Source organism: Cellulomonas sp. P1_C4 (assembly GCF_056406355.1).
In genome coordinates, this window is sequence record NZ_JBFUAI010000018.1 from 1 (window position 1) to 57,671 (window position 57,671).

Genomic DNA, 57,671 nt, shown 5'->3' on the forward strand with positions numbered 1-57,671 from the left:
AAGGCGCAGGCCGCTGCGGCGGCGCTGGCTGCGGCCGAGGCGGCGGCAGCGGGCGTCGACGACCCGCCGCCCGCGGCAGCGCCGCCCACGTCCAGCCACGCCGCGGAGATCATCGCCGGCTACACGTTCTCCGGCCCGATGCTCCCGCTGGGCGCCCTGGTCGAGGACGACGTCCCGGTCCCCGGCGCGGTCGTCGGCATCCCGCTCGCCATGATGAACCGGCACGGCCTCGTGGCGGGCGCGACCGGCACCGGCAAGACCAAGACGCTGCAGGTGCTGGCCGAGGGGCTCTCGGCCGCGGGCGTGCCGGTGTTCGTCGCGGACGTCAAGGGCGATCTCTCCGGGCTGGCCGTCCCCGGGACGCCGAACGAGAAGCTGCTGGCCCGCACGGCGAGCCTCGGGCAGGAGTGGGTCGCGACGGCGTCGCCCGTCGAGTTCCTCAGCCTCGGCGGGATCGGCGAGGGCACGCCGGTGCGCACCACCGTCACCGACTTCGGGCCGCTGTTGCTGGGCAAGGTGCTCGGCCTCAACGCCACGCAGGAGTCGAGCCTGGGCCTGCTCATGCACTGGGCCGACACCCAGGGGCTCGCGCTGCTGGACCTCAAGGACCTGCAGGCCACGATCGCGTACCTGATCAGCGACGAGGGCAAGCCGCAGCTCAAGGGCATCGGAGGGCTGTCGGCCGCGACTGCCGGCGTCATCCTGCGCGAGATCGTCGGGCTGCAGGCGCAGGGGGCCGACGCCTTCTTCGGGGAGCCCGCGTTCGACGTGTCCGAGCTGCTGCGGACCGCGCCCGACGGTCGCGGCGTGATCAGCGCGCTCGAGCTGCCGGCTGTGCAGGACCGGCCCGCGCTGTTCTCCACGTTCCTGATGTGGCTGCTGGCCGAGCTGTTCCAGGAGCTGCCCGAGGTGGGCGATCCCGACAAGCCGCGGCTCGTGTTCTTCTTCGACGAGGCGCACCTGCTGTTCACGGGGGCGTCGGCCGACTTCCTCACGGAGGTCACGCAGACGGTGCGGCTGATCCGGTCGAAGGGCGTCGGCGTCTTCTTCGTCACGCAGAGCCCTAAGGACGTGCCCGCCGACGTGCTCGGGCAGCTGGGCAACCGCGTCCAGCACGCGCTGCGGGCGTTCACTCCCGACGACGCCAAGGCGCTGCGGTCGGCGGCGCGCACGTTCCCGACCTCGCCCTACGACCTCGAGCAGCTGCTCCAGTCGCTCGGCACCGGCGAGGCCGTCGTCACCGTGCAGTCCGAGCGAGGCACCCCGACGCCGGTCGCGTGGACGCGGCTGCGCGCACCGCAGTCGTCGATGGAGCCGATGCCGGCGGCCGAGCTCACCGCGGCGGTCGCGGCGTCGCCGCTGTCGGACCGGTACGCGGCGGCCGTGGACCGGGAGTCCGCCTACGAGCTCCTCGCGGTCCGCGCCGAGAAGGCGCAGGAGGCGGCCCAGCGCGCGGAGGAAGCGGAGCGGGCCGCCGACGAGGCCGAGCGGAAGGCGAAGGAGGCGCGACAGTCCGCTCCGCGCCGGTCGTCGAGCAGGACCAGCCCGCTGGACAGCCTGCTGCGGTCAGCGGGTACTCAGCTGGGGCGTGAGATCACGCGCTCGATCTTCGGCACGCGGCGGCGCTGAGACGACCGGCACGGGTCCCCGCCCGAACACCAGCACGACGACTAGCCCGATCGCGGTGAGCCCGGCGCCGACCCAGGCGGGCGCGAGGTAGCCGAGCCCGCCGGCGATGACCAGTCCGCCGACGAACGCGCCGGTCGCGTTGCCCAGGTTGAGCGCGGAGTGGCACAGGGCCGCGCCGAGCGAGGGGGCCGCGGGCGAGACGTCCATGAGGCGCGTCTGCAGCGACAGCCCGAGCACCTGCGAGGTGACGCCGAGCATGACGAGCGCGAGCACGGCGGGCACCGGGTAGGCGCCCACGAGCGCGATGGAGACGAGGACGACGATCGTGGCGATCATGCCGCCGATGACCGTGCCCATCACGGACCGGTCGGCCAGCCGGCCGCCGACCACCGTGCCGATCGTCATGCCGATCCCGTACAGCGCGAGCACGAGGGGCACGAGCGCGACCCCGAGGCCGGTCACCTCCGTGAGCAGCGGCTTGACGTAGGAGTAGACGGCGAACATCCCGCCGAACCCGACGGCGCCGGCACCGAACGCGATCCACAGCCGGCGGTTGCGCAGGGCGGCGAGCTCGGTGCGGACGGTCGTGCCCGGCGCCGACGGCAGGGACGGCGTCCACGCGGACACCGCCGCGAGCGTCAGCAGCCCGAGCGCCCCGACCCCGACGAAGGACCAGCGCCAGCCGACGGCGTGCCCGACGATCGCGGTGAGCGGCACCCCGACGGCGCACGCGACGGTCAGCCCGGCCATCATCGAGGCGACGGCACGCCCGCGCCGTTCCGGCCCGACCACCGCGGTGCCCATCACCGCGCCGACCCCGAAGAACGCACCGTGCGGCAGGCCCGCGAGGAACCGCGCCAGCACCAGCCAGCCCATGCTCGGGGCGAACGCGGACAGCACGTTGCCGATGGTGAACGCCACCACGAGCAGGAGGAGGAGCCGACGGCGGTCGAGCCGGGCGCCCAGGGCTGCGAGGGTCGGGGCGCCCACGACGACGCCGAGGGCGTAGGCCGTGATCGCGTTCCCCGCGGTCGGGATGGAGACGTCGAAGCCCGACGCGATCTCGGGCAGCAGTCCCATCGTCGCGAACTCCGTCGTGCCGATGCCGAACCCGCCGAGGGCGAGCGCGAACAGCGCGGCGCGCGAACGCGCGGGCGTGAGCGTGACCAACGACGGTCCTCCGAACGAATCGATTCGATATCGGTGCGGAGAACGCCGTCGTCAACTCCGGTGGATGGCGCCCAGGGTACGTCAGGCGGCGGGCACCAACCAGATCGCCCGTGCCGCGACCTCGCCGAGGTCGACCGTGCGGCCGTCGACCCGGATCGAGATCACGCCCGCGACGGTGCGCCGCTCGACCACCGTCACCGCCGCGTCCAGCAGCAGGGCGACGGACTCCAGGTAGCGCAGGAGGCCGGGGTCGGCGTCGGAGATGCGGGCCACGGCCCACTCCCCCGGCTCCGCGTCCCAGAGCACGGTCGCCGCCGGGACGTCGAGCGTGCCGTCCGCTCCGGGGATCGGGTCGCCGTGCGGGTCCCGCCGCGGGTGCCCCAGCTGGGCGGAGACGCGTTCGACGAACAGGTCCGAGACGGCGTGCTCGAGCACCTCGGCCTCGTCGTGGACCTCGTCCCAGCCGTAGCCGAGCACCTCGACGAGGAACGTCTCGATGAGTCGGTGCCGCCGGACGACCGCGAGCGCGTGCCGCTGCCCGTCCGCCGTGAGCTCGATCGCGCCGTAGGGCTGGTGGGTGACGAGGCCGGCGTCGGCGAGCCGGCGGACCGTCTCGGAGACCGTCGACGCCCCGACGCCCAGGCGAGTGGCCAGCATCTTGGTGGTGACGGGCTGCTCCGACCACTCGCGGGCCGACCACACGACCTTGAGGTAGTCCTGCGTGACGGCGCTCAGCTCGGGTGTCGTCGGCGTGCTCACGCCGTCCACACTAGGGCGCGCACGCTCACCAGCCGTCGACGCTCCAGTGCCAGGGCTCGCTGGGCAGGTTCTCCAGGCCGTAGTCGGCCGCGTGCTCGGTCAGCCAGACGAACGCCGGCGAACCGGCCCGCAGCACGCCGCCGCTCACGGTGAAGTCGAGCGCGAGGCCGCGCTCGTGGCGCGACGTGCCGGGCGGGGCCGTCTGCGGCCGGCAGGTGACCACGGTCGCGTCCGGCCCCGACGGGGTGCAGTTGGCCGCCCGCAGCGCGATCTGCTGGCTCGCGCTGCGCCAGCCCCAGGCGTGCAGCTCGATGCCGTCGGCGAGCGCGGCGGTCATCAGGGCGTCGAGCGAGTCGGCCAGGCACGGGTGCACGCGCACGCCGAACGCCGTGACGACCGTGTCCCCCTCGGGCACCGGCGCGTCGACGTCCGTGCAGTCGGTGGCGACGCGGCCGCTGGTCATCAGCTCGGGCGGGACGTCGACGCGCCATAGCTCCTGCCCGGTGGGCGCCCGCAGCAGGAGCGCACCTTCCTCGAGCTGGAGGTTCGCGCCGGGGCTGCCGGGCGTGGCGCTGTGCCACAGGACCGACCCGTCCGCCGCCGTGAGCGCCACGTCGCCGTCGTCCTGGACCGCGAGGCCGACGGCGCCCGCTGCGGGGGCGCTCCACACGGCCGTCCCGTCGTAGGCGAGCGTGAGCCCGTCCGCGCCCACCCCCAGCCGCAGGTGGCCGTCGGGCGAGCTCAGCTGCTGACCCACCGGTAGCGGGGTCCCGGCGACCAGCGACGAGGGACCGATGACCGTCCCCGTGCTCCAGACGACCGCGCCGGCCACGTCGTAGAGGACGAGGTCGCCGTCGTCCTGGAGGACCAGCGTCGCGCCAGGGTGCCCGGCGGTCCGGCTGCGCCAGGGGCGGTTGCCGTCGGCGTCGGTGACCACGAGGTTGCCGTCCTCGCGCAGCGTGAACGTGGAGCCCGGCACGTCCGTCCCCGTGGACCAGCGCGTCGCGGCGTCCGGACCGAGCAGCGCGACGTCGCCGTCGTCGAGCACCACGAGGCTCTGGCGGCCGTCGGGCGACGAGAGCGCCTCGCCGGGCGCCAGGCTCGAGCCAGCGGTGAGGATGGACGGTCGCACGCCGGTGCCCGAGTCCCACAGCGGGACCCCGCCGGGGTCGAGGACGACGACGTCGCCGTCGTCCTGCAGGACCAGCTTCGACCCGGGGGTCGCGGCCGCGTCCGGGCGCCAGCCGACCGTGCCGTCGGGGGCCGTCAGGGCGACGTCGCCGTTCTCGCCGACGACGAGCTGCGAGCCGGCCACGGCGGGACCGGCCACCCAGCGCGGGTCCGGGTCGGGGCCGAAGAGCGCGAGGCCGCCGTCGGCCTGCACGACAAGCGTCTGCGAGCCGTCCGGCGAGACCAGACCCTGCCCGGCGCCGAGCACCTCGCCCGGCCTCAGCTCGCTCTCGCCGGAGGCCGCGTGCGCGCCCGGGGCGAGCAGGATCGTGCCGACGAGCACGCAGGCGCAGGTCAGGGAGGCGCGGAGCGCGAGCGCGCCTCGCTCCTGGCCGACCGCGGACCCGCGTCGGGACACTCGCCCACCCCTCTTCACGGCGCGGGCCGAGCCGGTGCGGCCCAGGTCCGCGTGGGTCACACCCTAGGACAGTGTGAGCCAGATCACACGGGTGAAGGTGCGCCGCCGGGTCCGGTCGGCGTCGGCTCGATCGGCGTCGGCGGCCAGGTCAGGCGCGGACTCACGCTCGCGGTGGTGTCCGGCCGGATCTGCACCAGCTGGTAGTCGACGAACCTGCGCCCCTCGGGGTCCCAGCGCAGCACGGTCATCTCCGCCACCCCGTTCAGTGGCCCGACCGTCGGCTGACCCAGCGTCGCCCCCGCGGTGCTGGAGCTGACGTAACGGATGCCGAGCTCCACGCGCTCGGGTCCGTACCGCTTGTGCAGGTGCCCGGAGATCTGCGCGGGGACGCAGCCGCTCGCGAGCGCCGGCTGCCCGACCGCCGGGGTGTGGATGAGCAGCAGGTCGACGCCGTCCTCGTCGTCGCACGCGACGTCGGCCAGGCGCTCGGCCTCGTCGTCCGCGGACTCCTTGCCGGCCTGGGCGGTGCCGCCGGCGCCCACGCGCGTCTCGTTCGGGTCCCGGTCCCCCAGGATGCGCAGCCCGTCGACCTCGACGACCGACCCGTCCAGCACCGTCGCCCCGGCCTTCGCGTAGTTGCCGGTGGTCTCCCGCGAGTCGTGGTTGCCGGGCGAGGTGACGAGCTCCACGCCGGACGGGATGGCGCGGGCGAACGTCGTCACGCAGTACTGCTCGACCGACGTGCCGTTGAGCGTGGTGTCGCCGGCGTCGAGCACGAGGTCCGCCTTCGCACGCAGGACGAGCGTGCGGATCAGGGGGGCCATGCCGACGTTGCAGTGCAGGTCGGAGACGAGCACGACGGTCACCAGGTCGGCGTCGTCGTCGACCGTCGGGGTCGCCGAGGAGTCGCTGGGCTCCGGGCCCGGCCACGCGTCCAGGGACTCCTGGCGCTCGTCCCACGCGACCTTCAGCGACGCGTTCGCCTCGGTGTAGAACTTCTCGTTCTTCTTCAGCTCCGCGACCACCTGGCCGCCGTACGTGTCGATGACGCCACCGAGACGGCCCGTCACGCGCGCGCCCTCGAGGGGGGTCCCGTCGAACACCGCCGACGCCGCGCTCGACGCCGACGGCTGATCGCGGCGCCCGAGGCTCGAGGTCGACACGGTGGCGACGAGGGCGACGACGACGCCCGCGACGACCGCGGACCCCAGGTGCGGCCGCACCCGGACCCGGAGCTCCTCGCGCCGCGACGCGCCGAGAAGGAGCCGCATCAGCCACCACGCGGCGACCAGCACGACGAACGCCAGGGCGGTCCGCCACAGTGCCTGGGTGACCAGCGCCCGGGCCACGTCCTGGACCGTCGCCTGCGGGCCCGAGAAGAACTGCAGGTAGCTCTGCAGGTCCCCGCTGAGCGCCTGGAGGGTCCGGGACTGGTCCAGCTGGGTCACCGACGCGGGGATCTCCTGCACCGTGACGCGCACCCCGAGGGTCAGCGGCAGCGGCGAGTCGATCTGGAGCGTCCCGAGCGGCCCGAGGTCGACCGTCACCGTGTCGTCCGTGGTGACGTCGTACCGCGCCTCGTGCGGCCCGAGGCTGCTCTCGACGGAGGCGGTCGTGATCCCGAAGACCAGCGCGAGGAGCAGCGCGCCGAGAATCAGGAGGGCGCGCGGCCACCATCGTCGCTCGACGCCCGTGGTCGGGCCGCTCGGGTGGCTCATCACCCCCGAGCCTAGGCGCCGGCCTGCTGCCGGAGCCCCGCGAGGAGGAGGTCGAGCCCCGCGCGGAACTGCTCGCCGTCGTCGTGAGCGGCGAACTCGTCGGCGATGTGGTGAAGGAACGGGTACTCGTCGGCGCCCAGGCTGCGCATCTGCTCCCGGAAGCCCGCGACGAACTCCTCTCGGGCGACGATCCCGTCTCGCACCTCCTGGGGCGGGTCCTGGCCGCGGTCGGCGGCGACACCCACGACGTACGCCATGATCGCCGCGACGCCGTCGAGCTGCTGCCTGGGCGTCAGGTCGAGCCGCATGAGCTCGCGGCCCATCTGGTCGTAGAACGCGAGACCGTTGGGCTGCGTGCCGCTGTCCTGCAGGAAGTAGGCACCGAGCCACGGGCGGTTCACCGTCGCGGAGTAGAAGGCGATCGCCATCTCCCGCACCTCGGCGATCGGGTCCTCGCCGGTTCCGAGGTGCGCGGTCTGCGCCAGGACGCCAGCGAGCACGCTGTCCGCTGCACGCTCGAGGAGCTCGTCCTTGCTGGACACGTACCAGTAGATGGTGCCGACGCCCGTGCCCAGACGTGCGGCGAGAGCGCGGAAGGTGAGGCCGCCTGCGCCTGCCTCGTCGAGCAGCGCGACGGACTCGGAGACGACGGCCTCCAACGAGTGGGACGCCCGTCGCCGCCCGCCCGGTCCGCGGGCCCCGCCGCGTCGACGGTCCGGAACCGGCTTCTGTGACGCATCGCTCACGTCGTTCTCCGTTCGCATGTTTGCACTCTATCGAACATCGTTCTACCGTATGGAACAGCGTTCGATAAACGAACAAGGTTCTACCGAAGGACATGCCATGACTACTCTCACCGCTCCCGCCCCACAGCGGACCTACCCGTCGCTCCGCGCCGCGTGGATCCCGATGTTCGCCCTCTGTCTCGCGTTCTTCGTCGAGATGGTCGACAACACCCTGCTGACCATCGCCCTGCCGACCATCGGCCGGGACCTCGGCGCGGGCACGACCTCGCTCCAGTGGGTCACCGGCGCGTATTCGCTCACCTTTGGCGGCCTGCTGCTCACCGCCGGCTCCGTCGCGGACCGGCTCGGCCGGCGCCGCGTGCTCCTGTGGGGGCTGGCCGGGTTCGGGTTCATCAGCCTGTTCGTCGTCGGCGTCTCCACCGCAGGCGAGCTCATCGCCCTGCGCGCCGCACTGGGCATCGCTGCTGCCGCGATGGCCCCCATCACCAACTCGCTGGTGTTCCGCCTGTTCGACGCGGCCGAGCTCCGGATGCGCGCGATGACCGTGATGATCGTCGTCGGCATGAGCGGATTCATCCTCGGGCCGCTGCTCGGCGGCACCGCCCTGGCCCACGTCGGCTGGCAGTGGCTGCTGCTGGTGAACGGTCCGATCGCGCTCATCGCCTGGATCGGCGTGCGCAAGGGCGTCGCGCCCGACGACGTCGCAGGCCTGACGAAGGACCGCCTCGACCTGCCGGGCTCGATCCTGAGCGTCGCGACCATCGGCCTGGCCTGCTACACCGCCACGAGCGGCGTCCAGCACGGCTGGGTGTCCCTGTGGACGTTCGCCTCAGGGCTCGGGGCTGTCCTCGCCCTGCTCGCGTTCATCTGGCACGAGCGCCACACGGCGCAGCCCATGCTCGACCTCGACGTCTTCCGCAACGGCACCGTCCGCGGCGCGAGCATCGCCCAGATCGGCACCTCGGTGGCCATGGCGGGAGTCATGTTCGGCCTGATCCTGCACTTCCAGTACGCGTACGGGTGGAGCCCGATGCGCGCCGGCCTCGCCAACCTGCCCCTGATCCTCACCATGATCGCCGCCACGCCGATCTCCGAGGGCCTCGCCAAGCGCTTCGGCCACCGGATCGCGTGCCTCATCGGCGCCGTCCTCCTGGCCGGGTCGTTGGGCGGCCTCGCCTGGGGCGTCGAGCACGGCTACCTCGCCATCGCGTTCTTCATGGTCACCTTCACGATCGGACTGCGCACCGTGATGACGATCTGCGCCGTGGCCCTCGTCGAGGCGATGCCCGAGACCCGCACGTCCCTCGGCGCCGCACTGAACGACACGGCCCAGGAGGTCGGCACCAGCGTCGGCACCGCGGTCGTCGGCACCCTCATCGCGGTCCTCGTGACGACGGTGCTGCCCGCCGGGGTGTGGGGAGCAGATCTCGTGCAGTCCTTCTTCCATGGCGAGCGCGTCGTCTACGTGACCCTCGCCGTCGTCGTCGGGCTCATCGCGGGCGCGGGCGCGCTCTCCCTGAGCAGCTCGCGCTCGGTCGACGAGCACGCGTGAGGCGACGCCGCACCGGCGCGCTGAGCCAGCGCGCCGGTGGGCTCGAGCGCGGTCAGCCCTGCGCGTCGCGCCAGGCCACCCACTCGGCAGCCAGCGAGAGGTCGTAGTCCGGGCCGCTGGCGCCGATGGTGAACAGCGTGGCGCCGGCGGCGACGAGGGCGTCGGCCACCTTCGCGGGCGGCGCGCCGACGCCCACCGACCGCTCCACGAGCGCGCCGGTGTCCCGGCCCACGTCGGTGCCGTGCTCGTCGAGGATCGCGCTCTTGCGGCGCAGGGTGTCGACGTCTCCGAAGGAGTGCCACACGTCCGCGTGCTCCGCCACGACTCGCAGCGTCTTGCGCTCGCCGCCGCCGCCGATGAGCACCGGGATCTCCCGCGTCGGGGTCGGGTTCGACGCCGCCCAGCGCGCCTTGATCCGCGGCAGCGCCTGTGCGAGGTCGGCGATCCGCGAGCCCGCGGTGCCGAACTCGTAGCCGAACTGGTCGTAGTCCTTCTCGAACCAGCCGGCGCCGATCCCGAGGATCAGCCGGCCGCCACTGATGTGGTCGACGGTCCGCGCCATGTCCGCCAGCAGCTCGGGGTTGCGGTACGAGTTGCACGTCACCAGCGCGCCGATCTGCACGCGGCTGGTCTGCTCCGCCCAGGCGCCCAGCATCGTCCAGCACTCGAAGTGCTTGCCGTCCGGGTCACCCGACAGCGGGAAGAAGTGGTCCCAGTTGAAGATGATGTCGACGCCGAGGTCTTCCGCGCGGCTGACCGCGTCGCGGAGCTGGGCATAGTCGGCGTGCTGGGGCTGGAGCTGGACCGCGATGCGGATGGGGTGCGTCATGGTGTCGAGCCTACGGAGAGTTCGCGTTCGGGCTCGGCGAGAAGCGGACGGTATCTGACCTGTTCTGGCGCGATGCTGGTCGCTCACCCACCACGAGGAGCTGTACCGATGGACATGAAGCTCGAGCTCGTCTCCGTTCCCGTCGCCGACATCGACCGCGCCAAGGCGTTCTACGTCGACCAGGTCGGCTTTGTCGCCGACCACGACATCCCCGTCGACGACACCCTGCGGTTCGTGCAGCTGACTCCCCCGGGCTCGGCGTGCTCGATCGTGCTCGACGTGAACATGACCTCGATGGCGCCAGGCGCGCAGCAGGGGCTGCAGGTGGTGGTCGACGACGCCGACGCCACCTACGAGTACCTGGTCGGTCGCGGGGTCGCCGCGGAGCCGGTCGTCGAGTTCCCGTGGGGGCGGTTCACGTTCTTCACGGACCCCGACGGCAACCGCTGGGCCGTGCAGCAGATCGTGCGCCCCTGAGGCACCGCGGCGGACCTTTGGCATAGTGGGCGTACCGGCGCGCACCACCACGCCAGTCGCCGCGACACCGAGGACTCCGATGCCGCTGACCCTGCTGGGCGCCCTCCTGCTCGTCGTCGGCTTTGCCGCCGCGATGCTCCTCGAGCGCCGACGACGCGACTCCCCCGCCGCCGACTGGTACCCGGACCCCGTCTCGCCCGAACCTCGACGACGCCTGTGGGACGGCCAGGCGTGGCACCCGACCGTCGCCGACGGCTCGGTGGCCGCCGCGCGCGGGCGCCGGTTCCGCGGCCGGTTCTGGGGCGCCTGGGTGTGGTTCTTCGTCGCGGCGGTGGTGGTGCTCGGCGTCGGCTCCGCGGTCTACACATCGTCCGAGAACGTCACCGTGATGGGGTGGACGAGCTTCCTCGCGATGTCGCTGGTGTGCGCGGGGTTCTACCGGTTCGTCGCTCGGCAGGTCGCCCTCGACGAGGTCGTCGGCCCCGCGTCCGTCGTGGCGGGAGCGGTCGCCGGCGCCGGCGCGACCCTGCTGATCGCGCTCAACCTCAACGACCTCGTCATCGAATACCTGGGCGGCGTCCAGACCGCGACCCGGACGGTGGGCTTCACCGAGGAGCTGTCCAAACTCGTCGTCCCGCTCGCGCTCTTCCTCGTGGGCCGCTACCGAAACCCGCGCGCCGGCATCGCCATGGGCATCGCCGCGGGCTTCGGGTTCGCGATCGCGGAGACGACGATCTACGCCTACGAGACCGCGGCGGCCAGCGGCCCGAACTTCTGCGGCGCCGACACCCCGGCCGCGACGCCCATGCTCGTCATCCAGGCGCAGGTCGCGCGCATCTGGACCGTCTCGCCGCTGCACTGGCTGTGGACGGGGATCGCGGTCGCGGTGGCGTGGCGGCTCTGGCGCGTCTACGGCGGGCGCGGGACGCCGGCCGCCGTCGGAGTGATCCTCGCCGTCATGGTCGTGCACTCCGCGAACGACACCTCGTCCACCCTCGGCTGCGACAGCCCCGGGGTCGCGTTCCTCCTGCAGGTGGCCCGCTGGGGGCTGTTCGTCGCGACCTACCTGGTCTTCAAGGCGATGGTGCGCAAGTCGACGCCGCCCGAGCTCATCGGCGTGGTGAGCAAGGGCTGGACGCCCAAGCGCCTCGGCGAGGTCCCCGTGGCCGCCGACGCCGCACCCGCCACGATCACGCTGGAGTCAGAGCCTCCTGCGCCGGACGGCGTCGGTCGGTGACGACGAGCACGATCATCCCGACGAACGTGGCGAACACGACGGCCGCGACCCCCACGGACGGTCGCACCCGCCACCGCTGCGCGACATCGACGCCTGGCGTGCTCGAGCTCATCGTGCCCCTGTGCAGCGATCCGTGTGCAGGCACCGGGCTCAGCGGGCGCCGTCCGCCGCGGCGATGAGCAGCTCCGCCGCGCTGCGGATCTGCTCGATCTGCTCGAGGGTCAGACCCAGCCCGTCGACCATCGCGGCCGGGATCCCGACGGCCGACTCACGCATCGCCCGGCCGGCGTCCGTCACGATGATGTCGAGCGCGCGCTCGTCGTCGGCGGACCGTTCCCGGCGGACGAGGCCCATGGCCTCCAGTCGCTTGACCAGCGGCGACGCGGTCGCCGGCTCGAGGTGCAGCAGCGCGGCGAGCTCCTTGAGCGAGAGCCGCCCGTACTGCCAGAGCGCGAGCATCGCGAGGTACTGCGGGTGCGTGAGCCCGAGCGGCTCGAGCAGCGGGCGGTAGAACGCGACCAGGCTGCGCGCCGCGGCGGACACGGTGAGGCAGACCTGGGCCTCGACGGCAAGCGGATCATCCATGTGCCCACAGTAGATCGTGTGCTTATAGTTAGTGCACAAACTACTGAGGAGTGCTCGTGCCCAAGAAGCACCGCCGCGACATGACCGAGTGGTGGCTCACGTACCTGGGACCCGCGCAGGTGGGCAACATCCGGGGACCGCGCAAGGACCTGACCGACGACGAGCGCGCCCGCGACACCGCGCTGCAGCAGCACTTCGACCGCGTGGTCGACGCCAGCGGCCGGTCGTTCCTGGTCGAGCGACCGGCTACTGGTAGCTGACGAGATCCGGGACCGGCTGCACGGCGTACGTCTGCGTCGGGTCCAGCATCGGCTTGTCCTCGTCGTAGAAGTTCTTCCAGCCCCAGTGCACCGGCGGGGCGTCGGCGCGCAGCGTGTTCCAGGTGCCGGCCTTGCCTGGCTGGGTCCCCTGGCCGTCCACGTGGATCACGATCGCGAGCTCGTCGCGCGACGTGTCCAGGCGGGTGCGGTCGGTGATCATCCGGCCGGCGAACTGGTGCAGGACCAGCATCTTCTGCGGGAGAGCGCGCTGCGCCGTGAAGTCCGCGAGCCAGGCGACGACGCCGTTGACCTCGTCGATGCCGACCGAGCCGATCTGCCGCAGGTGCACCTGGTCCGGGGCCAGGCGCCACTCCGGGTCGAGCGCCAGGCCGACGTACGGGAGCGCGAGCAGGTCCGCGTACTGCTGGGCCTGCGTGAGGAAGTCGGTGCGTCCCGGTTGCAGGTCGAGGACGACGGCCATGCCCGCGGCGCCCGCGGCCTCGACCAGCGGGCGCAGGTCGGCGACCGAGCGCTCGTCCGAGTAATTGCCGTCGGCGCCAGGCCCCCCGGACGCGATGGTCGCGATGATCTCCACCGCCGGGACGACGGCGTCCACGGTGAGCGACCGGTACGGCGCCGCCGTGGCGTCCGCCCGGGCGAGCGTCGCGGGGACGTCCTGCTCCCCCAGCACCCCGAGCGCCTTCGAGCCGGGCGTGCCGTAGAGCGCGACGTACTTCTTGCCCGGCACGCCCGGGACCTGCGGGAACACCAGCTGCCCGCCGCCGCCGAGGAGCGCGCCGGTGCGCGCAGCGGCCACGCGGCGGGCGAGCTGGTCCGGCGCGCCGAACGCCGCCCCGAGCGCGACCGTGTGGTCCGGCGCGGCCGCGGCGATCGCCTGGACGCCCGGCGTCGTCGCGCGCGGGTCGCCGCCGGGGGTGTCGAGCACCGGCACGCCGGCGGCGCGGATGGTCGCGAGCGCGGCGAGCGGGTCGACGCCGACGCCGGTGAGCGCAACCGTGCCCGCGAGGGCCGCGGGCGGGCTTGTGCGCGGGAGCGTCGGAGGTGGCGTCGGGGACGCGGTCGATGTCGGTGACGTCGTAGGCGTCGGGGTCGGCGGGGCGACCGGGACCGTTCCGGGGACCACGAGCACGGCCGGCCGCGGGGAGGACAGGCCACGGACGGCGGCGGCCTCCTGACCCGGGACGACCTCGGCCGGCAGGCCGAACGCGGCCCCCGTCGCGGTCCGCAGCATGGCGGCGTCGGCGCCGGGCACGACCGGGACCACGACGATTCCGGCCGGCGGCGTGAACGCGGCCGCGCCCACTATCAGCACGGCCTGCGCACCGAGCCGGGTCAGCTCGTCCAGGACCGGGGCGGGGTCCGCGGCCGCCGTCGTGAGCAGCACGGGAGCGCCGAGCGCGACGGCCGCCGACGACGCGGTGAGGTGCGCCGCGACGTCCTCGACCTGGGCGACGACGACCACGGGCGCGGTCTCGAACAGGGCGCGCGACGCCTCCAGCGCCGCGTCCTGCGGGGTGGCTGCGGGCAGCACCGTGGCGGCCTCGTCGGGCGCCCCCACCTGCGCGGACACCTGCGTCGGGGTCGGCGTCGGCGTCGGGGTGGGAGAGGCGGTCGAGGGCGTCGGCGTCGGCCGCTGTGTCGCGTCGTCGTTCGTGCAGCCGGCGAGCACGAGCAGGGCGACCAGGGTCGCGACCAGGGCGGCGCGTCGTCGGCCCACGGGCACGGCGGTACCTCCTCGTCGCGATGGACGGACAGTGTACGAGGATGGCGTGAACGCGAATGGGACCGCCAGCCGGGCCAGGGTCTCGGGTGCTGAGCACCTGGTCCACGGTGCGTTGAGCTCTCGTGCGCGGCCCTGTCGTGCGAGCCTCGACCCATGGGATCCGACGAGACCGCAGGTCAGGTGCTCCAGGCCTACGTCACGGCGCAGGCTGAGCGCCTGCGCGCGGTCGCGCCGGGCGTCCGGGCGGGTGACGACGACGCCGTGCACGACGCCCGGGTGGCCACCCGGCGCCTGCGTGCCGCCCTGTCGGTGTACCGGCCGGTGCTGGACCGCGCCGCGGCCGAGCCGGCGCGCGACGAGCTGTCGGATCTCGGGCACGTCCTCGGCGGCGCCCGGGACGCCCACGTCGAGCGTCATGCCCTGCTGCGCCGGCTCGCGGCCGAGGATCCGACGCTGGTCGTCGGGCCGATCGAGCGGCGGGTCGACGAGGACCGCACCGCGGCGAGACGGATCGCGCTCGACCAGGTCGAGTCCTGGCTCGGGTCCGAGCGGCTCGACGCCCTCCTCGACGTGCTCTCGCGCGACCTGCCGCCCGGTCCCGCGCACGCGCGTGCCGCCGGCGACGTCCTGCCCCGCCGCGCCCGCCGGGCGTGGCGGCGCTACGACGACGCGGTCGCGGCGGCGGCCGACCTCCCCCCGGGCGACGACCTCGACGAGGCGCTGCACGAGATCCGCAAGGCGGCGCGGCGCGCGCGATACGCGAGTGAGCTGGCCGTCGCAGTCGTCGGCGCACCTGCCCGCCGCAGCGCGCGGCGCGCGAAGCGCGTCCAGGAGGCGCTGGGCGCCCAGCACGACACCGTGACCCGTCGCGAGACCCTGCACCGCCTCGCGCTCCAGGCGGACGCCGACGGCGAGAGCACCTTCACCTACGGCAGGCTGCACGCGCTCGAGCAGGCGGCGGGCGACGCCGCCGAGTCCGAGGCGCGGCGGCGCGTGGACCGGGCGAGCGCCCGGGGCCACCGCCGCTGGATGCGCTGACCCCGGGGTCAGACCGCCCCGGGCTCCGCGCGGTGATTGTGGCCCAGGTTCTGCAGGAACCGCGGGCCGATGCTCGCGAGCTCGCGCTCGAACGCCGCGGCCCACGTGCCGTACGGCGTGCCCGCGAGCGCGTCGTTGGAGAACCGGGCATCGGACGTCACCTCGGTGATGCAGAACTCCGGGATGGTCAGGTCGGTGACCGGGCCGCCGCGCTCGACCTCGGCGACGACCAGCGGCGCGTTCCCGCCGGCGAACGTGTCGATCACCCAGCCGTCGTCGCCCAGCCACACCGAGTGCCGCGTCTTGGCCACGCGGGCCCCGCCGCGGCGGACCAGCTCGAGCCCCACGTTGACGTCGAGCTCGCGCTCGGCCTCGTACCGGGTGCCCTCGTTCATGGGTCCCTTGACGGTGATCGCGCAGAAGTCCATCTGGTCGGCGTACCGATCGAGGATCGCGAGCTCGTCCAGTCCCGGCTCGAGCACCAGGCCCTCGACAGTGGCCTGCACGCGGACGCGGACGGCGAAGCCGGCGTCGGCGAGCACGTAACTCTGCACGATGAGGGCCGGCGAGGCGTCGAGCAGGTCGGCGGGCACGTCCCGCGCCCAGAAGCGACGCTCGAACTCGAAGTCGCCGTACCCGGTGTCGCTCACCCTCCGAGGTTATCGGTCACTCCGTGGTCACCGCGTCGAGGACGGGCAGACGCGCCGCACGCACCGCCGGCCAGAGCGCCGCGACGACGCCGACCACGACGGCGAGCGCGAGCATGAGCGCGAGGCTGGTCCACGGGATGGCGAGCGTGCGCAGCCCGACGTCGGCGAACACGGTGGGCAGGGTGGCCGCGAGCGCGACTCCGAGCACCAGCCCGACCGTCGTGCCGAACACCGCGGTGAGCACCGACTCGAGCGTGATCGTGGTGCCCAGCTGCAGCCGCCCGAGGCCGACCGCCCGGAGCAGCCCGATCTCGCGGGTCCGCTCGATGACGGACAGGGCGAGCGTGTTGATGATGCCGAGGACGGCGATGACGATCGACAGGCCGAGCAGCGCGTAGAGGATGACGAGCACGCGGTCCACCTGCGCGGCGAGGTCGGAGACGAACTCCTCGCTGTCCATCACCGAGACCACGACGTACGGGCGGACGGCGTCCGTGAGCTCGCCGCGCAGGGCCGCCACGTCCGCGCCGCCGGTCGCGGTGACGAACACCGTGGTCACGCGCTGCTCGTCGGGCGGCAGCAGCTGGTCGAGCAGGGTCTGCGACACGACGAGCGGCACGCCGAACGCGGGCGAGTCGATGACGGCGCCGATGGCGACCGTGCGGGAGTCGCTCGACCCGACGAGCTCGAGGCGCTGACCGACCACCCAGTCCTCGTCGTCCATCGTCGTGCGCTGCACCGCGACGTCCCCCGCCGCCAGGGCCCCGGGGAACGAGCCCTCGACCTCCTCGGTGCGGATGCTGCGGCCGACCGCCGTCGGGTCGATGCCGGTCACCGCGAGGTTCGCGCCGTCCACGAGCACCACGCCGGTGGCGAAGGTGTCCGCGGCGCGGACGTCGGGCAGCGCGCGCACGTCCAGCACGGCCTGCGCGGGCACGGTCCCCTGGGCGGCGCCGCGCAGGATGTAGTCGGTGGTGGCCTCCCGCGCGACGATCGCGCTGGTGGACGCCTGGGTGGTGGCGGCGATGACCGCGGCGGCGCCCACCAGCGCCATCCCGATCATCAGCGCGCCGGCCGTGTTGGCCGTGCGTCGCGGGTTGCGGGTGACGTTGCCGCGGGCGAGCGGACCGACCGGCCGCCACGGGACGATCGGCACGGAGAGCGCGCGGAGCATGCCGCGGGCCAGCGCGGGCGACGCGGCGAGCACCCCGAGCACGACCCCACCGGCCCCGATCCCGAGCAGCGCGCCGGCGTGCTGGGCGGTGGGGTCCAGGAGGGCGACGACGACCGCGCCGATACCCAGGAGCAGCAGCACCGCGCCCACGACCGCGCGCCGGCGCAGGGACCGCTCGGGCAGGGTGACCTCGTCGCGCAGCGCCTCGACCGGCGGCACGAGGGCCGCCCGGCGTGCCGGCAGCGCGGCCGCCAGGACGCTGACCAGGGTGCCGACGAGCACGGACACCACCAGCGTGAACCCGTCGAGCGGCACCCGGCCCGTCAGCTGCATGCCGACCCGGCCCAGCACCGAGCGCAGGACGACCACGAGCCCGAGGCCGCCCGCGACGCCGAGTGCCGCCCCGACCACGCCGACGATGGCCGCCTGCAGCACGATCGAGGAGAACACCTGCAGGGGCGACGCCCCGACCGCGCGCAGCAGCGCGAGCTCGCGGGTCCGCTGGCGCACCCACATGGAGAACGTGTTGGCGATGATGAACGCGCCGACGAACAGCGAGATCCCCGCGAACACCAGCAGGAACGTCGTGATGAAGCCGAGGACCGTGAGGATGTTCGCGGTGGCCTGCTCCCGCACCTCGTCGCCGGTCACCGCCTCCGCCGGCACGGTCGATGCCGCGGCGACGGGGGCGATCCGGTCCACCAGCTGCTGCTCCGTGAGCCCGTCGGCCGCCTGGACCGAGATCGTCGCGACCGTGCCGTCGGGGGCGAACGCGGCGGTCGCGGTCGCCGTGTCCAGGAACACGACGGTCGCCCCGGCCAGGGCCGACCCGAGCCCCATCTCTCCGACCACGGTCACGGGCCGGATCTCGCCGCCGACCACCACGCTCGTCGCGTCACCGAGCGCCAGCCCGGACGCGCGCAGCGTCGCCGACTCCACCGCGATCTCGTCGCCACTCGCGGGCGCGCGCCCCGCGACCACGTGGGCGGCCCGGTCCCGCGGGTCGTAGGCGAAGCCGAAGCTCGGCGCCTGCGTGCTCTGCACGGCGGTCCCGTCGGCGCCCACCAGCACCAGCGGACCCTGCAGGTCGGGCAGCGCGGCGGCGACGCCGTCGACCGCCTCGAGCTGGTCGACGAGGGTCAGCGGGACGGGGTTGCGCGTGTCGGGGCTGATCCGGTCCGGCCCGCCGGTGCCGCCGGCGGCGTCCGCACCGCGGACGTAGGCGTCGCCCAGCGTGGTCGTCGCGATGATGTCCGTGAACGTGCTCCCCAGCATGGTGCGCAGCGCGAACGTGCCGGCGACGAACGCGACCCCGAGGGCAACCGCCAGCACCGACAGGCAGAACCGCACGAGGTGCGCCCGCACCCCGCGCAGCGCGACGCGGATCATCGGGTCGCGCGGATCTCGGTCAGTGCGGCCAGCACCGACTCCGCCGTCGGGTCCCGCAGCTCGCCGACCAGCCGGCCGTCGGCGAGGAACAGCACGCGGTGGGCGTATCCCGCCGACGTGGGGTCGTGCGTGACCATCACGACGGACTGCCCGAGGTCGTCGACGCTGCGCCGCAGGAACCCGAGCACCTCCGCCGCCGAGGTGCTGTCGAGGTTGCCCGTCGGCTCGTCGGCGAACACGACGGCGGGGCGCGCGACCAGCGCACGCGCGCAGGCCACCCGCTGCTGCTGCCCGCCGGACAGCTCGCTGGGCTTGTGCCCGAGCCGGTCCGCCAGCCCGAGGGTCTCGACGACGAGGTCCAGGTGCGCCCGGTCCACGCGCCGGCGCGCGATGTCCAGCGGCAGCGTGATGTTCTCCAGCGCGGTCAGCGTGGGCACGAGGTTGTAGGCCTGGAACACGAACCCGACCCGGGTGCGCCGCAGCGCGGTCAGCCTCCGCTCCGACATGCTGCTCACGGTCTCGCCGTCCACGACGACGGTGCCCGACGTCGGCCGGTCCAGGCCCGCCAGGCAGTGCATGAGCGTCGACTTGCCGGACCCGGACGGTCCCATGATCGCCGTGAGCTCTCCGCGAACCAGGTCGACGTCGACCCCGTCGAGCGCCCGCACGGTCGTCGTACCGGCGCCGTAGACCTTCACCAGGTCGCGCGCCGAGGCGATCGCGGGTGTGCTCATCGCGGTGCGTTCCTCCAGGTACCCGGGGCCGGTTGCGTCCGATCGTCCCTTGTGACGCTCGACACCGCGAGCCGTCTCGCGGTTCGTCGTGTGAGAGAGTGGGGCCACCAAGGGCTGCGCGAACCTGCGCGCCCCGCGTCGTGGAGGTCCCCCGGAGCACCCGCTCTGGTTGCTCTGGCGGCGGACCCCGACCCAGCCCGAGAGGCTCTATCTGTGACTTCCTTCGCCGACCTTGGCGTGCCCTCTGCCCTGTCTGCCGCACTGACGGCCCAGGGCATCACCTCCCCCTTCCCCATCCAGACCGCGACGCTGCCCGACTCGCTGGCCGGCCGTGACGTCCTCGGCCGCGGGCGCACCGGCTCCGGCAAGACCCTCGCGTTCGCCCTCCCCCTCGTCGTGCGCCTCGCCGCGACCGCGGGCAAGGGCAAGGCCGCTCGTCGGCCCCGCGCCCTCGTGCTGGCCCCGACGCGCGAGCTCGCCTCGCAGATCGACGCCACCATCGCCCCGCTGGCCAAGGTGATGGGCCTGAACACGACCGTCATCTTCGGCGGCGTCTCGCAGGGCAAGCAGGTCTCCGCGCTCAACGGCGGCATCGACATCGTCATCGCCTGCCCGGGTCGCCTCGAGGACCTGCTCAACCAGAAGGCGCTCACGCTCGACGACGTCCAGATCACCGTCCTCGACGAGGCCGACCACATGGCCGACCTGGGCTTCCTGCCCGGCGTCAAGCGGATCATGGACAAGACCCCGAAGGTCGGCCAGCGCCTGCTCTTCTCGGCCACCCTGGACAACGGCGTCGACCAGCTGGTCAAGCGCTACCTGACCTCGCCGGTCGAGCACTCCGTCGACAGCGCCGAGTCGCCCGTCGCCGCGATGACCCACCACCTGTTCGAGGTCCGCGACGCCGACGCCAAGAAGCTGGTCGTCCACCACCTCGCCTCCGGCACCGGCCGCCGCGTGCTGTTCATGCGCACCAAGCACCAGGCCAAGAAGCTGGCCAAGCAGCTGACCATGGACGGCATCCCCGCCGTCGACCTGCACGGCAACCTCGCCCAGGGCGCGCGCGAGCGCAACCTCGAGGCGTTCTCGTCGGGCGCCGTCCGCGTGCTCGTCGCCACCGACATCGCCGCGCGCGGCATCCACGTGGACGACATCGAGCTCGTCGTGCACGTCGACCCGCCGGCCGAGCACAAGGCGTACCTGCACCGCTCGGGCCGCACCGCGCGTGCCGGCTCCGGTGGCGACGTCGTGACGATCGTCCTGCCCGAGCAGCGCGGCGACGTCCGCCAGCTCACGCGTGCCGCCAAGATCACGGCGACGCCGAAGCCCGTCTTCCCCGGTGACGCGACGCTCACGCGGCTCGTCGGCGAGGTCGCCGCGCCCGTGAAGTACGTCGCCCCGCCCGTGACCGCCTCCAACGGCGGCGGCAACGGTGGCGGCGGCGGTGGTCGCGGCCGTGGTCGCGGTCGCGGCGCGGCCCCCGCCGCAGCCGGCGCTCCGGCGGTCGGCTCCGGGCAGCGTCGCCGTCGTGGCGGCAGCGGTCGCGGCGGCAGCGGCGGCTCCGGCGCGTCGAGCTCGGGCGGTCCGCGCGTCGTGTACTCGCGCGGCTGACGTCACAGCAGATCAGAGCCCGGTTCGACTCCCGTCGGACCGGGCTCTGGCGTATCCCGGGAGCGTTCCCCCATGATGGGCTTCAGCGTCTCCGACACCCGGGAGTTGACCATGCCCGACCGCACGGCGTTCTGATGGCGATCGTCTCCCGCGGGTTCCGCGGCAAGCGCGAGGCCGACCCCCGCATCCCGCCCGGCCAGTACCTGGAGCGCGGCTTCCCGGTGCTGTCGGCCGGTCCGACTCCCCGAGCCGACCTGTCCACGTGGACGTTCTCGATCACCTCGGGCGGAGCGACGCGCAAGACCTGGACCTGGTCGGAGCTCACGCACCTGCCCCACGACGACATCGTCAAGGACATCCACTGCGTGACCAAGTGGTCCAAGCTCGACTCGGCCTGGCGGGGCATCTCGCTGGACACGCTGCTCGACGGTGTCGAGGTCGCGCCCGAAGAGCAGTACGTCATGGCGCACTGCGACGGCGGCTACACCACGAACGTGCCCCTGGCGGACCTGCGCGGCGGGAAGGCCTGGATCGCCTACCAGTACGACGGCGCTCCCCTGCCGCCGGAGCACGGCGGACCGGCCCGGCTGCTGATCCCGCACCTGTACTTCTGGAAGTCCGCGAAGTGGGTGCGCAGCATCGAGCTCATGACCGAGGACACCTGGGGCTTCTGGGAGCGGCTGGGCTACCACGCGTACGGCGACCCGTGGAAGGAGCAGCGGTATTGGGGGGACTGAGCGTGCCCGACGACGTTCCTGACCCCGCTCTGTACGCCCTGCCCTGGATGGTCGGCACGCTGGTCGCCCGCACCGCGGAGACGGCGACCGCGATGACGCTCGAGCTCGACGTCCCCGGCTGGCGCGGCGCCCTGGCCGGCCAGCACGTCGACGTCCGGCTCACCGCGGAGGACGGGTACTCGACCCAGCGGTCCTACTCCCTGGCCTCCCCCGGCACGATGGGGCTGCCCGGGATCCCGCCGGACCCCGCCATGCACGACCCCCGCATCGCGCTCACGGTCCAGGTGGTCGACGACGGTGAGGTGTCGCCGTACCTGACGGAGGACCTGCAGGTCGGCGACGAGATCGAGCTCCGCGGACCGGTCGGCCACTGGTTCGTGTGGCAGCCCACCGACCCCCACCCCGTCCAGCTGGTCGGCGGCGGGTCGGGCCTGGTCCCGCTCATGTCGATGCTGCGGACCCGACGCCTGGCCGGCAGCCACGCACCGTTCCGTCTGGTCGTGTCGGTGCGGACGCCCGCGGACGCCATCTACGCCGACGAGCTCGAGGCGCTGGGCACCGACGTCGAAATCACCTGCGTGTGGACCCGTCGCGGCCCGGACGGCTGGACCGGCCGCATCGGGCGCGTCGACGCGGACCTGCTGCGGGACGCCTGCTTCCCGCCCGACGAGCGGCCGCACGTGTTCGTCTGCGGGCCGACGCCGTTCGTCGAGTCCGTCGCCGACACGCTGGTCGACCTGGGCCACGACCCGGAGCGCATCCGCACCGAGCGGTTCGGACCGACCGGTCCGTAGCGAGCGTCAGCCGGTGTTCTGCAGGCCCGCCGCGACGCCGTTGACGGTGAGCAGCAGCAGCCGGCGCAGGTCGTCGGCCTGCTCGGGGGCGTCGCCCGTGCGCAGCCCGCGCAGCGCGCGCAGCTGCAGCAGCGACAGCGCGTCGACGTAAGGGCTGCGCAGCTGGACGGCGCGGCCGAGGATCCGGCGGCGGGACAGGATCGCCTCGCTGCCGGTGATGGCCAGCACCCACTCCCGGGTGAGCCTCATCTCGTCGAGCACCTGCTGTGCCAGGTCGTCGCGGTCGCCCAGGGCGAGGTACCGCTCGGCGATGCGCTCGTCCGTCTTGGCCAGCGACATCTCGACGTTGTCGATCATCGTGGTGAACAGCGGCCAGTCGGCGTACGCGGCACGCAGCTCCGGCAGGTCGTCGGTCGCCGCGAGCGCGGTGCCGAGGCCGTACCAGCCGGCCAGGTTGATGCGCGCCTGCGACCAGGAGAACACCCACGGGATCGCGCGCAAGTCGTCGAGCGACTCGACCGACAGCCCGCGACGGGCGGGCCGCGAGCCGATCGGCAGCATGCCGACCTCCTCGAGCGGGGTGACCTCGGCGAACCACTGCGGGAACCCGGGGGCCTTCACCAGCTCGTGGAACCGGACGCGCGACGTCTCGTCGAGCTTGGCGGCCAGGGGCGCGAACCGCTCGGTGGCGGCGGCGTTGTGGCGCTCCACGGACGGCGCGCCCGCGAGCAGCGTCGCCGCGGCGACCTGCTCGATGTGCCGGGCCGCGATCACGGGGTCGCCGTAGCGGGCGAAGATGACCTCGCCCTGCTCGGTGAGCTTGAACCGGCCGTCGACCGAGCCCGGAGGCTGGGCAAGGAGTGCCCGGTTGGCGGGGCCGCCACCGCGCCCGAGCGCGCCGCCGCGGCCGTGGAAGAGCGTGAGGACGATGTCGTGCCGCTTGGCCCAGTCCGTGATGCGGCGCTGGGCGGTGTCCAGGGTGAGCGTGGCGGAGACCGGGCCCACGTCCTTCGACGAGTCCGAGTAGCCGAGCATGACCTCGACCCGACGGCCGTTCTCCGCGAGCCGGCGCTGGACCTGCGGGAGCGCGAGGGCGCCCTCGAGGATGTCGACTGACGCCTCCAGGTCCGCGAACGTCTCGAACAGGGGGACCGCGTCGATGATCGGCGCGTCGACGCCGGCGAACGCGATCTCGGCGAGCTGGTAGACAGCCGCGAGGTGCTCGGCCGACTGCGTGAACGACACGATGTAGCGGCGCGCCGCCAGCACGCCGTAGCGGCGCTGCACGGCACCGATCGCGCGGAAGGTGTCGAGGACCTCGACCGTGCGCGGCTCGAGCGTGCCGTCGACGCCGTTCTTCGCGAGGTCCGCGAGCGCGCCCTCGTGTACCTGCGAGTGCTGGCGCACCTCGAGCTCGGCCAGGTGGAACCCGAACGTCTGCACCTGCCAGATCAGCCGCTGCAGGTCGCCGTACGCCGACCGGGGCGCCCCGGCGGCCGCGAGCGAGCGCTGCACGACGTCGAGGTCGGCCTCGAGCTCGGCGGCCCCGCCGTACCCGAGGTCGGCGTTGCGCGTCCGGGTCGCCGCGATCCGCTCGGCCAGGAAGTAGACGACCCGCCGGTGCGGCTCGTTGGGGGCGTCGCCGGCGATCCGGGAGGCCAGCGACGCCGACAGGCCGCGCTGCTTCTGCCAGAGCGCGGTGAGCTCGCTCGAGGCGGGCGTGCCGGACGCGGCGAGGGTGAGGCCGTGCGCGGTCTTGCGCGCCGACGACTCGAGCTCGAGCAGCGCGTGCTCGGACGCCATCGCCGCGGCGTCCTCGGTGATCTGCGCGGTGACGTTGGGGTTGCCGTCCCGGTCCCCGCCGATCCACGTGCCGAGGCGGGCGAACGGCCGCACGGCGGGGGCGGTGGTGCCGGCCGCGTCGGCCAGCAGCCAGTCGTCGAGCCGCCGGTACACGGCCGGCAGCACGTCGGCCAGGGTCGCCTCGAACACGTTGACCACGGTGCGGACCTCGTCGAGCACCGACGGCTTGGCCTCCCGCAGCGGCGCCGTGCGCCACAGCGTGTCGATCTCGCCCAGCAGGCGGCGGTCGTTCTCCGCCAGCGACATGCCGCCGATGTAGCGCAGGTCGCGCTCGGCCACGAGCTCGGCGATCCGGCGGATGGAGCCCGACACGGCCCGGCGGCGCGCCTCGGTGGGGTGCGCGGTGAACACCGGGCGGAACTCGAGCTCCGCCAGGCGCTGGCGGGCGACGTCCTCGCCCACCTCGTCCGCCAGCTGCGCGACGGCGGCCGGCAGGGAGTCGTCCGGCGCCAGGTGGTGCGGCAGGAGGCTCGCCTCGCGGTCGCGCAGCACGCGGACGCGGTGGTACTCCTCGGCGGTGTTGGCCAGGTGGAAGTAGCAGGTGAACGCCCGGGCGACCTCCTCGGCGCGGGCCATGCTGAAGCCGGCGACCAGGGCCTCGGCCTGCGCGAGGGCCTCCGGGTCGGGCCCGTTGTGCGCGCGGATGGCGAGCTCGCGCAGCGCCTCGACGTCGGCGAGCAGGTCGTCCCCGCCCGCCTCACGCAGCACGCGACCGAGGAACTCGCCGAGCACCCGGACGTCGTTGCGCAACGGCTCGGGGACCTCGTGGCTCGCGAGACTCTGTGCAGCTGTCTGCGCGGCGTCGCCGGCGGGAAGAGGTGCGGTCACGGGCCAAAACTAGGGCACGTGGCCCGATCTGGTCCCGTGAGTCCAGGCGATGGGCACTGTGACGTAGTCCACGCGGGGCCTCAGCCGCGCAAGGCCAGCACGAACGGGAGGACCGCCGAGGCGCCGGCGAGGCGTAGCTCCCGGGCGGCGACGGTGACCGTCCAGCGGCTGTCGACCAGGTCGTCGACGAGCAGCACGGGGCCGGGCGGCAGTGCGAGGTCCGAGGCGTCGAACCGCTGCCAGACCCCCGCCAGGCGGAACGCGCTGTTGCCACCGGGCTCCCCGCTCGGGCCGCCGTCGCGCAGCGCGAGCGCCCCCGCGTAGGGCAGCCGCCCGATGTCGGCGATGCCGCGGGCCAGGGAGTCGACGAGCTGCGGACGCCGACGTGACGGCAGCGCGACCACCGCCACCGGCCGCTCGTCCCAGCCCCACTGGGCGAGCACGCGCACGCAGCCGTCGAGCATGGCGCGCGTGACCGGCGCGTCCGCGGCGCCCGCCGCGAAGATCTCCCGCAGGGCGGTTCCCCAGCCCAGGTCGGTCAGCCGGGCGAGCGCCCGCCCCTCGAGCGCCCGCTCCTCGACGGCGATGCGGCCGCGCACCGGCAGCCCGAGCCGGTCGGCGCCGACCGGCCACTGCACCCGCGGCTCGACGGGCACGCCGACGCGGTCGAGCGAGCGGTCGGCCGAGGCGGCGGCGTCCGCGACCACGTCGCGCGGGTACCAGGCGCCCGCGCAGCTGTCGCAGCGCCCGCACGGCGTCGCCGTCTCGTCGTCCAGGCTGCGCTGCAGGAACTCCATCCGGCACCCGTCGGTGCGCTCGTAGTCGAGCATGTGCTGCTGCTCGGCCTCCCGGGCCGCGGCGATGCGGGCGTACCGCTCGGCGTCGTAGGTCCACGGCAGCCCCGTGGCGACCCAGCCACCCTGCACGCGGCGCACCGCGCCGTCGACGTCGAGCACCTTGAGCAGCAGCTCGAGCGGCGTCCGTCGGATGTCGACCAGCGCCTCCAGCGCCGGGGTGGACAGGGGCCGGTCCGACAGCTCCGCGATCACGCGCTCCGCCCGGTCCTGGTTCGGCATCGACGCGGTGGCGAAGTACTGCCAGATGTCGGGGTCCTCCGTGCCGGGCAGCAGGAGCACGTCGGCGCTCTCGGTCGCGCGGCCGGCACGACCGACCTGCTGGTAGTACGCGACCGGCGAGGACGGCGCGCCGAGGTGCAGCACCCATCCCAGGTCGGGCTTGTCGAAGCCCATGCCCAGCGCGCTCGTGGCCACCAGCGCCTTGACCCGGTTCGCCTTGAGCGCGGCCTCGGCGTCCTCCCGGTCCGCGGGGTCGGTCTGGCCCGTGTAGGCCCGCACGTCGTGGCCGGCCTCGCGCAGCAGGCGGGCGGTGTCCTGCGCGGCGGCGACGGTGAGCGTGTAGATGATCCCGGAGCCGGGCAGGTCCCCGAGGTGGCTCAGCAGCCAGCCGAGGCGGGTGCGCGCGTCGGGCAGCCGCAGCACCCCGAGGCGCAGCGACTTGCGCGCCAGCGGTCCGCGGATGGTGAGCACGTCGACCGCGCCCGTGCCGACGCTGCCGAGCTGCTCGGCGACGTCCGCCACGACGCGGCTGTTGGCCGTCGCGGTCGTCGCGAGCACGGGGACGCCCGCCGGCATGGTCGCGATGAGGTCGCGCAGGCGTCGGTAGTCGGGCCGGAAGTCGTGCCCCCAGTCGCTGATGCAGTGCGCCTCGTCGACCACGAGCATGCCGAGGCGCCGGACGAGGGCGGGCAGCTGGTTCTCGCGGAAGGCGGGGTTGTTCAGCCGCTCCGGCGACACCAGCAGCACGTCGACCTCGTCGGCAGCCAACCGTTGCAGCAGCTCGTCCCACTCGTGCGCGTTGGTCGAGTTGATCGCGACCGCCCGCACCCCGGCCCGCTCCGCGGCGGCCACCTGGTCACGCATGAGCGCCAGCAGCGGCGAGACGAGCACGGTCGGGCCGGCGCCGCGCTCGCGCAGCAGCATGGTGGCGACGAAGTACACCGCCGACTTGCCCCATCCGGTGCGCTGCACGACGAGCGCGCGCCGGTGCTCGTCGACGAGCGTCTCGATGGCCTCGTACTGCCCGTCGTGGAACTGGGCGTCCGGGTTCCCGACGAGACGGCGGAGGACGGCGAGCGCGGCGTCGCGGGTGGTCACGGACTCAGGGTGCCAGGCTCCGCCCACACGATCGTCCCGAGCCCTCTGTCGGCGCCTGCCCCTACGGTGACGGCTCCACCGCACACCCGGGAGGCCCGATGCCCAAGTCCGCCGACGAGACCCTCGCGCTGATCCGCACGCTGCTGGCGATCGCGGACGGCGGCTCGCCGCACGAGCCGGAGCGCGAGCTCGCCCGGACCCGCGCCGAGAAGCTGATGCTGCGGCACAGCGTCGACGCGGCCGCCGTGCGGATGACGAGCGAACGGGCACGCGAGCCGGTCCGCACCGATGTCCCGGTGACTGGCTCGTGGGTGGCCGACCGGATCGAGCTGCGCAACGCCGTCTACGGCGCCTTCGGCTGCCGCCCCCTGCGGGTGCGTCACGGCACCGGCACCGAGTTCGTCGCGTTCGGGTTCGCGTCGGACATGTCGATGGCGGCCGTCCTGGTCGCCTCGCTCGAGCCTCAGATGCTCGCCGAGATGTATGGCCACGGCGGCACGCCGAGCGACAAGCGCGCGTTCGCGGCCGGCTTCGCCGCGATCGTCGCGGACCGCCTGCGCCAGTTCTACGCCGAGGTGCTCACCGAGGCGGAGACCGAAGGCACCTCGAGCGAGCTCGTCCTGGCCGCGCGGGACCGCGACGTCGACGCCGCCGTGGCCGACGCGTTCCCGCACGTGCGCCGCATGACGCGTCGCCTCTCCGGCCGGGGCTGGGCCGCCGGCGCCGCGGCGGGCGCCCGTGCGGACATCGCCGTCTCGGATCGCACGATGTCCCCGGCCGGCGGCCGCGCCCTGGGACGCTGAGGACACGTCGTCCGAGCGCGGGACGTCCAGATCTTCCATCGCCGCGCCCTCGGCGGCGTCCTCGTCGGCGGCCTCTCGTCCGTGGCCGCGGCAGCGACCTGCGGACGACCTGCGAAGTCCTCGATCGGCATGTTCGACGCTCACCCGAGAGCACCACGGCGCCCAGGACGGCGGCGAGCACCCCGGACCCTGCGGACGCAGGCGACGCACCCGCCGGTCGGCGGATGCGTCGCCTGCGTGAAGACGAGGTCAGCGGTTGGCGATGGTGACCTGCACCAGCTTCTCCGTCGTCTGTCCGTCGATGCCGACGGCGTCGATCTTCAGCGTGTACGCCCCGTTGGGGTAGTCCCGCGTGTCCAGCACGAGCGTGGGCCGCTTGCCGTCCTGCGTGCTGCCCGGCGCCTTCGTGTTGTCGGTGATCCAGGTGCCGCCCTGGTTGAGCTCGATGTACGTGTAGCGCGGCTCGGTGTCGAGGGTGACCCGGACGGTCTGGCGCCCGTTGAGGACCGCGCCGTCCGTGACGTTGACGTTCTGGATCACGGGCGCGGCCGGCGACGGTGCCGCCGGGTCGAGCCGCAGGGCGTCGCTGATGGTGAAGAACAGGTCCGTCTGGTCGGTGAGCCCGACGACGTTGCCGGCCCGGGGGCCGTAGGCGGCGATCCGCACCTGCGTGCCGGTGTGGTCCTGCGAGCCGCCCACGTCGGCCGTGCCGTACGCGACCGTCATCGGCTTGCCGTCGGCGGTCAGGAGCGTGCGCGTCAGGCCCGGCGTCAGGGTGTTCGGGTAGACGATCTGGCTCGAGTGCCCGTGGTCGGCGGTGAGGACGACGAGGGTGTTGCCGTCCTTCTTCGCGAAGGTGAGCGCGGCCTGCACGGCCTCGTCGAGGTCGACGGTCTCACCGATCTGCCCACACGGGTTGGCGGCGTGGTCCTGCTTGTCGATGCTGGCGCCCTCGACCTGCAGGAAGAAGCCCTTCTTCCCGCCCTGGAGCAGGTCGATGGCCTTCGTGGTCATCGCGGCCAGCGTCGGCGAGGTGGCGACGTAGGCCGGGTTGGGCGTGCAGGTGGCCGCCGGCTCGGTGCCGCCGGTGTGCGTGGCCAGCGGCCCGACCCACCGCGTCGCCATGTTGCCGGGCGCGAAGAGGCCGAGGACGGGCGTGGACTGGTTCGCCTGCGTGACTCCGGCCAGGCCCGCCGCGTCCGTGACCACCTGGTAGCCCCGGTCCGTCGCCTGCTGCAAGAGCGTCTTGCCTGCCCACGGGCCGGCCAGGGCCTTCTCGTTGAACGACGTGGAGCCGCCGCCGAGCGTGACGTCCGGGCGGTTGCCGATGAGCTGCTCCGTGATGGACCCGAGGCCGCCGTTCTGGAGGGCGTTCGTCGGGCACTTCGTCGTCGTGACCGTGGGTGCGTAGCAGCCGCGGTCCGTCACGTGCGAGACGAGCACCGCGGGGGTGGCGTCCTGCAGCTCGGCCGTGCTGACGTCGCCGGTGCGCAGCCCGTTGGCGCGGGCGATCTCCAGGAGGGTGCGCTGCGGGGTGCCCGCGACGTCGACCGAGATCGCGCCGTTGTACGTCTTGGTGCCGGTCGCCCACCCCGAACCCGACGCGGCCGAGTCCGTCACGTAGTCCGGCTTGCCGTCCGCCTTGTCGAGCGCGTAGGTCGTGTACTGGCCGGTCAGGGGCAGGGCGTCGATGCCCGCGAACCGTCCGGCCGCACCCAGTGCGTAGTTGCGGGCGACGGTGATCTCCGAGTCGCCCATGCCGTCACCGATGAGCAGGATGACGTTCTTCGCGGCGCCGCCGCGCAGCTGCTCCCTGACAGCCGCCGTCTGGTCCCCGGTCAGCCGACGGGCGTCACCGTGACCGGTGAGGCTGCCCGTCGCCGCCCAGCCGGTCGCGGCGCCCAGCAGCAGCGCTCCGCTGACGACCGCGATCCCGAGCGGTCGCAGTGCACGTGTCCCCATGGTTGATCCCTTCACCCCTCGTCGGCCCCTGCCGCGACGACGACGTCGCGGCTAGGAGTCGACCCGGTGAACATGGCCGAGAGGTGAGTAATGGGTGAGCGTGGGAGAAACAGGATGAGTCGGGCGGGCGCTCAGCCCACCGGCGCTCCGGACGTCACGACGCGTTCGAGGACGCGTGCTCCAGCTCGTCGGCGGTCGGGGGGACCGCACCCAGCCGGGCGACGGTGAGCGCGGCCGCCTGCACCGAGCGCGCGAGGACTTGCTCCACCACCGGCGCACCGGAGCGCAACCAGCGCATGCTCGTGTCCGCCCCGACGAGGACCGGCTCGATCTTCGGGTCGAACGTGATCAGCGACTGGCCGTACGCACGCGACACCAGCTCGAGCACCGTGTGCGCCCCGGGCTCGAGGTAGGCAGCGACCGACCCCGCGTGGACGGCTCGTGCGGCGAGCGTGCCGGGGTCGGACGCGGGCTCCCAGTGGATCCGGAAGTCGTGCCGCGCGGAGCCGTCGCCGCGAAGGACCGCACGCGCGACGGACGACGTCACCTGGCTCACCGACGAGTCGGACAGCCCGACGCCCGATGCGGTGAGGTAGGCGGAGATCTCGCTGCCGCGCTCGTCGCGCCCGATCGCGGTGTGCAGCAGCGTGTCGCGCCCGAGCCGCGCCAGCCCGACCGCGACGTTGCCGGCACTCCCACCCACGCGTTCGCGGATGGTCATGCCGTCGTCGTTCACGTCGATCAACGCTTCGCCGACGACGAGTACGTCGTGTCGGGGTCTCATCGGCATCGTCCGTCCAGGGCCAGGAGTGAGGTGGCGGGTGGCACACCCGAGCCCGCGAGCCGAGCTCGAACCGGGGCCTCGGGACGCCTGCTGTTCAGCGTGGCACGCCCCAGGTTTCCGCCGGATTTCGCCTGAGCGAACTCTCGGGTGCACGGCTCGCTTTCACCCGGATGCTCGTGGTCGCGCATCGCGGGCAGAACTCGCTCTGGTTGACGCGGGGGGCGCGAACCCCGCAACCTGTCGGACATGGCTATCGAGGACGAGGCGCACGCGATCGACGAGGTCGTCGACCGCCTCGTCGAGCGGTTCCCCGACATCCCGCCGTCCACGGTGCGCGAGGTGGTCGAGGCACAGGTCGCCCAGTTCGCCGGGTCGACGGTCCGCGACTTCGTGCCCGTCCTGATCGAGCACGAGGCGCTCGAGCTCCTGCGGGCCGGCGAGCGGAGCACCGCGGACTGATCGCGACGCGAGCCCGCGCGCGTCAGCCCTTGTGGGCCGACGCCTTCACCCGCCTCCGGTGCGGCTCTCGCGCCACGCGATCAGCGGTCTTGCAGGGCTTCCCGCGCGATGCGCCGCATCGGGGGCACTCCACATCCAGCGGCTTCTTCATGGCCAGATGGTCCACGATCCCGGCCACACCCGCCAGACGTCACGCGTCGTCGACAGTCCTGGCGTCGTTCCGGCACGCCCAGCACACTGGAACGCCAGAGAGGGGTCCGATGAGGCTGAGGTTGCCGAGGGTCGGGGTCGGCCTCCTCCTGGGTGCGTCCGGTGCGCTGATGTACGCCGCGTCCTGGCAGCGTTGGGCGGGCCCGTGCTCGGACGGCTGGGCCGCGGAAACGTGCTTGCGGCGACAGGACCACCTCTTCGACTTCATGCTGCCGACGGAACCGTGGGAGCCCGCCGGTGGCGCAGCAGCCCTCGCCGGGCTGTCGATCCTGGTCTTCGCCCTCGCGCTCCCGGTGCTGCCGTGGGCGTTGACCGGGCGCCCTCCTGGCCCGTTCTCGGCGATCGCCCTGGTTCTCTCGGAGATCGCGCTCGTCGCGGTCGGGGTGGCGACGCTGCGGTCCGGACTCTCCGGTGAGGTCGTCGAGGCCGCTCTCGGCGTGTGGTCGGTGACGGTCTGGTTCCTCGGACCGCCGATCCTGCTCGCTCGGTTCGCGGTGAGCTCCCGTGGATGGCCGCGCGCCGCGTCAGTGCTCCTGGTCCTGGGCACGCCGCTCGTCGGCACCCTCTACGCCATCGGCGAGTTCGACACGCGGCCCTGGTGGGAGGCGGTGTCCGGAACGTTCACCGCCCTCGCCGGCCTGTGCCTGCTCGTCGCCGCCGCCTGGAGACCTCGCCCGTCCGCCGGTGCGGACGCGGCCGCGCCCGCTGCCGTCGGCTCCGGGACCCGGCCCACGTAGACCAGGTCCTCGACCGCGGGATGGTTGGTCGTCAGCCGCGCTCCCCCTTCGGGCGCGCGCCGCACGTGCACTTCAGGAACGTGTCGACGGAGAAGCCCGACTCCTCCAGCTGCTTGCGCAGCTCCGGGCTCATGGCGCGGGCCGCGCAGCGCAGGAGGTGGCAGACGTCGTCGGTACCCGTGCCGGGCCGGCCGGGGTCGTCGGTCCTCGGGTCCGGGTCGTTGCCGCCGCGCCAGACGGCACCCGTGACGACCTGCTGCCGGGTGAACGGCATCCTGCGTGACGTGCGGCCGGCCGCGCCAACGACGAACCGGTAGATGCCGGCCAGGTGAGCCGGGACCGCGGCCTCGTAGACGGCGCCGCCGGTCGGGGCCAGCGTGACCGTGCTGGTCGAGCCGTCGGGTGCGGTGAGCTCGGCGCGGACGCTCGCGGTGGTCGGGAGCGGCTCGCCGTACTCGGTGAGCCTGGACCGCAGGTAGAGGGTCGCGCCCGGCTCGTTGCCGTCCTGGGTCAGGGTCGCCGCCATCCGCAGGTTCGAGAACGAGTGGACGAGCGCGGTGAACTTCACGCCGTGCGCCACGGCCTCGTGGAACTCCTCCTGGTGCCCGTCGCTGAGGATGCTCAGATACCGCTTGTAGATCTTCTTGTCGACGGTCAGCACCAGGTTCCAGGTGCCTTCCTGGGCGTTGACGGACACCCCGTCCTGCACCGGCAGCGTCATCCGGTAGTAGGAGATGTTCGGTCGGTCGACCTTCTTGACGGTCGGGAACGATCCGACGTTGCCGGCCTCGATCAGGTCTCCCTGCGGCGTCTCGATGGCCACCTGCAGCAGGTCCTGCATCGGCATGAGCACGATCGGGTCGACGGAGATGTCCGCCTCGCTGAGGATGAACGGGATCCGCACGACGGCGCCGGGCGCGACGTACCCGTCGGGGTCGACGACCACGTCTTCGTTGTTGACGCCCGCCTGGATCTGCAGGAAGTACTTCGCCAGCTTGAAGTTGTCGTCGGCGTCGAGCTGGTCCGTGAGCAGGACGTAGCCGTCGTGGTCATGGCAGATCGCCCGCAGCGCGGCCGGGTTGAGCTCGCTCGCCGTGCCGAGGCCGACCGCGAACACCTGGTTGTCGATGAGCGAGGCGACGTCCGCGATGTAGCGCGACGCGGTCTCCTTGCCGTCCGTGAAGACGATGATCGCGTTCTTCTCGTAGCCCGTCGTCGTGGCGATCAGGTCGTGCCCCGCGCCGATCCCGTCGCCGATCGCCGTCGACCCGGCGGGGTTGGCCGCGTAGCCGCCGAGTGCGGTGCGGGCATTGGTCCGGGCGAGGTCGAAGGGATCGTCCGGAGCTCCGAAGGGGCCCGCGACCGGCGTGAGCAGGTCGTGCGAGTCCTGGTCGAAGGTGACCATGCCGACGCCGTTGTGCTCGCGCACGTAGTCGACGAAGATCCCCGCGGAGAAGCGCAGCACCTGCTCGCGGGTCATCGTCCCGACGCCCGAGGGGTCGAGCATGCTGCCCGACTGGTCGAGAACGAGCGCCATCGCCGCGGTCGGGCGCGCGATCGTGTTCGCCGTGATGGTGACGGGGTACACCGCGCCCGTCGTCGTGCACATGACCTCGGCGGTCCCGCTGGCCGTGTCGCCCGCGGTCGTGCCCGTGTAGCGGACCCAGAGGTAGACCTCGCGCGGGGTGTCGTAGTCGGTGGACTTCCCGAGCGTGACCGACCCCGAGTAGTTGTGCATCGAGAACGGCGCCGCAGGCAGCCCGGACATCTCGAACGCCGTCTGGTGGAAGCTCTGCACGTCGATGCGGATCGCGCGTAGCTGGGTCTCCCCCTCGGGGACGTCGAGGAACGTCAGGTTCAGCTGCACCGGCGTCAGCGCCCAGCCGGCCTTGAGGACTGCGTCGAGCGCGTCGACCCTGCCGTGGCCCCAGGAGTCGTCGAAGTCGCCCGCACCGAGCTTGACGGCGGTGTTGCACACGACGTCGCGGACCTGCTCGTTGGTCAGCTGCGGGACCTGGCTCCAGGCCAGCGAGGCCAGGCCGGTCACGTGCGGGGTGGCCATCGAGGTGCCGTCCCACGAGACGTAGTCGTGCACGGTGTCGCCGGTGACGTCGTACGTCGGGAAGGTCGACAGGATGCCGACGCCCGGTGCCACCACGCTCACGGCCGGCCCGACGTTGGAGAAGCTGGCGACCGCGTCGCCGCTGTCCGTCGCACCCACGGCGATCACGCCCGCGAAGTCGGCCGAGTGGATCGCCGGGGTCCGCAGCGCACCGCCCTCGTTGCCGGTCGCCACGCAGAGCACCATCCCGTGGTCGTGCGCGTAGGCACAGGCATCGCGCAGCACCTGGTTGTCCGTGAACCAGCCCGCGCTCAGGTTGATGACGGCGCGGAGGCTGTGCGCGACGGCGTAGTCGACGATCTCCTCCACGGCGGCCTCGAAGTCGGCCTCCGAACCGTTACCCGACGCGTCGAAGACCCGGCAGACGTAGACGGGCGACACCCAGTTCATGCCCGCTACGCCGACGCCGTTGTTCGACTCGGCGGCTGCCGTGCCGGCCGTGTGCGTGCCGTGGCCGTGGGCGTCCTGCGGCGTCGCGTCGTCGCTGACGAAGTCCGTGCCGAGGGTGTACCGCCCGGCGTCGTCGAGGTCGGGGTGGGTCAGTGCGCCGCCCGCGAAGCTGATCCCGGTGTCGATGTCGGCCACCAGCACCCCGGCCGCGCCCGTCTGGTGATCCCAGGCCAGGTCCGCCTTGATCTTCGGGAACCCCCACTGCTCGGAGTACCGGGAGTCGCTCGGGGTCACCGTCACCGACGTCACCCGGTCCGGCCCGGCGAAGATCACGTCGCCCCGGTGGGAGAGCTGGTCCGCGGCCGCGACGACGTCGGTCGAGTCGGGCACGCTCAGCACGATCGTGCCCGTTCCCGCGGACACACGGAGCACGCGCGCGTCCGGGATCTCGCCGGCCAGCTCCTCGGCGATCCTGCGGACGCGCTCGGGGTCGGGCTTCCCGCGCTCGACCTTCACCTTCGCGATCACCCGTCCGACGCGGTAGGCGATCTCATCACCACGCCACTGCGTGCGGGCGACGTTGATGACCTGCTTCTTGTCCGTGCTCTTCTCGGCCATGACGAGTTCCCCCTGCTGGTTCCGTGACAGTCAGGAGCGGCGCTGCGGCGGCCCTGATACGCGCGCGACGGGTGCCGCGCGCGGGCCCGTCGTTGCCAGCGCTCTCGCTGATCGCCCCAGCACCGCGGCGGCGACGTTCGCGCGTGGACACACCCTGCGGACACGGGCCGCGACCCGGCACCCGCCCCCCGTACCCTCGACTCGTCCCCGCACCGCCCGCACGACGCGCGTGCCCGAGCCTGCTGCGGGGTTCGAGGTGAGTCCATGTCCGACGCCCCGGCCGCCGGCCGCCGGTGGCGCACACCCTCGATCGTCTATGGCGCCGCGGCGGCCGCGTACTTCGTCGCCGTCACGCATCGCACGGCGCTCGGCGTCGCCGGCATCGAGGCGACCCACCGGTTCGGCCTCAGCGCGACCGGTCTCGCGGCGTTCTCGGTCGTGCAGCTCACGGTGTACGCCGCGATGCAGATCCCCGCGGGTCGGCTGCTCGACCGGTTCGGGCCGCGTGCGCTGATCGCCACGGGGTCGCTCGTCATGGCATCCGGGCAGCTGGTGCTCGCGCTCGCGCACGACGTGCCGACGGCGCTGCTCGCACGGGTGCTCATCGGCGCCGGTGACGCGGGCATCTTCATCAGCGCGCTGCGCGTCGTGGCGGACTGGTTCCCGCCGCGGCGCATCCCGGTGATGGTGCAGGTCACGGGAATCATCGGGCAGTCGGGCCAGCTGGCGTCGGCGATCCCCGTCGCGCTGCTGCTGCACAGGCAGGGGTGGACCGCCACGTTCGGGACCCTCGCGGCAGCGGGGCTGCTTGCGTCGGCCGGTGCGTTCGTCGCGATCCGGGACCGCGCGCCCCGCGCGCAGAGCGCGCAACGGTTCGGCCCGGCCGTGCGCCACACCTTGCAGACCGCCGGCACGCGCCTCGGGTTCTGGAGCCACTTCGCGACGCCGTTCAGCGCGAACGTCGTCGGGATGCTGTGGGGCGTGCCGTTCTTCCTCTCCGCGCAGGGCTGTACGCCGGCGCAGGCGAGCCTGCTGCTCACGGCCCTCACCCTGTCGGCGATGGTGACCGGTCCGCTCGTGGGTCGCCTCACGGCGCGGCACCCGCTGCGGCGCTCGTGGATCGTGCTCGGCTCGTGCGCCCTGACGGCCGCGGCGTGGGTCGCGCTGCTGCTTCCGTCGACCCCGCGGCCGATGTGGCAGCTGCTCGCCTTCGTCGTCGTGATCGGCGCGGGCGGGCCCGTGTCGCTCGTCGGCATGGACTTCGCACGCACCTGGTCCCCCGCCTCGACGCTCGGCACCGCCAGCGGCTTCGTCAACACCGGCGGGTTCATCTCGACGATCGGTTCGGTGCTCGCCGTCGGCGTGGTGCTGCAGCTCGTGTCGCCACCGGGCGCGACGACCTACACGCTCGACGCCTACCGCCTCGCGTTCACCGTGCTCGCCGTCCCCTGGGCCATCGGGATCGTCGGCGTGCTGCGCAGCCGCCGCCTCACCCGCGCGGACATGCGTGCCGCCGGCGTCGTGGTGGCGCCGATCCGGCACGTGTTGCGCGGCAGGCGCTCGGGCTCCGACGCAGCACCCTGACTCGTCGTCACGTGACCTCTAGGTGCACGCGCCCGCAGCACCGCACGGGTGCGGCCGCCGAGCCCGGAGGAGCTCGACGGCCGCCACGGCTGGACCGATTCGTTGCCTATCGCACCTGGACGGTGCCCGCCAGCCTCACGTCAGCGGACGATGATCCGACGTAGACGTTGACGGTGCCCTTCGGGGTGAGCCACTGGTGGGTGGTCGCGTCCCAGTAGGAGAACGCCTGGCGTGGAACGTCGATGCGTACCTGCGAATGACGGCCGGGCTTGAGGCTCACCTTGGCGTAGGCGGCGAGCTTCTTGACCGGGTCGGTCACGCCGGGCAAGTTGCCGAGGTAGACCTGCACGACCTCGCTGCCGGCGCGCGCACCCGTGTTCGTGAGCCGGAGCGTCACCCGGGCCGCCTCGTCACCACCCTTGGCGTTGGCCTTGAGCTTCAGGTCCTTGATCTGCAGCTTCGAGTAGTCGAACGTGGTGTAGGACAGCCCGAACCCGAAGGGGAACAGCGGCTGCACCCCCGCCTTGAGGTAACCGCGGTAACCCACGTTCACACTGTCGGTGAACGGCACATCGAGGTTGCCGATGCCGGCCCACGGATTGGTGACGCCTGGCGGCAGCTCCTGCTCGCTCCTGGGAATCGTGATCGGCAGGTGCCCGGACGGGTTGGTGTCACCGAAGAGGACCCGGGTGAGGCTGTGGCCTTCCTCCTGGCCGCCGTAGTAGTTCTCGATCACTCCGGCGACGTTGGCGAGCCAGGGCATGGTGACCGCCCCGCCGGTGGCGAGAACCACGACCGTCCGTGGGTTCACCGCGGCGACGGCGTCGATGAGCGTGTTCGCGCTCTGGGGCAGCTTGAGCGAGACGCGGTCGCGTTCCTCCGACTCGTACGTCCGCACGTAGACGACGGCGACATCGGAGGAGGTTGCCGCCGCGACCGCCTGCTGGATGGCTGGAGACAGCGCGGCGGCGGGTGGTGCCCACTGAAGGGCCAACGTGCCGGGCTGGAGCGGGACCAGCGGGTGGGTCGCGGCGTACTCGACGCGGATGCTCGTGGGCTGACCGCCGGTCAGCGCAACGGTGGCGTCAGCTCGCCGCAGGCCGGCCTGACCTGTCATGTCCAGGATCAGCTGGTCGTCGAGGTAGACGCGGGCGTCGCCCCACCCGGTCACGCCCAGCCGGTAGCTTCCAGTGATCGGTGCCGTGAGGAAGCCGGTGTATCTGACGGACTGGTTCGCCAGTGTGGGAATGGGGCCCACCTGCGGTACGGGAGGGACCTGCGACGCGTACAGCGAGGCGAACGCCGGCGCTCCTCCGACGAAGCCCGTGTCGTAGTTGACCTGACCCTCCACGCGGGTCACGGGGGTTCCGCCGAAGGCCGTGTCCCCGTAGTGCCGTGCGGTGAGCCCCGTGCCTGTTCCGCTCTCTGGGGTGAGCACGGAAGAGGGAATCGTGGTCATGTCCGCCGTCTCGATCATCGAGGCGCCGTTGACCGGGTCGTTCCCGGGGGCGTAGCTGACCGTGGCGCCGATCTGCGCTGCACGCTCACGGATGCCGTCCAGGATGGAGACCTGATAGGTCGGCTTCACGGCGAAGGACCCGCCCACCCGGGAGGTGACATTCGCGTCGGCACCGATCACAGCGACCGAGCGAATGCTGGGGCTGAGCGGCAGGACCGCGTTCTTGTTCTGCAGCAGCGTGATTGCCTGGTCCTGGACCGCCCCCGCGAGTGCACCGTTCGTCTGAACGGGGATGGCGGTCGGCGAGTAATCGTTGTCGAAGACGCCGATGGCGAACATCGTGCGCAGGATCCTGAGCACGGACCGGTCGACGAGGGACACGGGTACCGCTCCGCTGTGCAGGGCGCTGAGCAGCGCCCCGTCGTAGAAGGCCGCGGTCCCGGTCTCCATGTCGGTGCCGGCGGTGAGCGAGGGAGCGGTCGAGTGGATCGCGCCGAAGTCGGTGATCACGAAACCCTTGAAGGCGAGCTCCTCCCTCAGGACCGTCTGGAGCAGGTAGTCGTTCTCGCAGGCGAAGACGCTGTTGACCTTGTTGAACGAGCACATGGTCGACCCGAGGTCGGCCTTCCGGATCGCGTCGGCATATGCGCTCGTGTAGATCTCATGGATCGCCCGCTCGTCGATGATCGAGTTCTGGCCGGCGCCGCGGTTCACTTCCTGGCCGTAGCCGGCATAGTGCTTGAGGTTCGCGATGACGTGGTTGTCCTGCACGGCCTGCACGTACGGCGTCGTCAGGGAGGCGGTCAGCGTCGGATCCTCACCCAGCCCCTCACCGGCGCGCCCCCAGAACGGCTGGCGCGCGATATCGCTGCCCGGCCCGAGAAGCATCTCGTGACCGGTCGCCCTCGCCTCGACAGCAACCGCGGCCCCGTACTGCTGCGCAACCTGGGGATCCCAGGTTGCCCCCAGAGCGGCACCGTCGGGGAAGGCTGTCGCCGTGCTGCCGGTACCGGGGAGGGTCCAGCCGCGGTCGGCGATCCCGCCGCCGGCGTCCGCCATCCTCAGCTCGGGGATCCCCAACCGGGGTATCCCCGCATTGAAGAAGGCCGACGGTGCGGCCCCCTGGTCGCCGGTGACCAGCTCGACCTTCTCCTCGAGCGTCATCTGTGCCAGCACGAGCGCGGCTCGCTGGTCTGGGGAGAGCGCTGTGTTCATCCACGGGTTGCCCGGGGGGGCGGCGACAACCTGCGTCGCGCCCGCCAGCACCAGGGCCGTGGAGACCACAAAGGCCAGACCTGCCTTGCGCAGGGAATGCCGTCCTCGTCTGAATATCACGATGGGGCTCCAGTCTTGGCGAAACCCGACGTCCCGGCGTATCGGAGGGGCGCCTAAAAATGGCAGGTGGCATTGCCACGGTATTGGCGCGATGGAATGCAACCATCACGTGAATGAGCTTCTCCGACCGCCCGGTGCGGCCGCGAGGTCGCGGTGCGCGGCGCATCGGCCCGCGGGGCCGATCAAGACGTCCATGTCTCGATCGGGGAACGCCGAAGCGCCTTCGCTACGCGCGTCCAGGGGCTCGTGTCCGACGACGTCCGGCACTCCGGGCGCCGTCGACGACACGGGAACTGATCTGACCTAGGTCAGATCGCGGCATTGCGACCATGCGGCGCAACTGTCCGTCGCGCCGGGCCGTCCCGCCCATAAAACGCCCGTCGGTCTCGCCCGTCAAGGGGGGCCGCAAATGTCTCAAAGGTCGCTTTTGTGAATGTCGAACGTGACCCTGCGACGACACCTGGACCCATTCTCATCAACGACGCGTTGCATGAGATTTCTTGCCCGCGACAACAAAGCGCCCTCGCGGAAACGCTCGGGCGCCTGCTCGTTGAGTTGTCCACTCGGGGTCCGGCCGGGCCAGAACCGACACCCCTCCCCCGACGCCCGGCGACCGCGTCTTCGGGCCGGACGCCCGACCGCGACCGTGCTGGGGTGGCCTGGATCGCCAGGCCACCCCGGAGGTCGTCCCGCGAGGTCAGCGCACGGTCAGCCGCAGCGGTGCCGCGGCGCCACTGCCGACCCTGCTGTCGTCGCTCAGGTAGACGACCTGCACGGTGTACGTGCCCTTGGGCAGCTTCGCGAGCGTGACCGTCACGCTCCCGTTGTCGCTCGCCCGCAGGGGCACGGACGTCGACCTCGACCCGTAGGTGACCAGGACCGTGCCCGTCGGCGACGTGAAGTCCGCCGCCTGCACTGTGACGGCGACCTTCGCCGCCTGGGACGGCGTGACGCTCGCGCTCGCGAGCTGCGCCTTCACGACCGGGGGTGTCCGGACGACCGCGACGAGACCCGCCGTGGCCGAGGACCCCGCGACGACCGCGTCACCGGAGTAGGCCACCGTGACCGGGTAGAGGCCGACGGTCAGACGGGGCAGCTCGACCGCGAGCCGACCTCCGTCCGCCTGCGTCAGTGCGACCTCCTTGGTCACGGTGCCGTAGGTGACCTTGACCGTTCCCGTCGGAACCGAACCCGTCGGCACCGAGCCGACCGTCACGTCGACGATCGCCGTAGTGCTCGTTGTGACGAGGGCGCTGCGGACGTGCGCGGTGACCTTGGACGCCAGCTTGACCACCGTGAGCGTGCCGCCGGAGGCGCTCCCGGGCGCGACAGCCGCGTCACCGGAGTAGTCCACCGAGACGGCGTAGGTGCCGGCGGGCAGGACGGGCAGCGGCACGGTGACCCGACCCGCGTCGGCCGCCGTGAGCGTCGCCACGACGGACTGCGGACCGTAGTGCACGGTGACCTGGCCGGTCGGTGCTGCCGACGCACCCGCACCCACCGTCACCTGGACGGACGCAGCCGTCGCGGTGTTCACGGTGGTCGCCGCCAACGTGGCCGTCACGGTCGGGGCCGCGAGAGCGCTGACCTCGAGCCCCGCGACGGCACCGTTCACCAGCGCCGCCGCCGCTGCGACGTCGTCGGCCGTGGCGAAGCTACCGGCGAGCAAGACGTGCCCGACCTCCACGGCGTGGTCGAGCGCCGCGAGCGAGGCGTCCGTGTACCAGGCACGGTGGACGGCGCCCGCAGCCGCGAGCGCGGCGTCGAGCGCGGAGGTGTCGGGCGCGACGGCGCCCGTGCTCGGGGTCAGCACGACGTCGTCGAACCAGCCCCAGCCGTTCGCGGGGACGGATCCTCCGACCGCGACGGTCACGACGCCGTCGGCCCCGACGAGCACGTCGTCGACCGTCGGGTTCGCCCAGAGCGCCCAACCGGTCTGCGGCATCGGCACGGACCAGGAACCCGCCGACGTCACGGCCGAGAGGCTGACGCCACCGACCTCCGGGGCACCGTGGTTCCACACCGAGAGCGTGTAGGCACCGGGCGCAACCCCCGCGACCTTGCGGCTCACGGAGAACGTGGCGTCGGTGGCGCTCCAGAAGTTCACGGCCATCGCGCCGCTGTGCACGTTGGCCGCCTCCTCCTTGACGTTCGCCACGCTCCAGTCGAGCGACCAGCCGGCGCCCCAGTTCTCGAAGCTGCCGTTGGGCACGACGTTGGCCGCCAGCACGGTCACGGTCGCGCGGACCGCGTCGCCGCCGGCCGTGACGCCCCCGATCGTGTACGTGCCCGGCCCGCGGATCCACGAGACGGAGTCGCTCCACGTCACGGCCGTGTCCTCGACGGTCCCGTCGTTGTAGCTGACAGCGACCGTGCTCGGGAGGACGACGGCGTCACCGTCGGTGACCGTCACGCTGGGCGACTCGATCGAGTAGACCGCCCGCGGCGCGACCGCACCGGTCAGCACATACCGGAACACCTCCAGCGACTCGAGCGGGTTCCCCGTGAAGTCGAACAGTGCCTGGTTGTCCCACTCGGAGCCGCCGTAGCGGGCGCCGGCGTCGACGGGGTCGTACTCCGCGGAGTAGCTCGTCGCCCAGCCGGAGCCGTCCCGCTCCCACAGCGCCTTGTTCGCCTCGAGCGCGCTCGGGGGGCCGACGGGAAGCCACGCGGGCTCCCAGTAGAAGACGCCGATCCCGGCGTCGCCCGGCACGTCCGCGACCGCCTGCATCACGTCACGCACCTCGTTGGCCTGGCCCTGCACCGAGTACGGGTAGGCCGGGTTGGTGACCGAGCCCCCGCGGATCACGTTGGGCTGTCCGTCGCCGTCCTCGAGGGTCCGCGCCCACGACGTCTCCGCGACCATGACCTTCTTGCCATAGGTCGTCGCGACGTCGCTGAGCACCGCCGTCAGGTTCGCCAGCGTGCCGTGCCAGAACGGGTAGTACGACGACGCGAAGACGTCGTAGTCCACGTTCCGCGCGTCGAGCTCGGCGGCGTACCCCGCGTACCGGCCCGCCGACTCGGGGTTGGTGAAGTGCAGGGCCACGAGAGCGTCCGGGAGCACGTCGCGGACGGCGGCGCTGCCCGCGGAGAAGATCTGCGCCATGTCGTCCCAGCCGGTCACACCCGCGATGCCGTTGTTCGTCTCGTTGCCGACCTGCACCATCTCGACGTCGACCCCGGCGTCCTCGAACTCCTGCAAGCTGTCCGCCGTGTAGGTCTCGACAGCAGCTGCCTTCTCGGCGACCGTCAGGCCGGCCCACGCCTTGGGCGCCTGCTGCTTGCTCGGGTCCGCCCAGAAGTCGGAGTAGTGGAAGTCGACCAGCACACCCAGGCCTGCAGCGGTCGCCCGCTCGCCGATCTTCACCGCCCGCTCGACGTCGACGTTCCCGGCGCCGTACCCGTGGCCCTGCGCGTCCCACGGGTCGTTCCACACGCGCACGCGCACGTCGGTGACGCCCGACTCGGCCAGCACGTCGAACAGGTCGGCGACCTGGCCGGCGGCGTTCCGGAACGTCACGCCGCTCTCCTCCAGCGAGAGCACCGTGGAGATGTCCACGCCGCGGGCGAAGCCGTCGGGCATGCCCTCGACCTTCGGCACGGTGATGCCGGCGTCCACCGGTCCGTCGTCGGCGGCCGCCGCCGGCAGCGCGACGGCTGACGAGAGCGCAGCGAGGATGAGCGACCCGGACGCCAGGCAGGCGGCGGCCTTGAGTCGACGAGGCAGTGAAGACACAGCGTTGTCCCTTCGTGTCGAGCGTCATCGGTCGAAACGTGCTGGTCGAGCTGGTGGATGTCGCGATTCGGCGGGATGTCGGAATCGGTCGAGCAGGCATACCGAAGCGGATTTCCGAGCGAGGGCGACGTCGCCGAACGCTCCGTTGCGTCGTGCCGTGCGACTGTGCACGCTCCCAGCCGTGAACGCGCCCAGGCTACGCAGCGACGACGACGAAGCGGAAGGCCCGGACACCGACTCGTTACCGGACTGTGATCGTGCACAGTCGCCGCTCGTTCTTGCCCTGTCTCGCACGTCGACTGGGTTACCGTCGTGCACTGTGAGCACTCCGGCCGGCCTGCGTCGGCGACCGACCATCCGCGAGGTCGCGGAGGCTGCAGGGGTGTCCAGGGGCACGGTCTCGCGCGTGCTCAACGGTGGCCACTGGGTCTCCGAGGAAGCGCGGGTCGCCGTCGAGGAGGCGATCCGGACCACCGGCTACCGGACGAACCACCACGCACGGAGCCTGGTGACGGGCCGCAGCAACTCGATCGCCTTCCTGCTCACCGAGCCGCAGCGACTGCTCTTCACCGACCCGAACTTCTCGATCCTGCTCCGCGGTGCGGCCGAGGCGGTCGCCCACCGCGGCATGACGCTGCTGCTCCTCGTCGCGGGCACCGCTGCGGAGCGCGAGAACGTCGCCTCGTATGTCGGCGCCGGGCACGTCGACGGCGTCCTGATGATCTCGTCGCACGAGAACGAGCCGCTCGTCGGGTGGCTCAGCGACCAGGGCATCCCGACCGTCTCCTGCGGCATCCCCCTCGGCTACACCGGTCCGGTCTCCTGGGTCTCGGTCGACGAGGCAGGCGGCGCCCGCGCGATGGTCCGCCACCTGCGGGAGAGCGGACGACGGCGCATCGCGACGATCGCCGGCCCGCAGGACACCCCGGGTGGCCGCTACCGCCTCGAGGGCTACCGCGCCGAGCTGGGCGACCTCTACGACGAGCGCTACGTGGCCTACGGCGACTACAGCTCGGAGTCCGGGCACGCGGCGATGACCGAGCTGCTCGAGCGTGCGCCCGACCTCGACGCCGTCTTCGCGGCCTCCGACACGATGGCCGCCGGCGCCATGGTCGTCCTGCGCCACAGCGGCCGACGCGTCCCCGAGGACGTCGCCGTCGGCGGCTTCGACGACTCGGGCCTCGCCGAGACGCTGGACCCGCCGTTGTCGACGATGCACCAGCCGTTCGACCGCATCAGCGCGGAGATGGTGGGCCTCCTCATCGACCAGATCGCCGGGACGCCGACGGAGTCGGTCACCATGTCGGCCGACCTCGTCGTCCGAGCCACCACCTGACCCTGCGGCGAGCCGCTCACCTCCGTCAGCCCTGCCAGGAGCCCATCCAGTCGTCCCAGTGAGGACCTTCGCCGAGAGCGGCGCCGGCGCGCGCCTGCTCCTGGAGCCCGCGCATGGCGAGGTCGAGACAGCGCAGATGGAGCGCGTCGGCGTGCGCACGCGGGAACGGGAGCACCGGACGGAGATGCAGGAGGAGCTGCATCACGTCGGCGATCGTGAATCCCTCGGGCAGCAGGCCATCGGCCCGGTCGCGCGCGACCAGCCGTTCGAGCCCCTCGCGCAGCTCGCCGGATGCGGCGGTCAGCTCCGCGGAGATCGGGGCGCCCACGCCCGGGGGGTGGAGGACCGGACACGTGGCACCCGTGATCTGCCTCACATCACGGCGCGCGCCAGGGCCACGGCTGCGGTGACGGGGTCGAGGAGCTCGAGGACCCCGGATCCACCGCGTACCCCGTCACCCGTGCGAGTGCGGTGACGGGGCCGCCGATGAGGGCCGCGACGACCGCAACCGCGCCCACGGCCTTGAGCAGGTCTCCCACGAGGCCCCGTTCGACCGGTGGCCGCCGGCCTGCGTCGGTGGACGTCTCTCCCATCTGGGCGCGATCCACGTCGACTCCTCCCCCACCCGGAGGGCGCACGACGGTGCTCAGGTGCCGCTTCATCCCCATGCCGTCCACGCTCCAGCGGGAGCGCGCGCGGCACCTCCAGGTGTTCCCCGGACCGTCGTCAGGGGAAACCCTCAGGCCCCACGAGTGAGTGCTGCGGCAGAATCGGGCTGTGGACCGCAGGACGTCCCACCCGTTCGCGCTTCCCGTCGCGGTCGCCGTGGCGGTGATCGGCGTGGTCCCGACCGTCATCGTCCTCGCCCACGCGGACGGCTATGCCGCCGAGGTCGCGGGAAGCCTCCTGTGGCAGCTCACCCTGGCCCTCGCCGGCGCACTGCTCTGCGTGAACCCGGAGTCGCGCGGCCACGGGTTGCGCCTGCTGGTCGCGTCGGCGCTCGTCGGGCTGAGTCAGCTCAACGACCCGACGTTCGGTCAGCAGGGCTACTGGAACGAGCTCGGAGGGGCATTGCAGTGGACCTCCGTGCCCCTGGTCGCGACCGTGCTCCTGGCCTACCCTGCCGCGAGGGTCGCCACGCGCTCTCGACGCGTGCTCATCGGCACGCTGTGGGTGTGGGCCATCGTCCCCGGGACCGTCAGCGCGCTGCTGTGGAACGACGTCGTCGCGGGCTACGACGACACCCGCCCCTGGTTCACGATCGTGGAGATGAACGAGCTCGCCATCGCGATGGTGGACGTGGCCGCGTGGTGGGCCGCCGGGCTGGCGATCTGGTTCGTCATCGTCCAGGTCGAGCGCTGGCGAGGCGCGCACGGCGTCGCGCGAGTCCCGATCCGGATCATGGCGGCCGCGGGCGCCGCTCTCGCCGTGACGATCACCCTGCGCTTGACCGCTCTCCTCGCCTACTGGGCCGGACTCATCCCTTCCGCGGTCACCACCTTCCTGAACAACGCGCAGAACGCGATCGGCGTGCTCGCCGGGGCTGCTCTCGTCACCGTCGGACTGCGCGCTGCGGCGCGTCGCGGGGTCGTCGTCGAGCGGCTGCTGCTCGCCAGCGGTGATCCGGTCGCGTTGCAGGGCGTGCTGCGCGAGGAGCTCGTCGACCCGACCGTCGTACTGTCGTTCCGCGTCGCCGGGACGTGGGTCGGCGTCGACGGGGAGCCAGCCAGCGTCCCGCCCGGGCCGGGCCGGTGGGGGCGAGAGATCGTCGAGGACGGCGGCGAGACCGTCGCGCGGATCGATGCCGACGACCAGGTGCTCGCCGACCCCGCCGGCCTGCGCGTGACGCTGGCCGCTGCATCGATGGCCGTCCAGAACACCCGCCTCTCGCTCGAACGCGCGGCCCACGTCGAGGAGGTGCACGCCTCCCGGGCACGGATCGTGGAAGCGGGCGTCGCGAGACGCCGCGAGCTCGAGCGCGACCTGCACGACGGCGCCCAGCAGAGCCTGCTCGCGGTGGCGGCGACCCTCTCGCGGGCCTCGCTCAGCGACGACGCCGACGAGATGCGCGCCGTCGTCGGCGACGCTCGTGGACAGCTCTCGACCGCCCTGGACGAGCTCCGCCGGCTTGCGCGGGGCATTCATCCGGCAGCGCTCAGCCAAGGCGGCCTCACGGGCGGGCTCGCGTCGTTGGCCGCCGGCATCCCCGGACTCGTCCTGCACGTGGACGACGACGTCGCGGCGACGGACCTGCCCGCGGCGGTGGAATCGACGGCGTACTACGTCATCGCCGAGTCCGTGACGAACGCGGTCAAGCACGCCGGGAGCTGCACGGTCGGCGTGGACGTGGGGCTGGAGGTCGCGGGGCTGCGCGTGGTCGTGACCGACGACGGCCCCGGTGGCGCCGCCATCTCCCTCGGCGGCGGGCTGGCCGGGCTGCGCGATCGCGTGCGGGCTCTCGGAGGCACGTTGGACGTGCACAGCGCCGCGGCCGGCACGCGGGTCCAGGCCGTCCTGCCCTTCGGAGCGACCGCATGAGCCCACCGTTGAGCGTCGTCCTGTGCGACGACTCAGGGATCTTCCGCGAGGGACTGCAGCTCCTGCTCGAACGTGCGGGCGTGGACGTGACCGCCTCCGTCTCCGACGTCCCCGCCCTGCAGGCCGCCGTGGCCGCGCAGCTCCCCGACGTCGCCGTCGTCGACGTCCGGATGCCCCCCACGCACACGGACGAAGGAATCCGGGCGGCCGTCGGCCTGCGCCGCACCTACCCGCAGGTCGGCGTCCTGGTCCTGTCGACGTACGTCGACGCGGCCTGGGCGCTCGCGCTCCTCGACGCCGTGCCCGACGGCGTGGGCTACCTGCTCAAGGACCGGGTCGACGACGTGGCCGGACTGCTGGCCGCGCTCGATCGCGTCGCCCGCGGAGGCGTGGCGCTCGACGCCGAGGTCGTCGCCTCGCTGGTCGCTGCACGACGGCACGCCGCACCACTCGAACAGCTCACCGAGCGGGAGCGTGCGGTGCTGGCCGCGATGGCGCAGGGCATGTCCAACGCCGGGATCGCGCAGACTCTGTCCGTGTCGGTGAAGACCGTCGAGACCCATGTCGCGGCCGTGTTCCGCACCCTCGGCCTCCACGGAACCAGCACCGACAACCGCCGCGTCAAGGCCGCGCTGGTCTACCTCGGCGCGCAGCCGGACCCCCGGCTCTCCCGCGCTTTCCTCGGACCGGATACGCGGTGAGATCACCGGCCACGACGAGGCAGCCGAGCCGACTTCTCCGCGCCGGATCACTCGATCGCGGCGGCGTCACGGAGCCGACGGCTCCGCGGACGCGGTCGGGCTGCTGCTCGGCGTCGGGGTCGGAGTCGGCGTCGCGCTGGGGGTCGCGGCAGGCACCGCCGGAGCGGCGCTGGGCTGCTCGACGGTGGGCTGCTCGACGACGGGCGGCGCGGGCGCGGTCTGGGGCGGGTCGGTGGGCGCCGCGACGCCCGCGGTGATCGGCACCGACGTGCTGGTGCCGGCATCGTCCGACGTGCCGAACTCCCAGTGCCATGGCTCGTGGGGTCCGCGACCGCCCTCGTCCATGTAGGTCGGGTGGTGCCAGCCGTAGGTCATGGCGTTGGCCTTGAGCCAGGCATACGGCGCGGACCGGTACCCGTTGACCTGGTCGAGGTCGATCGCCAGGCCCCAGCCGTGGTTGGACGTGCCGGGCACCGCGGCCATGGTTCCCCTGGCCGCCCGGGTGCTGACCTGCTCCTCGAGCGTGCGGTACGAGCCCGTGATCAACAGGTCGTGGCCGAAGTCCACGCGGTAGGCCGCGTTCATCCGCGCCAGCGCCTCCGCGGCGTCGCAGCGCAGACGCTGGTTCGGTGCGAACGCGACGGCGCAGAGCACCTTCAGCGGGATGTTGCCGTTCGTGTAACCGTCGGTCGACCGGGCCTGCTCCTCCACCTTGGCGACGGCCGCCTTGGCCTCCTCGTCCCCGGTCACGGCGATCTGCTGCGCCGCGACGGTGATGCCGGCGGCGGCGTCCCTGGCCTGGACCGCGGAGGTGGCGGCAGCGACGACGTCCCGGACCTCGGCGGCGGCGTGGGTGGCTCCGACGGCCGCGTCGAGCAGCGCGACCTGCGGGTCGGCGGCGACCAGCAGGCGCGTCATCGCGGCGTTCTGCGCCGACTGGTCGCCGAGGTCGAGCGCGACCAGCAGGACGTCGGTCTCGACCTTCTCGACCACGCGCGCCGCGGCGGCGACATCGCCCGAGGCCACCTGCTCGCGGGCACCCAGGACCCGGTCCGGGAGCTCCTCGGCGGTCAGCCCCGACGTGACGGGCGCCGCTGTGGCGTCGACGAGATCGGGACGGAACAGCGTCCGTGAGGCAGCCTTCGTCGAGTCGACCAGCGGATGGCCGACGAGCGTGACGGTCGCCGCCTCGACCGCCGCCACGCGGTCGTCGAGCCGCGTCACTGCCTGCGTGTACGCCAGTCCGGTCGGCTGCTGCGCGACGAGCGCCTCGCCGCCAGGCGCCGCCTGCGCGACGTCGACGGAGTGGGAGGCGTCGATGGGCGGCGCGGCCAGGACTGCGGTCAGGAACACCATCGACGCGAGGATCACGACCGACTCCCACGGCCGCCGACCCTGCCGCAGGCGCGCCGAATGACGACCCTGGGTCGTCCGTGGTTCCAGCACTGGTGTGTCCTCCGCGATGCGTCGTCCGACGATCCCATCGCGACACCGTGTCCGTCGACCCGCCAGACGGGGGGTCTCGGGCCGTCACCCCCGACCCCCGCGGGCCCGCGACCGCGGATGTGGAGAGCCTGCACCGGTCGGCCGACGAGCCGATCTCGCGGTGCGCATCGAGGGTATGGCCGGTGACAGATGTGACCTGGGTCACATAGGTTCGGGCTATCCACATCACCCGTCCGGGGGAGTCGTCATGTCGTTGTGGGACGAGCTGCCCGGGTCAGCGGGCAGCGGTGGCGCCCTGGACACGATCGAGTCGGTGCTCAAGTCCGTCCCGGGCGTGCGGCAGAGCGATGTCGAGGACGACGACGACGGCACCACCTGGCACATCTACCAGGACAGCGTCGACCTCAGCGGGCTCGGGCTCGGCGGTGCCGGCACCCCGATCGAGTTCCGCGACCCGCACGTCACGCTGAGCGTCGGGCGCCACGTCGGCGACGACGGCTGGCGGATCGACCTGACCGCGCCGGTGGTCGCGATCGCGCTGCCGTTCCTCATCCCGGCCCGCTACGACGTCGCCAACGCCCTGCTGGTGCCGGACACCTCGCAGCGCGGCGTGTTCCTGGTGGTCGGCGGCCTGACCGTGCGCCTGCAGCAGCTCCAGGGTCAGGACGTGAAGTTCTCGCTGGTCAGCGCGTCGACGTCGGGTGACCCGACGGCCAAGATCTACGACCTGATCCGGATGGAGCCGGGGTACGCGATCGTCGGGCCCGGCAACGCGGTCGGCTTCGGCTTCCGGGGAGCCGTCCTCGACCTGTCCGACAAGGCCGGTCCGTCGAACCTGCCGGCGGGTGCGCGCACCATGCCGAACAGCTGGCAGGGATTCTTCCTGCCGGAGATCCGGCTGTTCGTGCAGCCGAACGGGCTGGACGGGCTGCACGTCACCGCCGCCGCGCGAGACCTGTACATCGGGGTCGGCGCGTCGGCCGGCGTCACCGGCATCTTCGAGGTCGAGGTCGTCAACGGGACCTCGCTGTCCGTCGAGGCATCGTTCCTCACCCCGACCGGTGCCGTGGTCCCCGCCGCCGACGGCTCCGCGACGGTCCCGGCGAACTCCACGCTGATCGTGTCCACGCACGGTGGATCGGGCTCGAACACCATCACGATCACGCCGGACAACGCGTCGGTGGTGATCGGCGACCGCGCCGCGATCACGACCGACGCCGACGGCACGTCGATCACCGTCACCGTCCACGACGCGGCGGCCGGCCTGGACAAGACCCTGACCCTGCACACCGCGCTCGCCGCCGGTCCCGCCCCCGGATCGGGCTCGGCCACGGTCCTCGGGATCACGCCGAGCGACCCGTCGAGCCAGTGGCAGCTGCAGGTCGACACGATCGACCCGGCGGTGATCAGGCTGAGCCACGAGCCGCCGGCCGGGGCGACGATCGCGTGGACGTCGCCGACGCTCACCTTCGTCGGCCCGACGAACGGCCCGACGGTCACCGTCGACCTGGCCGCCCTGACCGACGCCGCACCCGTCGACGGTGACCTGTCGGTGACGTTCTCCGGTGCCGCAGCTCAGGACAGCGACTGCTACTTCCTCGTCGACCACCCGAAGACCGGTGAGTTCAACCCTCCGGACGGCGCAGATCCGTCCGCCCGCGAGCTTGCCTGGGTGCTCGGTCCGGACTCGACGCGCGACACGAAGTCACCGTCGCGATCCGGTCTGGCCGCGAGCGGGACCTACCTCGACGCGGCCAAGGCGCTCGCCGCTCGGATCCCGCTCACCACCCACATCGAGGTCGACGGGTACGCCTCGTACGAGCCGACCACCTCGGGTCAGTGGAACACGACCCTGTCCGCCCGCCGTCGGATCGCCGCGATCACGATCCTCAAGAACGCGGGCTTCACCGACGTCCACCCGGGGACCGCGACCGGCGACGGCACCGCCCACGCGCACACCTGGCCCACGACGGCGACGACCAACCCGGCCACCGCCGCCCCCGCGGAGGGCGACGGGTTCTGGTGGCTGGCGCGCGCCAGGGTGTCGGCCTTCGCGCCGGTCACCGTCGGCGGCCACCTGCACGCCGAGGTCTCGCACTGGTCGAGCGACACTCCCCCGGCCGAGAACACGCCGGCCCGGCAGCCACCGCCATCCTGCTTCCGCCGCATCGGCGTGCGCGTGGAGCTGTTGCGTTCGTCGTTCATCCGGGCCGAGGTCTGGGGCGAGCTCGACGTCTCGTCGGCGGCGGGGCAGGTCAAGCCCGGGCTCGACCTCCCGCCGGGCGGCAACCCCGGCGACGGGATCGTCGACTTCCTGGCTCGCATGCGGATCACCGAGGATCGGCAGGCCTGGTCGGTCGAGGCCGAGGTCAAGGCGCACGCGGGCGACGTGGACGGCCTCTACCAGCGCAAGCGTGGCGACGGCATCCCCGACCCGGTGATCGACGGCGTCGGCGCGATGGCGGTGATCGCGCCGCTGACGGCCGCGGTCAGCTCGCTGTCGCCGGCTGCCGGCGCGGCGGTCGCTCTCGTCGGTGCCGGGCTCGGCGCGTCCGGCACGGTGATGAGGACGCAGGCGATCACCCTGTACGGGGTGGACGTGCTGGTCAGCCACGGGATCGTGGGCGCGTCCGGCGAGGTCGGCGACCCGTCCGCCGGCGAGCGGGTCAGCGTGCTGTTCGACGTCGAGACGCAGTTCATGGTCGACGTGAAGATCATCCGCACCACGCAACCGGTCAAGGCCCGCTACAAGGCGATCGGGATGGCCGCGACGTGGGGGGCGGCCGGCGCGGCGTTCACCCCGACGTTCGTCTTCGACCCCGACAAGGGCTACACGATCGACGCCCCCGACGGGTCGGTCGCGGCGGTCTCCCCGCTGGACCAGATCCTGCGCGTGTTCGGCTTCAAGGTCTCCCGCGACAACCCGATGTTCATCGAGATCCAGTTCGGGATCGGGCTGGAGATCGGCATCATCACCATCGACACCGCCACGGTGCGGGCCACCTTCCAGAACGGCGGCGGCGCCCCGGACATCTCGATCTCCCGGCTGCGCGCGACGATCGACGTGCCCGGCACGCTGCACGGCACCGGTGAGGTGTCGATCTCCGAGAACCTCATCGGGGGCGCGTTCGACATCACCGTCACCCCTGTCTCCGTCCGGATCGCCGCCTCGCTGTACATCGCCAAGTGTCCCGACGGCAACGTCGGCGTGCTGTTCGGCGGGCTGGTCGAGCTGCCGGTGCCGATCGTGCTGGGCAGCTCCGGGCTGGGCATCTACGGGTTCCTCGGCGGGATGGGCGTCAACTTCGAGCGCGTCATGCCGGCCACCGCGCTGCCGGCCCTGGACTGGGCCAAGCAGCACCTGGCGAACAACACGCTGTTCAGCGCCCCGGACGCCTGGCAGTACTCGGCGGACCACTACGGCTTCGCCGCCGGGCTGGTGCTCGGCACCGTCGACGGCGGGTTCACCCTGAACATGAAGGGTGTCCTGCTCATCGAAGTTCCCGGACCGCGGATCGGCCTGATCATGCTGGCCAACGTGCTGTCCCCCGGTCTGCCCGGGGTGACCGGCGACACCAGCGCGACGATCCTGGCCGTCATCGACCTCGACTTCGGCCGCGGCACGATCCTGATCGCGCTGCGGGTCGACTACGACATCTCCGGGCTGATCACCTTCCACGTCCCGGTGACCGCGTTCTTCGACACCAAGACGAACCCGTCGCACTGGTACGTCGAGCTGGGCAGCTACGCGGACCCGGTGAGCGTCCAGGTGCTCGGGGTCTTCGAGGCGACGGGCTACCTCGGCGTGTACGGCGACGGGAAGACCCTGCCGACCGACCCGGTGCTCCAGTCGGAGGGTCTGACCTTCGCCGTCGGCTTCCACGTCTCCGCGGTGCTGATGGGCTACAAGCCGTCGGGGTTGTACCTGGAGGCGTCGGGCGGTTTCGACGCGCTGCTCGCCCCCGACCCGATGTACCTGGGCGGGATCTTCGAGATCGGTGGCGAGCTCCGGCTGTTCATCATCTCGATCTCGGCGTGGGCCAAGCTCGTGGTCATCTACCGCGACCCCGGCGCACGGCTGTACGTGCACGGCGAGGCGCACGGCAAGGTCGACTTCTTCTTCTTCAGCGTCGAGGGCTCGGTCGAGCTGACCATCGGCAGCCCGCCCGCCAACGATCCCGGCGAGCCGCCGCCGCTGGTCAGCGGGGTCTCGCTCATCGCCCGGTCGACGCAGGTGACGATCGAGGGGTCGGCGTCGTCCGGCCCGGTCGACGGGTCGCTCGGCAAGGCCGCGCCGGGCGGCGTGGGCGACGTGCCGGTGGTGCCGATCGACGTGGTGCCGCTCGTCGAGTTCGCGGTGGCCCCCAAGGCCGACGCCGCCACGGTCGTCGGCGGCGTGCTCGGACCGTGGACCGCGCAGCCCTACAACCCGTGGGTCCAGGTGGGCGGGCACTGGTGGCGGTACGACGTCACTGCCGTGCGCCTGACCGGAGGCGCCCTGCTCCCGCCGACCTCGCCCGCCCCGGCCGCCTGGTGGGTGCACGGCGCCGACGGCAACGGCCGCAAGGTGGGCCTCGGCCTGCTCACCTGGGTGCCCGTCGCCCAGCCGGCCGCGGTGCCGTACGGCGAGAACCTCGTCGACCACGTCACGCACGTCTGGGGAGAGATCTGCTCGCCGCCGGCGGGACCGGCGCCGCAGCTGTGGACGTTCGACGGCAAGCCGACCGGGCCGGACCCGACCGGCTGGTTCCTCACGGGGCTGCCGTGGCCGGACCCGCCGGGTGCGACGCGCTCCACCCCGGTGCGTACCGGGCTGCGGGTCGGCGAGGCGTGGCGGGTGGCCGGGTCGATCGACCCGCTCCAGGGCACGGCACCCGCGGTCGTCGTGGGCGGCGCGGTGCCCTGCTTCGACGGGCAGCGCTCGGACCCTGCCGGCATCGGCCAGAGCTGGGCGGTCGCGGGTCCGCACGAACCGACGGGGGGCCGCGGGCTGACCCTGCTGGAGGCCGCCGTCGGCGCGGCCGGCCTGTACGACACCGGCGCCCTGCTGCACACGGCCACGTGGCGGTCGAGCCGGGCCCGGGCGGCGCTCGGATGTGCGGGAGAGATCCTGCGCAGCCCCGCGCTCGACTCCGACGAGCCGGCGCCGCACGCCGACGACGACACCCGCAAGCTCGTCAAGAAGGCCTGGGGAGCGACAGGTTTCCAGCCCGACGAGCTGGCCGACGCCGTCTGGTTCGAACCCCAGGACGCCGACGACGGGTTCACCGACGTCGGCGTGCTGGTGCTGGTCGACCGCCGGATCGTCGAGGGCGGGCTGTTCGTCGTCGGTCGGGCCGCCGACGGCAGCGAGCTGCGGCGCTACCCGGTGCGCGGCACCGACCTGCTGTCCGCGCAGAACCATCCGTCCGACCACTGGTTCGACCCCGACGGGCCGTGGGCCGACCCGGTGTCGCGCGCAGGACACCTGGCCGCCCGCATCGGCGCCGAGGACGGGCTGGTGCTGGTCTGGGCCTATCTCAAGGGGATGCGTCCGGCGCCCCGGCGGATCGTCATCGGGTTCGACCGCGCGCGGGCCCGCAAGCTGCCGCCACAGCCGTTCTACGTGGTCGGGGTGGAGTCGGTGCTCGAGTCCGAGGCCCGCCGCTACGCCTGGGACGTCACCGTCAAGTCGTCGGACCAGACGGCGGTCTCCACGGCGCTGGCCGCCGCCGGCACCGAACCGCTGCTCACGCCGAACAGCACGTACGCCGTCGAGATCGACTGGACCGCGACCGCGATCGCGGTCAGCGGCGACCAGTACAGCCCGCCCGCCGGCCAGCAGCCGGCCGCGACGCTGACCGCGGCGACCGTCGGCGGGTCGCAGGTCCGCACGCAGAGCTTCACGTTCCGCACCGGTGCCGTGCCGACACCGCCGTCGCAGACCGACGACCTCACGCCGTGGGTGCTGGCCACCGAGCCAGACCGCGGCGAGGACGGCCTGTTCACCCACGCCGGGATCACCGTGACGTTCTCGAGCCAGCGGGTCACCGCGCTCTACGCCGCCTACGGCAAGGAGCTGTTCGTGCAGGTCAGGGCCGCCTCCGGCCACCACCCGCGGCTCGCCGACCAGCCCGGCACCGCCAACCCGCAGGTCACCGTCGACCCTGGCTCGCACTACCTCGGCACCGAGCAGGTGTACGGCGTGCAGCAGCCGTGGCGCGAGGCGCTCGGCGAGGTCGTCACCGGGAAGCCGTGCGTCGACCAGTCCCACGTCGACCCGCACGACGAGGCGCCCTACTTCCTGCCCTACGTGTTCGACCCGCTCACCGAGTACCTGCTCGACGTGCACGCCCGCCCGACCGGCACCACCGGCGACGGCGAGGTCGTGTTCCGGGCGCCGTTCACCACCGGGCGGTTCACCGACCTGACCGACCTCGCCCGCTACGTCTCCCCCGCACCGATCCAGCACCGCGGGGTCCTGACACCGGCCGCGCTGACGCCGCTGGTCGGCGACGTCACCGGCGCCGCGCTGGACCAGGCGTTCGAGGACGCTGGGCTGGGGGCACCCCAGGTACCCGCCTTCCCGCTGGTGCAGGTGCTCTGGACGACCGACCCGATCCCGAAGCCGGTCGCGGTGGTCGTCGAGTCCAACGAGCGCCTGGTGCGCACCCGGGTGGGACCGAAGCAGGTCTTCTCCTCGACCACCGATCCCGATCCGGTGCACCACTACTGGGCGCGCGTGCCGTACCGATGGCTGAGCGTGGTGCGGTCCGCCGGTGCCGGGGCTGCCGTCGACCGCATCGCGGTCGGCCCGGGCGGTACCAGGGTCGTGGTCTTCCTGGCCGCGAACCAGCGTGGGACGACGCTGAACCTCGACCTGCAGGTGACGAAGGTGGACGAGACGGCCGGCCCGTCGGCGCCCACGCTGTCGGTGCTGCTCGCGCAGGCACCGTGGGAGGAGGAGGCCTGATGGCTCGCATCGCGAATCCCTCGGTGTTCCGTGCCGAGGCGGTGACGATCGACTGGAACGCGGTCGCCAACGCCCAGCGGGAAGCCGGCGGCCAGGTGGGCGATGCGCCGCCGCGAACGCGGGTCAGCTGGGCGTGCGCCGGCTCGCTCGGTGTTCCGCACGGGGTGTTCACCGTGTGGCACCGGTTCCCGAAGGCGGTCAAGCTCGTCCCCTCGCGCAACCCCGTCCAGAGCTACGGCTCGCAGTCGCTGCTGACCTGGACCGGCGCCGCCGGCCGGGTGATCGTGCAGGGCACGGTGACCGATCCCGGACGGCCCGTCACGGTCACGCTGTACTGGGGCGCCCCGACGACGGAGTCCGCGGTCGCCGCCACCACCCGGACCGGCAGTGGGACCGTCTCGGTCGACCTGCGGACGTCGGGTGCGACCTGCGCGCTGGTCGACAACCTCAGCTCACCGGTGGTGTCGGTGCAGCCGCTGGCGGACATCGTGAACGCGGCCGACTGGACGCCGTACGAGCTGGTCGGCCTGCCCGTCGACGGCCCGCTCGGCGACTACGACGGCGGCAAGCAGGGCATGCTCACCGCGCTGACCGACCCGACCAGCGCCGCGCTGGAACGGCTGTCGCGCGGCGCTCCGCCGTTCGGCTGGTACCCGGTGCTGCCGTCCGGGGTGAACGCCCCCGACTGGCTGACGCCCGACCTGCCGCGGATGGTCGCCGTGCTGCAGGGCGAGCTGCTCCCCCGGCTCGACGACCTCTACCAGCCGGGGCTGCCCGAACGCGACCAACGCTCGATCACCCGTCCGACGATCGTGCCCGCTCCGGGCCAGACGACGGTCGGCGTCGGCCCGACGACGCAGATCGACGCCGCACCCTGGCCGATGCTCGCGATCCCCTCGCAGACCGACGCCTACCTCAACCTCGCCCTGGGCTTCGGCACCGCGTACCCGCCGATGTCGTCCGACAACCGGGTGGCACGCGGCGCACCGCCCGAGTTCCTGGTGACCGCGACCTACTCCGGCGGACCGACGATCGACCTCGACGGCACGCCCATCGGCGTCGGCCCGGCCGGGGAGTACGCCGCGTACGCGCCGCCGGTGGAGCACGGGGTCACGGCGTCGCCGCTCGGCCTGACCGCGGCCCGGTACTCGCTGAACGCACCGACCGGCATCGACCAGCCGTGGCAGGAGAACGTCCGGCTGTCCTGGCC

At 72.8% G+C, this 57,671-nt stretch carries 40 protein-coding genes (1 of these 40 running past the window's edge); 18 read left to right on the forward strand and 22 right to left on the reverse strand.

Features of this window, described 5'->3' with window-relative positions; genetic code table 11:
• Positions 1-1,629: helicase HerA-like domain-containing protein (locus AC1DYZ_RS14710; RefSeq protein ID WP_477065931.1), on the forward strand; the 1,629-nt coding region annotated here is incomplete at its 5' end.
• Here AC1DYZ_RS14710 and AC1DYZ_RS14715 read toward each other — a convergent pair.
• From AC1DYZ_RS14715 to AC1DYZ_RS14735, 5 genes are all read right to left on the reverse strand, one after another.
• Entirely contained in the window at positions 1,567-2,799 is a 1,233-nt protein-coding gene (locus AC1DYZ_RS14715) for an MFS transporter (RefSeq protein ID WP_477065932.1), read from the reverse strand. The genes AC1DYZ_RS14710 and AC1DYZ_RS14715 overlap by 63 nt on opposite strands.
• 81 nt (positions 2,800-2,880) lie before the next feature.
• Positions 2,881-3,558, reverse strand: coding sequence for a metal-dependent transcriptional regulator (locus AC1DYZ_RS14720; RefSeq protein WP_477065933.1), 678 nt, complete (start codon positions 3,556-3,558; stop codon positions 2,881-2,883).
• A 25-nt stretch (positions 3,559-3,583) separates the two neighbouring features.
• Positions 3,584-5,206, reverse strand: a complete 1,623-nt coding sequence (locus tag AC1DYZ_RS14725) for a D-alanyl-D-alanine carboxypeptidase family protein (protein WP_477065934.1) — start codon at positions 5,204-5,206, stop codon at positions 3,584-3,586.
• A 23-nt stretch (positions 5,207-5,229) separates the two neighbouring features.
• Positions 5,230-6,864: a metallophosphoesterase family protein gene (locus tag AC1DYZ_RS14730; RefSeq protein ID WP_477065935.1), complete on the reverse strand. Its 1,635-nt coding sequence runs from the start codon at positions 6,862-6,864 to the stop codon at positions 5,230-5,232.
• A gap of 11 nt (positions 6,865-6,875) precedes the next feature.
• On the reverse strand, positions 6,876-7,610 hold the full coding sequence (locus AC1DYZ_RS14735) for a TetR/AcrR family transcriptional regulator (RefSeq protein ID WP_477065936.1): 735 nt from the start codon (positions 7,608-7,610) through the stop codon (positions 6,876-6,878).
• A gap of 97 nt (positions 7,611-7,707) precedes the next feature.
• Here AC1DYZ_RS14735 and AC1DYZ_RS14740 point away from each other — a divergent pair, with 97 nt between their 5' ends.
• Positions 7,708-9,162, forward strand: coding sequence for an MFS transporter (locus AC1DYZ_RS14740; protein WP_477065937.1), 1,455 nt, complete (start codon positions 7,708-7,710; stop codon positions 9,160-9,162).
• A gap of 52 nt (positions 9,163-9,214) precedes the next feature.
• Here AC1DYZ_RS14740 and AC1DYZ_RS14745 read toward each other — a convergent pair whose 3' ends face one another.
• Positions 9,215-9,991 carry an LLM class F420-dependent oxidoreductase gene (locus tag AC1DYZ_RS14745; protein WP_477065938.1) on the reverse strand — a complete coding sequence of 259 codons (777 nt, stop codon included), beginning with the start codon at positions 9,989-9,991 and terminating at the stop codon, positions 9,215-9,217.
• Between the two features lie 108 nt (positions 9,992-10,099).
• Between AC1DYZ_RS14745 and AC1DYZ_RS14750 the strand changes: the two genes are divergently transcribed.
• Positions 10,100-10,468 (forward strand): VOC family protein, encoded by a 369-nt coding sequence (locus AC1DYZ_RS14750; protein WP_477065939.1) that lies wholly within the window; start codon positions 10,100-10,102, stop codon positions 10,466-10,468.
• A gap of 79 nt (positions 10,469-10,547) precedes the next feature.
• The gene (locus AC1DYZ_RS14755) at positions 10,548-11,705 is read left to right on the forward strand and encodes a PrsW family glutamic-type intramembrane protease (RefSeq protein ID WP_477065940.1); all 1,158 of its coding nucleotides are present in this window, start codon (positions 10,548-10,550) and stop codon (positions 11,703-11,705) included.
• 150 nt (positions 11,706-11,855) lie between these two features.
• On the opposite strand, the gene AC1DYZ_RS14760 is transcribed toward AC1DYZ_RS14755, so the two are convergent.
• On the reverse strand, positions 11,856-12,290 hold the full coding sequence (locus AC1DYZ_RS14760) for a MarR family winged helix-turn-helix transcriptional regulator (protein ID WP_477065941.1): 435 nt from the start codon (positions 12,288-12,290) through the stop codon (positions 11,856-11,858).
• A 56-nt stretch (positions 12,291-12,346) separates the two neighbouring features.
• Between AC1DYZ_RS14760 and AC1DYZ_RS14765 the strand changes: the two genes are divergently transcribed.
• Complete coding sequence (locus tag AC1DYZ_RS14765) at positions 12,347-12,550, forward strand: hypothetical protein (protein ID WP_477065942.1); 204 nt, start codon at positions 12,347-12,349, stop codon at positions 12,548-12,550.
• Here AC1DYZ_RS14765 and AC1DYZ_RS14770 read toward each other — a convergent pair.
• Positions 12,537-14,288 (reverse strand): hypothetical protein, encoded by a 1,752-nt coding sequence (locus AC1DYZ_RS14770; RefSeq protein ID WP_477065943.1) that lies wholly within the window; start codon positions 14,286-14,288, stop codon positions 12,537-12,539. The genes AC1DYZ_RS14765 and AC1DYZ_RS14770 overlap by 14 nt on opposite strands.
• Positions 14,289-14,447: 159 nt before the next feature.
• Here AC1DYZ_RS14770 and AC1DYZ_RS14775 point away from each other — a divergent pair, with 159 nt between their 5' ends.
• Complete coding sequence (locus tag AC1DYZ_RS14775) at positions 14,448-15,332, forward strand: CHAD domain-containing protein (RefSeq protein ID WP_477065944.1); 885 nt, start codon at positions 14,448-14,450, stop codon at positions 15,330-15,332.
• Between the two features lie 8 nt (positions 15,333-15,340).
• Here the strand turns inward: AC1DYZ_RS14775 and AC1DYZ_RS14780 are convergent, their stop codons facing one another.
• Genes AC1DYZ_RS14780 through AC1DYZ_RS14790 form a run of 3 tightly spaced genes read right to left on the reverse strand, consistent with a single transcriptional unit; the run spans position 15,341 to position 19,279 of the window.
• Positions 15,341-15,982, reverse strand: coding sequence for a CYTH domain-containing protein (locus AC1DYZ_RS14780; RefSeq protein WP_477065945.1), 642 nt, complete (start codon positions 15,980-15,982; stop codon positions 15,341-15,343).
• A 16-nt stretch (positions 15,983-15,998) separates the two neighbouring features.
• Positions 15,999-18,545: an ABC transporter permease gene (locus tag AC1DYZ_RS14785; RefSeq protein WP_477065946.1), complete on the reverse strand. Its 2,547-nt coding sequence runs from the start codon at positions 18,543-18,545 to the stop codon at positions 15,999-16,001.
• Positions 18,542-19,279, reverse strand: coding sequence for an ABC transporter ATP-binding protein (locus tag AC1DYZ_RS14790; protein WP_477065947.1), 738 nt, complete (start codon positions 19,277-19,279; stop codon positions 18,542-18,544). Before AC1DYZ_RS14790 ends, AC1DYZ_RS14785 begins: the two co-directional genes overlap by 4 nt.
• 213 nt (positions 19,280-19,492) lie before the next feature.
• Here AC1DYZ_RS14790 and AC1DYZ_RS14795 point away from each other — a divergent pair, with 213 nt between their 5' ends.
• The 3 genes from AC1DYZ_RS14795 (at position 19,493) to AC1DYZ_RS14805 (ending at position 22,421) form a co-directional block, all read left to right on the forward strand.
• The gene (locus AC1DYZ_RS14795; protein ID WP_477065948.1) at positions 19,493-20,890 is read left to right on the forward strand and encodes a DEAD/DEAH box helicase; all 1,398 of its coding nucleotides are present in this window, start codon (positions 19,493-19,495) and stop codon (positions 20,888-20,890) included.
• A 134-nt stretch (positions 20,891-21,024) separates the two neighbouring features.
• Complete coding sequence (locus AC1DYZ_RS14800; protein ID WP_477065949.1) at positions 21,025-21,627, forward strand: sulfite oxidase-like oxidoreductase; 603 nt, start codon at positions 21,025-21,027, stop codon at positions 21,625-21,627.
• Positions 21,628-21,674: 47 nt separating this feature from the next.
• Positions 21,675-22,421: a ferredoxin reductase gene (locus AC1DYZ_RS14805; protein WP_477066001.1), complete on the forward strand. Its 747-nt coding sequence runs from the start codon at positions 21,675-21,677 to the stop codon at positions 22,419-22,421.
• Positions 22,422-22,427: 6 nt separating this feature from the next.
• On the opposite strand, the gene AC1DYZ_RS14810 is transcribed toward AC1DYZ_RS14805, so the two are convergent.
• A complete protein-coding gene (locus AC1DYZ_RS14810; RefSeq protein ID WP_477065950.1) occupies positions 22,428-25,112 on the reverse strand; it encodes a phosphoenolpyruvate carboxylase in 2,685 nt (894 codons plus the stop codon).
• An 80-nt stretch (positions 25,113-25,192) separates the two neighbouring features.
• Positions 25,193-27,286: a DEAD/DEAH box helicase gene (locus AC1DYZ_RS14815; protein WP_477065951.1), complete on the reverse strand. Its 2,094-nt coding sequence runs from the start codon at positions 27,284-27,286 to the stop codon at positions 25,193-25,195.
• A gap of 98 nt (positions 27,287-27,384) precedes the next feature.
• Between AC1DYZ_RS14815 and AC1DYZ_RS14820 the strand changes: the two genes are divergently transcribed.
• Positions 27,385-28,089: a DUF7168 domain-containing protein gene (locus tag AC1DYZ_RS14820; RefSeq protein ID WP_477065952.1), complete on the forward strand. Its 705-nt coding sequence runs from the start codon at positions 27,385-27,387 to the stop codon at positions 28,087-28,089.
• A 249-nt stretch (positions 28,090-28,338) separates the two neighbouring features.
• Here AC1DYZ_RS14820 and phoA read toward each other — a convergent pair whose 3' ends face one another.
• Positions 28,339-30,051 carry an alkaline phosphatase gene (gene phoA, locus AC1DYZ_RS14825; protein ID WP_477065953.1) on the reverse strand — a complete coding sequence of 571 codons (1,713 nt, stop codon included), beginning with the start codon at positions 30,049-30,051 and terminating at the stop codon, positions 28,339-28,341.
• Positions 30,052-30,205: 154 nt separating this feature from the next.
• The gene (locus AC1DYZ_RS14830) at positions 30,206-30,835 is read right to left on the reverse strand and encodes a PfkB family carbohydrate kinase (RefSeq protein ID WP_477065954.1); all 630 of its coding nucleotides are present in this window, start codon (positions 30,833-30,835) and stop codon (positions 30,206-30,208) included.
• A gap of 246 nt (positions 30,836-31,081) precedes the next feature.
• Between AC1DYZ_RS14830 and AC1DYZ_RS14835 the strand changes: the two genes are divergently transcribed.
• Complete coding sequence (locus AC1DYZ_RS14835) at positions 31,082-31,294, forward strand: three-helix bundle dimerization domain-containing protein (RefSeq protein WP_477065955.1); 213 nt, start codon at positions 31,082-31,084, stop codon at positions 31,292-31,294.
• A gap of 22 nt (positions 31,295-31,316) precedes the next feature.
• Here AC1DYZ_RS14835 and AC1DYZ_RS14840 read toward each other — a convergent pair whose 3' ends face one another.
• Positions 31,317-31,445, reverse strand: a complete 129-nt coding sequence (locus AC1DYZ_RS14840; RefSeq protein ID WP_477065956.1) for a zinc finger domain-containing protein — start codon at positions 31,443-31,445, stop codon at positions 31,317-31,319.
• A 235-nt stretch (positions 31,446-31,680) separates the two neighbouring features.
• Here AC1DYZ_RS14840 and AC1DYZ_RS14845 point away from each other — a divergent pair, with 235 nt between their 5' ends.
• A complete protein-coding gene (locus tag AC1DYZ_RS14845; RefSeq protein ID WP_477065957.1) occupies positions 31,681-32,241 on the forward strand; it encodes a hypothetical protein in 561 nt (186 codons plus the stop codon).
• Positions 32,242-32,272: 31 nt separating this feature from the next.
• Here the strand turns inward: AC1DYZ_RS14845 and AC1DYZ_RS14850 are convergent, their stop codons facing one another.
• Positions 32,273-35,371, reverse strand: a complete 3,099-nt coding sequence (locus tag AC1DYZ_RS14850) for a S8 family serine peptidase (RefSeq protein ID WP_477065958.1) — start codon at positions 35,369-35,371, stop codon at positions 32,273-32,275.
• A 264-nt stretch (positions 35,372-35,635) separates the two neighbouring features.
• Here AC1DYZ_RS14850 and AC1DYZ_RS14855 point away from each other — a divergent pair, with 264 nt between their 5' ends.
• A complete protein-coding gene (locus AC1DYZ_RS14855) occupies positions 35,636-36,955 on the forward strand; it encodes an MFS transporter (RefSeq protein WP_477065959.1) in 1,320 nt (439 codons plus the stop codon).
• Between the two features lie 106 nt (positions 36,956-37,061).
• Here AC1DYZ_RS14855 and AC1DYZ_RS14860 read toward each other — a convergent pair whose 3' ends face one another.
• Together AC1DYZ_RS14860 and AC1DYZ_RS14865 are read right to left on the reverse strand one after the other, a co-directional pair.
• Entirely contained in the window at positions 37,062-39,698 is a 2,637-nt protein-coding gene (locus AC1DYZ_RS14860) for a beta-glucosidase (RefSeq protein WP_477065960.1), read from the reverse strand.
• Positions 39,699-40,446: 748 nt separating this feature from the next.
• Positions 40,447-43,488 carry a glycosyl hydrolase 53 family protein gene (locus AC1DYZ_RS14865; protein ID WP_477065961.1) on the reverse strand — a complete coding sequence of 1,014 codons (3,042 nt, stop codon included), beginning with the start codon at positions 43,486-43,488 and terminating at the stop codon, positions 40,447-40,449.
• 319 nt (positions 43,489-43,807) lie between these two features.
• Between AC1DYZ_RS14865 and AC1DYZ_RS14870 the strand changes: the two genes are divergently transcribed.
• Complete coding sequence (locus AC1DYZ_RS14870; RefSeq protein ID WP_477065962.1) at positions 43,808-44,824, forward strand: LacI family DNA-binding transcriptional regulator; 1,017 nt, start codon at positions 43,808-43,810, stop codon at positions 44,822-44,824.
• A 25-nt stretch (positions 44,825-44,849) separates the two neighbouring features.
• On the opposite strand, the gene AC1DYZ_RS14875 is transcribed toward AC1DYZ_RS14870, so the two are convergent.
• Both AC1DYZ_RS14875 and AC1DYZ_RS14880 read right to left on the reverse strand, forming a co-directional pair.
• Positions 44,850-45,152: a hypothetical protein gene (locus AC1DYZ_RS14875; protein ID WP_477065963.1), complete on the reverse strand. Its 303-nt coding sequence runs from the start codon at positions 45,150-45,152 to the stop codon at positions 44,850-44,852.
• 49 nt (positions 45,153-45,201) lie between these two features.
• Positions 45,202-45,432, reverse strand: coding sequence for a hypothetical protein (locus AC1DYZ_RS14880; protein WP_477065964.1), 231 nt, complete (start codon positions 45,430-45,432; stop codon positions 45,202-45,204).
• Between the two features lie 169 nt (positions 45,433-45,601).
• On the opposite strand from AC1DYZ_RS14880, the gene AC1DYZ_RS14885 reads away from it, so the two are divergent.
• Together AC1DYZ_RS14885 and AC1DYZ_RS14890 are read left to right on the forward strand one after the other, a co-directional pair.
• A complete protein-coding gene (locus tag AC1DYZ_RS14885; RefSeq protein ID WP_477065965.1) occupies positions 45,602-47,362 on the forward strand; it encodes a sensor histidine kinase in 1,761 nt (586 codons plus the stop codon).
• The gene (locus AC1DYZ_RS14890) at positions 47,359-48,063 is read left to right on the forward strand and encodes a LuxR C-terminal-related transcriptional regulator (protein WP_477065966.1); all 705 of its coding nucleotides are present in this window, start codon (positions 47,359-47,361) and stop codon (positions 48,061-48,063) included. Before AC1DYZ_RS14885 ends, AC1DYZ_RS14890 begins: the two co-directional genes overlap by 4 nt.
• A 66-nt stretch (positions 48,064-48,129) precedes the next feature.
• On the opposite strand, the gene AC1DYZ_RS14895 is transcribed toward AC1DYZ_RS14890, so the two are convergent.
• Positions 48,130-49,434: a M15 family metallopeptidase gene (locus AC1DYZ_RS14895; protein ID WP_477065967.1), complete on the reverse strand. Its 1,305-nt coding sequence runs from the start codon at positions 49,432-49,434 to the stop codon at positions 48,130-48,132.
• A 322-nt stretch (positions 49,435-49,756) separates the two neighbouring features.
• Between AC1DYZ_RS14895 and AC1DYZ_RS14900 the strand changes: the two genes are divergently transcribed.
• A complete protein-coding gene (locus AC1DYZ_RS14900) occupies positions 49,757-56,461 on the forward strand; it encodes a hypothetical protein (protein WP_477065968.1) in 6,705 nt (2,234 codons plus the stop codon).
• Positions 56,461-57,671, forward strand: partial view of a hypothetical protein gene (locus tag AC1DYZ_RS14905; RefSeq protein ID WP_477065969.1) — the 5' end (the start) only. 2,434 nt of this gene lie beyond the right edge of the window; the window shows 1,211 of its 3,645 coding nt (coding positions 1-1,211); the start codon lies at positions 56,461-56,463; the stop codon falls past the right edge of the window. Before AC1DYZ_RS14900 ends, AC1DYZ_RS14905 begins: the two co-directional genes overlap by 1 nt.

Bases quoted from the DNA above. Each gene is read 5' to 3' on its own strand.
- AC1DYZ_RS14805 (WP_477066001.1), top strand. From the start codon at position 21,675: ATGGTCGGCACGCTGGTCGCCCGCACCGCGGAGACGGCGACCGCGATG.
- AC1DYZ_RS14855 (WP_477065959.1), top strand. From the start codon at position 35,636: ATGTCCGACGCCCCGGCCGCCGGCCGCCGGTGGCGCACACCCTCGATC.
- AC1DYZ_RS14900 (WP_477065968.1), top strand. From the start codon at position 49,757: ATGTCGTTGTGGGACGAGCTGCCCGGGTCAGCGGGCAGCGGTGGCGCC.
- phoA (WP_477065953.1), bottom strand. From the start codon at position 30,051: ATGGGGACACGTGCACTGCGACCGCTCGGGATCGCGGTCGTCAGCGGA.
- AC1DYZ_RS14745 (WP_477065938.1), bottom strand. From the start codon at position 9,991: ATGACGCACCCCATCCGCATCGCGGTCCAGCTCCAGCCCCAGCACGCC.
- AC1DYZ_RS14760 (WP_477065941.1), bottom strand. From the start codon at position 12,290: ATGGATGATCCGCTTGCCGTCGAGGCCCAGGTCTGCCTCACCGTGTCC.
- AC1DYZ_RS14790 (WP_477065947.1), bottom strand. From the start codon at position 19,279: ATGAGCACACCCGCGATCGCCTCGGCGCGCGACCTGGTGAAGGTCTAC.
- AC1DYZ_RS14890 (WP_477065966.1), top strand. From the start codon at position 47,359: ATGAGCCCACCGTTGAGCGTCGTCCTGTGCGACGACTCAGGGATCTTC.
- AC1DYZ_RS14740 (WP_477065937.1), top strand. From the start codon at position 7,708: ATGACTACTCTCACCGCTCCCGCCCCACAGCGGACCTACCCGTCGCTC.
- AC1DYZ_RS14800 (WP_477065949.1), top strand. From the start codon at position 21,025: ATGGCGATCGTCTCCCGCGGGTTCCGCGGCAAGCGCGAGGCCGACCCC.
- AC1DYZ_RS14750 (WP_477065939.1), top strand. From the start codon at position 10,100: ATGGACATGAAGCTCGAGCTCGTCTCCGTTCCCGTCGCCGACATCGAC.
- AC1DYZ_RS14755 (WP_477065940.1), top strand. From the start codon at position 10,548: ATGCCGCTGACCCTGCTGGGCGCCCTCCTGCTCGTCGTCGGCTTTGCC.
- AC1DYZ_RS14840 (WP_477065956.1), bottom strand. From the start codon at position 31,445: ATGAAGAAGCCGCTGGATGTGGAGTGCCCCCGATGCGGCGCATCGCGC.
- AC1DYZ_RS14820 (WP_477065952.1), top strand. From the start codon at position 27,385: ATGCCCAAGTCCGCCGACGAGACCCTCGCGCTGATCCGCACGCTGCTG.
- AC1DYZ_RS14830 (WP_477065954.1), bottom strand. From the start codon at position 30,835: ATGAGACCCCGACACGACGTACTCGTCGTCGGCGAAGCGTTGATCGAC.
- AC1DYZ_RS14850 (WP_477065958.1), bottom strand. From the start codon at position 35,371: ATGGCCGAGAAGAGCACGGACAAGAAGCAGGTCATCAACGTCGCCCGC.
- AC1DYZ_RS14730 (WP_477065935.1), bottom strand. From the start codon at position 6,864: ATGAGCCACCCGAGCGGCCCGACCACGGGCGTCGAGCGACGATGGTGG.
- AC1DYZ_RS14775 (WP_477065944.1), top strand. From the start codon at position 14,448: ATGGGATCCGACGAGACCGCAGGTCAGGTGCTCCAGGCCTACGTCACG.
- AC1DYZ_RS14835 (WP_477065955.1), top strand. From the start codon at position 31,082: ATGGCTATCGAGGACGAGGCGCACGCGATCGACGAGGTCGTCGACCGC.
- AC1DYZ_RS14785 (WP_477065946.1), bottom strand. From the start codon at position 18,545: ATGATCCGCGTCGCGCTGCGCGGGGTGCGGGCGCACCTCGTGCGGTTC.